This is a genomic window from Pseudomonas sp. PDM18, from assembly GCF_014852585.1.
Lineage (GTDB): Bacteria > Pseudomonadota > Gammaproteobacteria > Pseudomonadales > Pseudomonadaceae > Pseudomonas.
Window position 1 is genome coordinate 57,199 of record NZ_JACVBX010000001.1, and the last position, 56,379, is coordinate 113,577.

At 63.8% G+C, this 56,379-nt stretch carries 50 protein-coding genes and 1 tRNA gene (2 of these 51 cut by a window edge); 21 read left to right on the forward strand and 30 right to left on the reverse strand.

Annotated elements, in window-relative coordinates; all coding sequences use genetic code 11:
• From IB274_RS00260 to fadB, 5 genes are all read right to left on the reverse strand, one after another.
• A protein-coding gene (locus IB274_RS00260; RefSeq protein WP_192430154.1) for a DUF6586 family protein crosses the window boundary here: on the reverse strand, positions 1-411 show its 5' portion. The gene continues 111 nt to the left of window position 1, outside the view; only the first 411 of its 522 coding nucleotides appear in the window; its start codon is at positions 409-411; the stop codon falls past the left edge of the window.
• A 67-nt stretch (positions 412-478) separates the two neighbouring features.
• Positions 479-3,085: a type I DNA topoisomerase gene (topA, locus tag IB274_RS00265; RefSeq protein WP_192430155.1), complete on the reverse strand. Its 2,607-nt coding sequence runs from the start codon at positions 3,083-3,085 to the stop codon at positions 479-481.
• A 92-nt stretch (positions 3,086-3,177) separates the two neighbouring features.
• Positions 3,178-3,441 carry a DUF1653 domain-containing protein gene (locus IB274_RS00270; RefSeq protein ID WP_192430156.1) on the reverse strand — a complete coding sequence of 88 codons (264 nt, stop codon included), beginning with the start codon at positions 3,439-3,441 and terminating at the stop codon, positions 3,178-3,180.
• A 123-nt stretch (positions 3,442-3,564) separates the two neighbouring features.
• The gene (gene fadA / locus IB274_RS00275) at positions 3,565-4,740 is read right to left on the reverse strand and encodes an acetyl-CoA C-acyltransferase FadA (protein ID WP_192430157.1); all 1,176 of its coding nucleotides are present in this window, start codon (positions 4,738-4,740) and stop codon (positions 3,565-3,567) included.
• A 30-nt stretch (positions 4,741-4,770) separates the two neighbouring features.
• Positions 4,771-6,918: a fatty acid oxidation complex subunit alpha FadB gene (fadB, locus tag IB274_RS00280; protein ID WP_192430158.1), complete on the reverse strand. Its 2,148-nt coding sequence runs from the start codon at positions 6,916-6,918 to the stop codon at positions 4,771-4,773.
• A 474-nt stretch (positions 6,919-7,392) separates the two neighbouring features.
• On the opposite strand from fadB, the gene IB274_RS00285 reads away from it, so the two are divergent.
• Positions 7,393-8,199: a hypothetical protein gene (locus tag IB274_RS00285; protein WP_192430159.1), complete on the forward strand. Its 807-nt coding sequence runs from the start codon at positions 7,393-7,395 to the stop codon at positions 8,197-8,199.
• A 5-nt stretch (positions 8,200-8,204) separates the two neighbouring features.
• Here the strand turns inward: IB274_RS00285 and IB274_RS00290 are convergent, their stop codons facing one another.
• Positions 8,205-8,639 (reverse strand): hypothetical protein, encoded by a 435-nt coding sequence (locus tag IB274_RS00290; RefSeq protein WP_192430160.1) that lies wholly within the window; start codon positions 8,637-8,639, stop codon positions 8,205-8,207.
• A gap of 81 nt (positions 8,640-8,720) precedes the next feature.
• Here IB274_RS00290 and IB274_RS00295 point away from each other — a divergent pair, with 81 nt between their 5' ends.
• Positions 8,721-9,161: a universal stress protein gene (locus IB274_RS00295; RefSeq protein WP_024766849.1), complete on the forward strand. Its 441-nt coding sequence runs from the start codon at positions 8,721-8,723 to the stop codon at positions 9,159-9,161.
• A gap of 43 nt (positions 9,162-9,204) precedes the next feature.
• Here the strand turns inward: IB274_RS00295 and IB274_RS00300 are convergent, their stop codons facing one another.
• Both IB274_RS00300 and IB274_RS00305 read right to left on the reverse strand, forming a co-directional pair.
• Complete coding sequence (locus IB274_RS00300) at positions 9,205-9,891, reverse strand: DUF6901 family protein (protein WP_081519440.1); 687 nt, start codon at positions 9,889-9,891, stop codon at positions 9,205-9,207.
• A gap of 62 nt (positions 9,892-9,953) precedes the next feature.
• Positions 9,954-11,867, reverse strand: coding sequence for an ATP-binding cassette domain-containing protein (locus IB274_RS00305; RefSeq protein WP_192430161.1), 1,914 nt, complete (start codon positions 11,865-11,867; stop codon positions 9,954-9,956).
• A gap of 211 nt (positions 11,868-12,078) precedes the next feature.
• Here IB274_RS00305 and IB274_RS00310 point away from each other — a divergent pair, with 211 nt between their 5' ends.
• Positions 12,079-14,004 carry a transglycosylase SLT domain-containing protein gene (locus IB274_RS00310; RefSeq protein WP_192430162.1) on the forward strand — a complete coding sequence of 642 codons (1,926 nt, stop codon included), beginning with the start codon at positions 12,079-12,081 and terminating at the stop codon, positions 14,002-14,004.
• 59 nt (positions 14,005-14,063) lie between these two features.
• Positions 14,064-14,444: a lysozyme inhibitor LprI family protein gene (locus tag IB274_RS00315; protein WP_192430163.1), complete on the forward strand. Its 381-nt coding sequence runs from the start codon at positions 14,064-14,066 to the stop codon at positions 14,442-14,444.
• Between the two features lie 120 nt (positions 14,445-14,564).
• Here the strand turns inward: IB274_RS00315 and IB274_RS00320 are convergent, their stop codons facing one another.
• From IB274_RS00320 to IB274_RS00345, 6 genes are all read right to left on the reverse strand, one after another.
• Positions 14,565-15,374, reverse strand: coding sequence for an MOSC domain-containing protein (locus IB274_RS00320; RefSeq protein ID WP_192430164.1), 810 nt, complete (start codon positions 15,372-15,374; stop codon positions 14,565-14,567).
• Between the two features lie 385 nt (positions 15,375-15,759).
• Positions 15,760-16,689 carry a chemotaxis protein CheV gene (locus IB274_RS00325; protein ID WP_192430165.1) on the reverse strand — a complete coding sequence of 310 codons (930 nt, stop codon included), beginning with the start codon at positions 16,687-16,689 and terminating at the stop codon, positions 15,760-15,762.
• 113 nt (positions 16,690-16,802) lie between these two features.
• On the reverse strand, positions 16,803-17,723 hold the full coding sequence (yegS, locus tag IB274_RS00330) for a lipid kinase YegS (RefSeq protein ID WP_192430166.1): 921 nt from the start codon (positions 17,721-17,723) through the stop codon (positions 16,803-16,805).
• 79 nt (positions 17,724-17,802) lie between these two features.
• Positions 17,803-19,362, reverse strand: coding sequence for an FGGY-family carbohydrate kinase (locus tag IB274_RS00335; protein ID WP_192430167.1), 1,560 nt, complete (start codon positions 19,360-19,362; stop codon positions 17,803-17,805).
• 26 nt (positions 19,363-19,388) lie between these two features.
• Complete coding sequence (locus IB274_RS00340; protein WP_192430168.1) at positions 19,389-20,963, reverse strand: glycerol-3-phosphate dehydrogenase/oxidase; 1,575 nt, start codon at positions 20,961-20,963, stop codon at positions 19,389-19,391.
• A 4-nt stretch (positions 20,964-20,967) separates the two neighbouring features.
• Positions 20,968-22,563 (reverse strand): FAD-binding oxidoreductase, encoded by a 1,596-nt coding sequence (locus IB274_RS00345; protein WP_192430169.1) that lies wholly within the window; start codon positions 22,561-22,563, stop codon positions 20,968-20,970.
• Between the two features lie 157 nt (positions 22,564-22,720).
• On the opposite strand from IB274_RS00345, the gene IB274_RS00350 reads away from it, so the two are divergent.
• On the forward strand, positions 22,721-23,749 hold the full coding sequence (locus IB274_RS00350; RefSeq protein WP_192430170.1) for an AraC family transcriptional regulator: 1,029 nt from the start codon (positions 22,721-22,723) through the stop codon (positions 23,747-23,749).
• A 30-nt stretch (positions 23,750-23,779) separates the two neighbouring features.
• Here the strand turns inward: IB274_RS00350 and glp are convergent, their stop codons facing one another.
• Both glp and moaB read right to left on the reverse strand, forming a co-directional pair.
• Positions 23,780-24,994: a gephyrin-like molybdotransferase Glp gene (gene glp / locus IB274_RS00355; protein ID WP_192430171.1), complete on the reverse strand. Its 1,215-nt coding sequence runs from the start codon at positions 24,992-24,994 to the stop codon at positions 23,780-23,782.
• The gene (gene moaB, locus IB274_RS00360) at positions 24,991-25,530 is read right to left on the reverse strand and encodes a molybdenum cofactor biosynthesis protein B (protein ID WP_192430172.1); all 540 of its coding nucleotides are present in this window, start codon (positions 25,528-25,530) and stop codon (positions 24,991-24,993) included. The genes glp and moaB overlap by 4 nt, the downstream gene beginning before the upstream one ends.
• A 70-nt stretch (positions 25,531-25,600) precedes the next feature.
• Between moaB and mobA the strand changes: the two genes are divergently transcribed.
• From mobA to IB274_RS00375, 3 genes are all read left to right on the forward strand, one after another.
• Positions 25,601-26,188 carry a molybdenum cofactor guanylyltransferase MobA gene (gene mobA / locus IB274_RS00365; RefSeq protein ID WP_192430173.1) on the forward strand — a complete coding sequence of 196 codons (588 nt, stop codon included), beginning with the start codon at positions 25,601-25,603 and terminating at the stop codon, positions 26,186-26,188.
• 91 nt (positions 26,189-26,279) lie between these two features.
• Entirely contained in the window at positions 26,280-26,501 is a 222-nt protein-coding gene (locus tag IB274_RS00370) for a YgdI/YgdR family lipoprotein (RefSeq protein WP_081519426.1), read from the forward strand.
• A 143-nt stretch (positions 26,502-26,644) separates the two neighbouring features.
• Positions 26,645-26,721: transfer RNA gene (locus IB274_RS00375), tRNA-Pro, on the forward strand.
• A 116-nt stretch (positions 26,722-26,837) separates the two neighbouring features.
• Here the strand turns inward: IB274_RS00375 and IB274_RS00380 are convergent.
• Genes IB274_RS00380 through IB274_RS00390 form a run of 3 tightly spaced genes read right to left on the reverse strand, consistent with a single transcriptional unit; the run spans position 26,838 to position 28,590 of the window.
• Positions 26,838-27,713, reverse strand: coding sequence for an NAD(P)-dependent oxidoreductase (locus tag IB274_RS00380; protein ID WP_192430174.1), 876 nt, complete (start codon positions 27,711-27,713; stop codon positions 26,838-26,840).
• Positions 27,714-27,764: 51 nt separating this feature from the next.
• Positions 27,765-28,004 carry a glutaredoxin family protein gene (locus tag IB274_RS00385; RefSeq protein ID WP_318652845.1) on the reverse strand — a complete coding sequence of 80 codons (240 nt, stop codon included), beginning with the start codon at positions 28,002-28,004 and terminating at the stop codon, positions 27,765-27,767.
• 28 nt (positions 28,005-28,032) lie between these two features.
• Positions 28,033-28,590 carry a TetR/AcrR family transcriptional regulator gene (locus IB274_RS00390; protein WP_192430176.1) on the reverse strand — a complete coding sequence of 186 codons (558 nt, stop codon included), beginning with the start codon at positions 28,588-28,590 and terminating at the stop codon, positions 28,033-28,035.
• 191 nt (positions 28,591-28,781) lie between these two features.
• On the opposite strand from IB274_RS00390, the gene IB274_RS00395 reads away from it, so the two are divergent.
• The 3 genes from IB274_RS00395 (at position 28,782) to IB274_RS00405 (ending at position 31,765) form a co-directional block, all read left to right on the forward strand.
• Positions 28,782-29,378 (forward strand): glutathione S-transferase family protein, encoded by a 597-nt coding sequence (locus IB274_RS00395; RefSeq protein ID WP_192430177.1) that lies wholly within the window; start codon positions 28,782-28,784, stop codon positions 29,376-29,378.
• A 71-nt stretch (positions 29,379-29,449) separates the two neighbouring features.
• Complete coding sequence (locus IB274_RS00400) at positions 29,450-30,316, forward strand: MBL fold metallo-hydrolase (RefSeq protein WP_192430178.1); 867 nt, start codon at positions 29,450-29,452, stop codon at positions 30,314-30,316.
• A gap of 177 nt (positions 30,317-30,493) precedes the next feature.
• The gene (locus IB274_RS00405) at positions 30,494-31,765 is read left to right on the forward strand and encodes an OprD family porin (RefSeq protein ID WP_081519420.1); all 1,272 of its coding nucleotides are present in this window, start codon (positions 30,494-30,496) and stop codon (positions 31,763-31,765) included.
• A gap of 62 nt (positions 31,766-31,827) precedes the next feature.
• Here the strand turns inward: IB274_RS00405 and IB274_RS00410 are convergent, their stop codons facing one another.
• Positions 31,828-33,036 carry an ammonium transporter gene (locus IB274_RS00410; protein WP_192430179.1) on the reverse strand — a complete coding sequence of 403 codons (1,209 nt, stop codon included), beginning with the start codon at positions 33,034-33,036 and terminating at the stop codon, positions 31,828-31,830.
• Between the two features lie 404 nt (positions 33,037-33,440).
• Between IB274_RS00410 and IB274_RS00415 the strand changes: the two genes are divergently transcribed.
• The 5 genes from IB274_RS00415 to IB274_RS00435 all read left to right on the forward strand — a co-directional run bounded on the left by IB274_RS00415 (position 33,441) and on the right by IB274_RS00435 (position 37,145).
• Positions 33,441-33,758: a DUF883 family protein gene (locus IB274_RS00415; protein ID WP_045211754.1), complete on the forward strand. Its 318-nt coding sequence runs from the start codon at positions 33,441-33,443 to the stop codon at positions 33,756-33,758.
• Positions 33,759-33,773: 15 nt separating this feature from the next.
• Positions 33,774-34,154, forward strand: a complete 381-nt coding sequence (locus IB274_RS00420; RefSeq protein WP_192430890.1) for a phage holin family protein — start codon at positions 33,774-33,776, stop codon at positions 34,152-34,154.
• Positions 34,151-34,495 (forward strand): hypothetical protein, encoded by a 345-nt coding sequence (locus IB274_RS00425; protein ID WP_192430180.1) that lies wholly within the window; start codon positions 34,151-34,153, stop codon positions 34,493-34,495. Before IB274_RS00420 ends, IB274_RS00425 begins: the two co-directional genes overlap by 4 nt.
• 82 nt (positions 34,496-34,577) lie before the next feature.
• A complete protein-coding gene (locus IB274_RS00430; RefSeq protein ID WP_192430181.1) occupies positions 34,578-35,744 on the forward strand; it encodes an EAL domain-containing protein in 1,167 nt (388 codons plus the stop codon).
• A gap of 69 nt (positions 35,745-35,813) precedes the next feature.
• On the forward strand, positions 35,814-37,145 hold the full coding sequence (locus tag IB274_RS00435) for a deoxyguanosinetriphosphate triphosphohydrolase (protein ID WP_192430182.1): 1,332 nt from the start codon (positions 35,814-35,816) through the stop codon (positions 37,143-37,145).
• Between the two features lie 12 nt (positions 37,146-37,157).
• Here the strand turns inward: IB274_RS00435 and IB274_RS00440 are convergent, their stop codons facing one another.
• The 3 genes from IB274_RS00440 to IB274_RS00450 form a co-directional block, all read right to left on the reverse strand.
• Positions 37,158-40,715, reverse strand: coding sequence for a transporter substrate-binding domain-containing protein (locus IB274_RS00440; protein ID WP_225614610.1), 3,558 nt, complete (start codon positions 40,713-40,715; stop codon positions 37,158-37,160).
• 92 nt (positions 40,716-40,807) lie between these two features.
• Entirely contained in the window at positions 40,808-41,434 is a 627-nt protein-coding gene (locus IB274_RS00445; protein ID WP_192430184.1) for a response regulator, read from the reverse strand.
• A gap of 986 nt (positions 41,435-42,420) precedes the next feature.
• Positions 42,421-42,768, reverse strand: coding sequence for a YggL family protein (locus tag IB274_RS00450; RefSeq protein WP_192430185.1), 348 nt, complete (start codon positions 42,766-42,768; stop codon positions 42,421-42,423).
• Between the two features lie 255 nt (positions 42,769-43,023).
• On the opposite strand from IB274_RS00450, the gene dacB reads away from it, so the two are divergent.
• On the forward strand, positions 43,024-44,460 hold the full coding sequence (dacB, locus tag IB274_RS00455) for a D-alanyl-D-alanine carboxypeptidase/D-alanyl-D-alanine-endopeptidase (RefSeq protein WP_192430186.1): 1,437 nt from the start codon (positions 43,024-43,026) through the stop codon (positions 44,458-44,460).
• Positions 44,461-44,500: 40 nt separating this feature from the next.
• On the opposite strand, the gene IB274_RS00460 is transcribed toward dacB, so the two are convergent.
• Together IB274_RS00460 and rlmKL are read right to left on the reverse strand one after the other, a co-directional pair.
• The gene (locus IB274_RS00460; protein WP_192430187.1) at positions 44,501-46,912 is read right to left on the reverse strand and encodes a diguanylate cyclase; all 2,412 of its coding nucleotides are present in this window, start codon (positions 46,910-46,912) and stop codon (positions 44,501-44,503) included.
• A 102-nt stretch (positions 46,913-47,014) separates the two neighbouring features.
• Entirely contained in the window at positions 47,015-49,198 is a 2,184-nt protein-coding gene (gene rlmKL / locus IB274_RS00465) for a bifunctional 23S rRNA (guanine(2069)-N(7))-methyltransferase RlmK/23S rRNA (guanine(2445)-N(2))-methyltransferase RlmL (RefSeq protein WP_192430188.1), read from the reverse strand.
• 480 nt (positions 49,199-49,678) lie between these two features.
• On the opposite strand from rlmKL, the gene rmf reads away from it, so the two are divergent.
• Complete coding sequence (gene rmf / locus IB274_RS00470; RefSeq protein ID WP_081519407.1) at positions 49,679-49,897, forward strand: ribosome modulation factor; 219 nt, start codon at positions 49,679-49,681, stop codon at positions 49,895-49,897.
• A 103-nt stretch (positions 49,898-50,000) separates the two neighbouring features.
• Here the strand turns inward: rmf and IB274_RS00475 are convergent, their stop codons facing one another.
• Together IB274_RS00475 and IB274_RS00480 are read right to left on the reverse strand one after the other, a co-directional pair.
• On the reverse strand, positions 50,001-51,026 hold the full coding sequence (locus tag IB274_RS00475; protein ID WP_045211779.1) for a quinone-dependent dihydroorotate dehydrogenase: 1,026 nt from the start codon (positions 51,024-51,026) through the stop codon (positions 50,001-50,003).
• Between the two features lie 53 nt (positions 51,027-51,079).
• On the reverse strand, positions 51,080-51,301 hold the full coding sequence (locus IB274_RS00480) for a DUF2835 domain-containing protein (RefSeq protein WP_045211782.1): 222 nt from the start codon (positions 51,299-51,301) through the stop codon (positions 51,080-51,082).
• A 149-nt stretch (positions 51,302-51,450) separates the two neighbouring features.
• Here IB274_RS00480 and IB274_RS00485 point away from each other — a divergent pair, with 149 nt between their 5' ends.
• Positions 51,451-52,332 carry a DUF6685 family protein gene (locus IB274_RS00485; RefSeq protein WP_192430189.1) on the forward strand — a complete coding sequence of 294 codons (882 nt, stop codon included), beginning with the start codon at positions 51,451-51,453 and terminating at the stop codon, positions 52,330-52,332.
• A gap of 9 nt (positions 52,333-52,341) precedes the next feature.
• Here the strand turns inward: IB274_RS00485 and IB274_RS00490 are convergent, their stop codons facing one another.
• A complete protein-coding gene (locus tag IB274_RS00490) occupies positions 52,342-52,755 on the reverse strand; it encodes a helix-turn-helix domain-containing protein (RefSeq protein WP_225614611.1) in 414 nt (137 codons plus the stop codon).
• 121 nt (positions 52,756-52,876) lie between these two features.
• Between IB274_RS00490 and IB274_RS00495 the strand changes: the two genes are divergently transcribed.
• The gene (locus IB274_RS00495; RefSeq protein WP_192430190.1) at positions 52,877-53,089 is read left to right on the forward strand and encodes a DNA-binding protein; all 213 of its coding nucleotides are present in this window, start codon (positions 52,877-52,879) and stop codon (positions 53,087-53,089) included.
• Here IB274_RS00495 and IB274_RS00500 read toward each other — a convergent pair.
• Positions 53,080-53,610 carry a hypothetical protein gene (locus IB274_RS00500; protein WP_192430191.1) on the reverse strand — a complete coding sequence of 177 codons (531 nt, stop codon included), beginning with the start codon at positions 53,608-53,610 and terminating at the stop codon, positions 53,080-53,082. The two genes, IB274_RS00495 and IB274_RS00500, sit on opposite strands and share 10 nt — an antisense overlap.
• Positions 53,611-53,809: 199 nt before the next feature.
• Between IB274_RS00500 and IB274_RS00505 the strand changes: the two genes are divergently transcribed.
• A complete protein-coding gene (locus tag IB274_RS00505; protein ID WP_192430192.1) occupies positions 53,810-54,025 on the forward strand; it encodes a hypothetical protein in 216 nt (71 codons plus the stop codon).
• A gap of 243 nt (positions 54,026-54,268) precedes the next feature.
• On the opposite strand, the gene IB274_RS00510 is transcribed toward IB274_RS00505, so the two are convergent.
• Positions 54,269-56,379: the final stretch of an NAD-glutamate dehydrogenase gene (locus IB274_RS00510; protein WP_192430193.1), read on the reverse strand. The gene runs 2,752 nt beyond the window's last position; 2,111 of the gene's 4,863 nt are visible here — the last part of the coding sequence; its start codon lies off the right edge, out of view — the gene reads right to left on this strand; its stop codon occupies positions 54,269-54,271.

Consider the following 56,379-nt stretch of genomic DNA (forward strand, 5'->3'; position numbering starts at 1 on the left):
CACCGCCTGGATCAGCGGCTGGGTCGGGTCGACCTTGGCTTTCTTCGGCTCGCTCGGCGGCTGGAACAGCGCGGCATAGGCGGCCAGCAGGCGACCCAGCCAGGCTTCCGGCGACTGCGCCAACTCGACCATCTCCGCCAGCTCCGGGCTTGGTGCGGCAGCCAGTACCTCGGCATTCAGCAACATATCAACGCGCGGCGCACCGGCCTGGGGCAGGCGATAGTAGCCGGCAATCTCATGGGCCACGCCCAGCACCGCTCCGTAGAGGTGGAACAGCGCTGCTTCGCGCTCGGCCTGGATACGCGCCTGGGCATTCATCGCGCGCGCCGCTTCGGCGCTGCGCCAAGCTTCAAGGGCAAGACCGGCAAAGAACAGCTTCTGGTTGGTGCGGGTATAGAGTTCGTTCGCCATGACCGGGCCCTCTGCAGTCGACTTCGGCAGTATAAGCACGCCCCACCTCAGCGGGGCGCGCCTTCCATCAGCGCTTGTCTTCGACCTTCCACTTGCCGCCGTCGAAGAACGCGCGCCAGCCAGTGGGCTTGCCGTCGACCTCGGACTGCACGTACTGCTCCTTGGTCTTGCGGCTGAAGCGGATCACCGCGGGGCGGCCATCCGGGTCTTTCGCCGGAGCGGACAGCAGGAAGTGGTACTTCGGGTCCAGCTCTTCCTTGTGCGGCAACAATTCAGCCACCAGCGGAGCGCGTGTCTCGCGATTCTTCGGGAACTGGCTGGCGGCCAGGAAAAGGCCGGAAGCGCCGTCGCGCAGTACGTAGATGTCGTCCACCTTCTCGCACTTGAGTTCCGGCATGCGGATGGCGTCCATCTTCGGCGGAGCAGGCTCACCGTTCTTCAGCAGCTTGCGGGTGTTCTTGCAGGTCGGATTGGTGCAACCGAAGAATTTGCCGAAGCGGCCGGTCTTGAGTTGCATCTCGCTGCCGCACTTGTCGCATTCCAGGCTCGGGCCTTCGTAGCCCTTGATGCGGTACTGGCCTTCCTCGATCTCGTAGCCGGCGCAATCCGGGTTGTTGCCGCAGATGTGCAGCTTGCGCTTCTCGTCGACCAGGTAGGCGTCCATTGCGGTGCTGCAGATCGGGCAGCGATGTTTGCCGCGCAGTACGCGGGACTCGGATTCGCCCTCGTCATCCGCGGCGATTTCGTCGCCCGGAATCAGGTTGACGGTCGCCTTGCAGCGCTCCTTCGGCGGCAGGCTGTAGCCTGAGCAGCCGAGGAACACGCCAGTGGAGGCGGTACGGATCATCATCGGCCGGCCGCACTCGCGGCAGGGGATGTCGGTGAGGGTCGGCTGGTTGGCGCGCATGCCATCGTTGGAGGCTTCGGCCAGGTCGAGTTTCTTGCGGAAATCGCCGTAGAACTCGTCCAGCACGTTTTTCCAGTCGCGCTCGCCCTGAGCCACGTCATCGAGGTTCTCTTCCATGCCGGCGGTGAAGCCGTAGTCCATCAGGTTGGAGAAGCTCTCGTTGAGGCGGTCGGTGACGATGTCGCCCATCTTTTCCGCGTAGAAGCGGCGATTGTGGGTGGTGACGTAGCCGCGCTCCTGGATGGTGGAGATGATCGCCGCGTAGGTGGACGGACGGCCGATACCGCGCTTTTCCAGTTCCTTGACCAGGCTGGCTTCGGAGAAGCGCGCCGGCGGCTTGGTGAAGTGCTGGCTCGGATCGAGCTTGAGCAGCTTCATCGCGTCGCCCTGGTTCATTTCCGGCAAGACGTCATCCTCGCCCGGCTTGCTCTGCTGCGGCAGTACCTTGGTGTAGCCGTCGAACTTGAGGATGCGGCCCTTGGCGCGCAGCTCGAAGTCACCGGCAGCCGCGCTGACGGTGGTGGACAGGTACTCGGCCGGCGGCATCTGGCAGGCCACGAACTGGCGCCAGATCAGGTCGTACAGGCGCTCGGCGTCGCGCTCCATGCCCGACAGCTGGGTCGGACGCAGGTTGACGTCGGAAGGACGAATCGCTTCGTGAGCTTCCTGGGCGCCTTCCTTGCTGGAGTAGAAGTTCGGCTTGGCCGGCAGGTATTTCTTGCCAAACTCGCTGTCGATGAAGCCGCGCACCATGTCGATGGCGTCGGCGGACAGGTTGGTCGAGTCGGTACGCATATAGGTGATGTAGCCGGCTTCGTAGAGACGCTGGGCCATCATCATGGTCTTCTTCACCCCGAAGCCCAGGCGATTGCTCGCGGCCTGCTGCAGGGTGGAGGTGATGAACGGCGCCGAGGGCTTGCTGGAAGTCGGCTTGTCTTCGCGCTTGGCGATGCTGTAGCTGGAGGCCTTGAGCTTTTCCAGGGCAGCGGTGGCCTGGGCCTCGTTCAGCGGCTTGAAGGCTTCGCCCTTCTCGCGCACCACTTCGAAGCGGACCTTGTCGTTCTTCGGCGTGCCGAGGTCGGCATGCACTTCCCAGTATTCTTCCGGGACGAAGGCGCGGATCTCGCGCTCACGCTCGACCACCAGCTTCACCGCTACCGACTGCACACGGCCGGCGGAAAGGCCGCGAGCGATCTTGGCCCACAGCAGCGGCGAGACCATGTAACCCACTACGCGGTCGAGGAAGCGGCGCGCCTGCTGGGCATTCACGCGGTTGATATCCAGCTCGCCCGGCTGGGAGAAGGCCTCCTGGATGGCCTTCTTGGTGATTTCGTTGAAGACCACACGCTTGTAGCGCGAGTCGTCGCCGCCGATGGCCTCGCGCAGGTGCCAGGCAATGGCCTCCCCTTCGCGGTCCAAGTCGGTTGCGAGATAGATGGTGTCGGCGTCCTTGGCCAGGCGGCGCAGTTCCTCGATCACCTTTTCCTTGCCGGGCAGGATCTCGTACTTGGCCTTCCAGCCGTGCTCCGGGTCGACGCCCATGCGGGTGACGAGCTGGCGCTTGGCCTTTTCCTTCGGCGACAGGGCCGGCGCCTCGGCAGCGGTCTTGCGCGTTTTTGACGCAGGCTCCTTCGACGCGGACGAGCCGCTGGTGGGCAGGTCGCGGATGTGGCCGATGCTCGACTTCACCACGTACTGGTTGCCCAGGTACTTGTTGATGGTCTTGGCCTTGGCCGGTGATTCCACGATGACCAGCGATTTACCCATGGATCGGAATATTCCTGCGTCGAAAAGATGAATTTATAAGGAGGGAGGAGCTAGGAGCGGCACCGCTATATATAGTGGCGGTCGCGCCAAGGTCAAGCTTGGGTTTCGCCGGACGGGCCGGTCTGAAGACCCAGCGGATCGTTTTCGGCGCTCACCAGAGCGAAGCGCGGAACCTTCTCGCCATTCACTTCCACCGCCTCGGTGAACATGCTCAGCGGCCGCACCCAGAGCCCGAATTCGCCGTACAGCGCCAGGTAGATCACCAGCTCTTCCTCGGTCTCCGAATGCCGGGCGACGCCGAGCACGCGGTACTGTTGCCCCTTGTGATGTCGATACAGTCCGGGCTGCAAGTGCATGTCGGTTCTCCCTCGGCCGGCCAAAAGGCGGCGATTGTGCTCATTGCGCGGCTGTCGGGCAATCCCCGCCCGACAAAAACGAAAGCCGGGGCACAAGGCCCCGGCTCTCCCATCGACGAAAGCTTAGACGCGTTCGAAGACGGTGGTGATGCCCTGACCGAGGCCCACGCACATGGTGGACACGCCCAGGGTGCCACTGTTCTGTTTCATCACGTTCAGCAGGGTGCCGGAGATACGCGCACCGGAGCAGCCGAACGGGTGACCCAGGGCGATGGCGCCGCCGTGCAGGTTGACCTTCTCTTCCATCTTGTCGAGGATCTTGAGGTCCTTCAGCACCGGCAGGGCCTGTGCGGCGAAGGCTTCGTTGAGCTCGAAGAAGTCGATGTCGTTGATGGTCAGGCCGGCGCGCTTGAGCGCCTTGTTGGTCGACGGAACCGGGCCGTAGCCCATGATCGCCGGATCAACGCCCGCCACGGCCATGGCACGAACCACGGCCATCGGCTGCACGCCCAGATCCTGAGCACGCTGGGCGCTCATGACGATCATGCAGGAAGCGCCGTCGGTAATCTGCGAGGAAGTACCCGCCGTCACGGTGCCGCCTTTCGGGTTGAAGGCCGGCTTCAGGGCCGCCAGGCTTTCCAGGGTGGTTTCCGGACGGATGGTTTCGTCGAAGTCGAAAACCTTCAGGAAGCCGTTCTCGTCGTAACCTTCCATCGGGATGATTTCGTCTTTGAACTTGCCTTCCAGAGTAGCTTTCCAGGCCAGTTGGTGCGAACGCACGCCGAACTTGTCCTGCGCCTCGCGGGTGATGCCGTGCATCTTGCCCAGCATTTCGGCGGTCAGGCCCATCATGCCCGACGCCTTGGCGGCGTACAGGGACATGTGCGGGTTCGGATCGACGCCGTGCATCATGCCGACGTGGCCCATGTGCTCCACACCACCGATGACGAAGACGTCACCGTTGCCGGTCTGGATCGCCTGCACGGCAGTGTGCAGGGCGCTCATGGACGAGCCGCACAGGCGGCTGACGGTCTGGCCGGCACTGGTGTGCGGGATCTGGGTCATCAGCGACGCCATGCGTGCGATGTTCCAGCCCTGCTCCAGGGTCTGGTTCACACAACCCCAGATCACGTCCTCGACTTCCGCCGGGTCAATCTTCGGGTTGCGCTCCAGGAGCTTGCTGATCAGGTGCGCGGACATGTTCTCCGCGCGGGTGTTGCGGTGCATGCCACCCTTCGAACGGCCCATCGGGGTGCGGCCGAAGTCGACAATGACGGCGTCTCTCGGATTCAGGCTCATAAATTCACTCTCGCTCTATTCGTTGCGCACTCAACCGAAGAACTTCTGGCCGTTCTTGGCCATTTCACGCAGCTTCGCGGTCGGGTGGTACAGCGCACCCAGGTCGGCGTACTTGTCGGCCAGTGCGACGAATTCGGCCACACCGATGGAGTCGATGTAACGCAGGGCACCGCCACGGAAGGGAGGGAAGCCGATGCCGTAGATCAGGCCCATGTCGGCCTCGGCAGCGGTCTCGACGATGCCGTCTTCCAGGCAGCGCACGGTTTCCAGGCACAGCGGGATCATCATGAAGTTGATGATGTCCTCGTCGGTCAGCTCGCGCTGCTCGGTGACGATGGACTTCAGCAGCTCATAAGCCTGCGGATCGGTGACTTTCTTCGGCTTGCCGCGCTTGTCGGTCTCGTAGGCGTAGAAACCCTTGCCGTTCTTCTGACCCAGGCGGTTGGCGTCGTACATCACGTCGACGGCAGTCTTGCCTTCCACGGCCATGCGGTCCGGGAAGCCTTCAGCCATCACGTCACGGCCGTGGTGGCCAGTGTCGATGCCGACCACGTCGGACAGGTAGGCCGGGCCCATGGGCCAGCCGAATTTCTCCATGATCTTGTCGATGCGCACGAAGTCCACGCCGAAGCCCAGCAGCTTGGAGAAGCCGCCGAAGTACGGGAACAGCACGCGGTTGACCAGGAAGCCGGGGCAGTCATTCACCACGATGGGGTTCTTGCCCATCTTCTTGGCGTAGGCCACGGTGGTAGCCACAGCGATCTCGCCGGACTTCTCGCCACGGATTACCTCAACCAGCGGCATCATGTGCACCGGGTTGAAGAAGTGCATGCCGACGAAGTTTTCCGGACGCTTGAGCGCCTTGGCCAGCAGGCTGATGGAGATAGTCGAGGTGTTGGACGCGAGGATCGCATCTTCCTTCACCACGCCTTCCACTTCGGCCAGGACGATCTGCTTGACCTTCGGGTTCTCGACTACAGCTTCGACGACGATGTCGACGTTGCCGAAATCACCGTAGGACATGGTCGGGCGAATGGCGTTCAGGGCCTCGGCCATCTTGGCCGGGGTCATGCGGCCTTTTTCGACGCGCTTGCCCAGCAGCTTCGAGGCTTCGTTCAGACCCATCTGGATACCGTCTTCACGGATATCCTTCATCAGGATCGGAGTGCCCTTGGAAGCGGACTGGTAGGCGATGCCGCCACCCATGATGCCGGCGCCCAGTACGGCGGCCAGTTTCACGTCCTTGGCGATCTCGTCGTACTGCTTGGCCTTCTTCTTCAGGTCCTGGTCGTTCAGGAACAGGCCGATCAGGCTCTGCGCAACCGAGGTCTTGGCCAGTTTCACGAAGCCCTGGGCTTCGATTTCCAGCGCCTTGTCACGACCGAAGTTGGCGGCTTTCTGGATCGACTTGATGGCTTCGACCGGAGCCGGGTAGTTCGGGCCGGCCTGGCCTGCGACGAAGCCTTTGGCGGTTTCGAAGGCCATCATCTGCTCGATGGCGTTCAGCTTGAGCTTTTCCAGCTTCGGCTGACGGCGGGCCTTGTGGTCCAGTTCGCCGGCGATGGCGCGCTTGACCAGGTCCAGGGCGGCGGCTTGCAGCTGCTCCGGAGCCACGACAGCGTCGACGGCACCGACTTTCAGCGCGTCTTCAGCACGGTTTTCCTTGCCCGAGGCAATCCACTCGACTGCGTTGTCGCAGCCGATGATGCGCGGCAGGCGAACGGTGCCGCCGAAGCCCGGGTAGATGCCCAGCTTCACTTCCGGCAGGCCGACCTTGGCGGTGGCGCTCATGACACGGAAGTCGGCAGCCAGGCACATTTCCAGACCGCCGCCCAGGGCGATGCCATTGATCGCGGCTACAGTCGGAACGTTCAGGTCTTCGAAGTCGCTGAAGATCTTGTTGGCTTCGAGGTTGCCGGCCAGCAGCTCTTCGTCAGGCAGCTTGAAGTTGTCGACGAACTCGGTGATGTCGGCGCCGACGATGAACACGCCCTTGCCGCTGGTCACGATCACGCCCTTGACGGACGCATCGGCCTTGATGGTATCGACTGCTTGGCGCAGTTCATTCAGGGTGAGTCGGTTGAACTTGTTGACGGACTCGCCCTTGAGGTCGAAATTCAGTTCGACGATGCCGCTCTCAAGAGCCTTAACCGTGATGGCTTTACCTTGGTAAATCATCAACTGATCTCCACGCTAGGGAAGCTTGAAATCACACGTCGGACACCGTGTATCGGGACCGTTCGGCTGTGCCGAGGTTAGTCCCAAAGCTTGCGGCACACCCGCCGACGCGATAGCCGGGGCGTTCTGATCGAGTCATCGCACATGGCAAACGCTCGATTCATACGCCCGTTTGATTTGGGTGCGCCCACCTTCTAGGAAAAGCCAGGGCTTGTCAATCGGCGAGACGTAACAGTCGCAAAGCGGCCGGGGCGTCTGGGCCGGAGCATTCAGCGCAGCCCTGACGACCTATTCACCACACCTATCGTGACAATTGCCACCTGGCACCGACGTCCCGACAGCCACTGTTCAAACCCCATGGCCCGCGCTAGAGTCGGGCGCAATGGCGATCTGCCTCCTGCCAACGCCGGCAGACGCCTGGAACCTGTGGAATACAAAACAACAAGAAGCCCATGGCTCCAAGGAGTTGGAACGATGCCCAGCCGTCCGCTAGTGCGTCTGCTGTCTGCGCTCGCGCTCACCGCCCTGCCCCTCATCGCTGCCGCCGACGCCGCCAGCGACCTCCTCAATGTCCACCAGACACGCCTCGCCGCCCAGCGCAGTCTTGGCGATTTCTTCATGTTCAATGCAATGGAAGGCGACCAGAAGTACGCCAAGTTAGTCGAAGCCTCGTCGCAGAGCGCCACCGACGCCCTGGGCAAGCTCGGGGAAATGCCCGGCAACGAATCGAAGAAGCTCAAGACCGAACTGCAGGACGAATGGAAGGCCTACGCGACCCAACTGCACACGCTCACAGGCGCGCTGGACAAGAGCGGCTACACCGACCTGCAACCAGTGGCCGACCTCGCTGCGCAGAACCGCAAGCTGCTGGACACCGCCGAGCAACTCTACGCCAAGATCCAGGAGGAAAGCGGCAGCAAGGTCCCGCCACTGACCCAGCAGACCCGCGAGCAGAGCCTACTGATGCAGGACATCGCGGTGGATTACGCCTCGCGCAACGCCTCGGTGGGCGCCAGCTTCTTCGGCGGCGGGGAGGAGCGCCCGCTGGATGACCTGGCCAACCGCTTCGCGATCAACCTGGTGAAGCTACAGCAGGCGCCGCAGACCACGCCGGAGATCGGCCAGGAACTACGCGGCGTGGCGATCAAGTGGCGCTACATTGAGAAATCGCTGCAGAACTACAACCAGAACAGCGTGCCCTTCCTGATCAACAAGTACTCCGACCGCATTATCGAAGACCTGGAGAAGGTCTCCGGCCTCTATGCCGCGCAGCAGAGCTGATCGCCTCAGGCATGCTGTTTAAGGAAAGTGGCGACCCGCTCAAGGTCGCTGCTGTCGCCCCGCTCGCCCCAGTACAGCGCGAGGAACTGGGGCGTCGCCTCGACCATGTAGACGTCCCTGGGCAGGCTGGCCAGCGCCTGGGCAAGCTCGGCAGGGGCGCTCGCCTCGCGCCAGCGGTCCAGCCAGACGCCCGGCTCGCTCTGCCAGTAGCACCAAACATCGCGGTTCTTCCCACGGGCGCGGTGGTATTGCGCGCACTGGCGCGGCGGTTGCCGTTCCAGCCAGTGCGGCCACTCCTGCTGCGCCATCTGCATGGCCAGGCCCAGGCGTCGCGCCTGCAGGCGCAGGTCCATCTGCCCGCGCTGGCCGCGCGACGGGATCAGCCAGGTCAGCGGGCTGAGCACCAGAGCGATGAGAAGAATTACCATCCAGGTGGTCATATGGGTTATACCGGTCAAACAGGTCAAGCACGGCCATTGGGGCCATACTGATTAATAACGAGTCCCCCGGAGGAGACGCTCATGCCCTACCAACACATTCTGGTCGCCGTCGACCTTACCGAAGAATGCGATCCGGTGATGAAGCGGGCGGTCGCGCTGGCCAAGGCCAACGATGCCCGGCTCTCGGCGGTGCATGTGGTCGAGCCCATGGCCATGGCCTTCGGTGGCGACGTGCCGATGGACCTGTCGATGCTGCAACAGCAGCAGTTCGACCAGGCCAAGGAACGCCTGCACCAGTTCACCCTTACCTACGCCGAGATCACCAGCTCCCAGTGCCACCTGGTCTACGGCCAGCCGCGCCAGGAAATCCACCGCCTTGCCGATGAGCAGGACTGCGACCTGATCGTCGTCGGCAGCCACGGCCGCCACGGCCTCGCCCTGCTGCTGGGCTCCACCGCCAACGACGTGCTGCACGGTGCTCCCTGCGATGTCCTCGCCGTGCGCCTGCAGAAAACCAGCTGAGTCAAGCCGGGTAGAGAGCGGGCCCTGCGGGGCCCGCTTCGTTTCAGGCCCCGAGCATGTCGCCGCTCATCAGCAGCGGCCGCACCTTCTGTAACTGCGCCTCCAGCGAGTAGCTCATGCTCGACGCCATGGAGAAGAAGCTGAGGAAAGCCTTCAGGTTCGAGTCGCCGTCGCAGGTCTCGTGAATTCGCTGCCAGAACGCCTGGTTCACCAGCTGCAACTGCTGGAACTGCTTCACCAGCCCCTTCAGCTCCCAATCCGCATGCCGCCCTTCACGGAAGTTGAAGTACTGGCGCATCAAGTACAGCGACACCGCGCGCAGGATGAACTCCTGGTTGCTGGCGAACGGCAGGTGCTGCTGCGCCATCGGCTTGAGCTTGCCCAACAAGGGGCAGGCGCTGGTCGCCATGATCACCCCGAGCAGCGCCCGCAGGCCCTCTTCCAGCCCCGCGTGCTTGATGTACTCGCGCTCCGGCGTGCGTACCTGCACCGAGACCTTCTTGAAGGCCGGCAAACCACGGAAATCCTCGATCACCCGGTGCAGGTCCACCGCCGCCGGGCAGTGGCTGTACTGCGCCGGGTTCAGCGGGCAGTTGCTGCAACGGTTGTTCTCCAGACGCGTCCAGCGCGGGGTCTGGGCGGCTATCTGGGCGTCGTACTGGCGCTCCAGTTCGATGCGGTAACTGAACTCGTGCTCATCATCCAGGGTGATGCGGTACTCGATTGCCATTCAGCCATCCCTAACAGTCTTTGATCAGCGATACGCACGGGCACATCACCGGACCGAACGGATCACTCCTCCAGTTCAGCCCAGCGCTCGATCAGGTGGTCCAGCTCCCCTTGCAGCGACCCCAGGCGATCCAGAACCGCCTGCGCCTCGCTCGGCGGACGCTGGTAGAACGTCGGCGACGCTGTCTCTGCCTGCAGCGTGGCCATTTCCGTCTCCAGGGCCTCGATCAGCCCGGGAATGGCTTCCAGCTCACGCTGCAGCTTGTAGCTCAGCTTCTTCTTCGGCGCCGCCGCTTCCACCGCAGCCGGTGCCGCCACAGGCACTTCAGCGACAGGTGCGGCAGCGGGCTTATCGCCCTTCTCCTCACCCACGCCGAGCAACTTGGGCGAGCCGCCCTGGCGCAGCCAGTCCTGGTAGCCACCGACGAATTCGCGCACGCGCCCTTCGCCTTCGAACACCAGGGTGCTGGTCACCACGTTGTCGAGGAAGGCCCGGTCGTGGCTGACCATCAGTACGGTGCCATCGAAGGTCAGCAGCACTTCTTCCAGCAGTTCCAGGGTTTCCACGTCCAGGTCGTTGGTCGGTTCGTCCAGCACCAGCAGGTTGGCTGGCTTGCTGAACAACTTCGCCAGCAACAGGCGTGCCCGCTCGCCACCGGAGAGCGCTTTCACCGGGGTCCGGGCGCGCTGCGGGGAGAACAGGAAGTCGCCCAGGTAGCTGAGGACATGGCGATTCTGCCCGTTGATCGTGATGAATTCGCGACCTTCGGAAATATTGTCGATGACGGTCTTTTCCGGCTCCAGCTGGTGACGCAGCTGGTCGAAATAAGCCACTTCCAGTCGGGTGCCTTCCTTGACGCTGCCCGAAGTCGGCTGCAGGTCGCCCAGCAGCAGCTTGAGCAGTGTGGTCTTGCCGGTACCGTTGGCGCCCAGCAGGCCGATACGGTCGCCGCGCTGCAGCACCAGGGAGAAATCACGGATCAGCGCCGGGCCGCCCGGATGGGCGAAGCCGGCCTTCTCGACGACGATCACCTGCTTGCCGGACTTCTCGGCCGTCTCCATCTGGAAGCTGGCCTTGCCCTGGCGCTCGCGGCGTTCGGCGCGTTCGTTGCGCATCGCCTTCAGCGCGCGCACGCGGCCTTCGTTACGGGTGCGGCGGGCCTTGATGCCCTGGCGAATCCAGACTTCTTCCTGGGCCAGGCGCTTGTCGAACAGCGCGTTGGCTGCCTCTTCCGCCGCCAGTTCCTGCTCTTTATGGACGAGGAAGCTGGCGTAGTCGCCGTTCCAGTCGATCAGGTGGCCGCGGTCCAGCTCGAGGATGCGGGTGGCCACGGCCTGCAGGAAGGAGCGGTCGTGGGTGATGAACAGCACGGCGCCGGGGAAGTCCTCCAGGGCGTTTTCCAGCCAGGCGATGGCGCCGATGTCCAGATGGTTGGTCGGCTCGTCCAGCAGCAGCAGGTCGGGCTCGGCGACCAGCGCCTGGGCCAGCAGCACGCGACGGCGCCAGCCACCGGAGAGCTCGGCGAGGGTCTTGTCGGCCGGCAGCTGCAGGCGGCTCAGGGTGGTGTCCACCAGTTGCCCCAGGCGCCAGCCGTCACGGGCTTCGAGGTCCTGCTGGACGTGCGCCAGCTTGTTCAGGTCTTCTTCGCTCTCGATGTGCATGCTCAGATGGTGGTAGCGCGCCAGCAGTTCGCCGACTTCGGCCAGGCCTTCGGCGACCACATCGTAGACGGTGCGATCGTCGGCGCGCGGCAGTTCCTGCGGCAGCTCACCGATCTTCAGCGACGGGGCGCGCCAGATGTCGCCGTCATCGGGCTTCTGCTCGCCCTTGACCAGCTTGAGCATGCTCGACTTGCCGGTGCCGTTGCGGCCGATGATGCAGACCCGCTCACCGCGAGCGATCTGCCAGGACACCTTATCCAGCAGCGGAGTGGTGCCGAAGGCGAGGGACACGTCGGTTAACTTGAGCAGAGTCATGAGGGCATCTTCCGTAAAACAGGGCGCGCAGTTTAAGGGAAAGCGCGGAAAAGTCAGAGGGGTGCGGACAAAGTGCCGGGGCGAGACATTCGTCCGCCTTTGAGCCAGGCAGCCCTGGTGGCGCTTTCACCCCCTGCGCGCAACAGGCTAAGCTACCCGGCAGCGGGCGCGCGCCATTCCTGCGCCCACCGATCATCTTCCCGGAAGAGCCATGCGCGGTCGCCTTTTTTCCCTGTTTTCCTGCCTGATCCTCAGCCTGTCCGCCTCGACAGCCAACGCAGCGTCCCTGCCCCAGCAGCGCCAGATGTACGACGAGGCGCAGAAGGCCCTGGCGCGCGGCGACAGCGGCCCGTACTTCAGCTACCAATCGGCACTGGCCGATTATCCGCTGCAGCCGTACCTGGCCTACGACGAGCTGACCAACCGCCTGAAAAGCGCCAGCAACGCCGAGATCGAGCGCTTCATCGAGCAGCACGGCGACCTGCCGCAGATCAACTGGCTGAAGCTGCGCTGGATGCGCCAGCTCGCGGATCGCGGCGACTGGAACACCTTCGTCCGTTATTACGACCCGAAGATGAATTTCACCGAGCTGGACTGCCTCTATGGCCAGTACCAGCTGGGCCACGGCAACAAGGCCGACGGCTACGCCACCGCCGAGAAGCTCTGGCTGGTCGGCAAGCCGCAGCCCGATGCCTGCGACACGACCTTCGCCCTGTGGCAGGCCGACGGCCAGCTCACCGAGGAGAAGGTCTGGAAGCGCCTGAAACTGGCCGCCGAGAAAGGCAACTACAGCCTCGCCAGCGTGCTCTCCAAGCGCCTGCCGACCCTCGGCAGCCAGGGCGCGCTGATGGTCAACGTGGCGCAGAACCCTGCGCAGCTGAGCCAGACCACCCGTTTCGGCGCCCGTGACCACGCCACCGCCGACGTCGTCGGCCTGGGCCTGCGCCGCCTCGCCAAGCAGGATCCGGAAAAGGCCATCAGCCTGCTCGACTACTACAGCTCGGTGCTGCCCTTCTCCACCGACGAGAAAGTCTCCATCGCCCGCGAGATCGGCCTGAGTCTGGCGCGCCGCTATGATCCGCGCGCGCTGCCGATGATGGTCAAGTACGACCCTCAACTGCGCGACGACACCGTCACCGAATGGCGCCTGCGCCTGCTGCTGCGCCTGGGACGCTGGGAAGAAGCCTACGAACTGACCCGCGCCCTGCCGCCGTCGCTGGCCGAGACCAACCGCTGGAAATACTGGCAGGCACGCTCGCTGCAACTGGCGCAGCCGCAGAACAAGCAGGCCATCAGCCTGTACCAGCCGGTGGCCGGCGAGCGTGACTTCTACGGCTTCCTCGCCGCCGACCGGATCAACGCGCCCTACCAGCTCAACAATCGACCTGTTTCGCCCGATGCCGGGACGATGCAGCGCGTGCGCAACGCGCCGAGCACCCGCCGCGCCCTGGAGTTCTATGCCCGCGGCGAGATCATCAACGCCCGACGCGAGTGGTATCACGCTGCCCGCCACCTGAGCCACGACGAGCTGTTGGCCCAGGCGAAGATCGCCTACGACATGCAGTGGTACTTCCCGGCCATCCGCGCGATCAGCCAAGCCAAATACTGGGACGATCTCGATATCCGCTTCCCCATGGCCTACCGCAACACCCTGGTGCGCGAGGCGCGCAATCGCGGCTTGCACTCCAGCTGGATGTTCGCCATCACCCGCCAGGAAAGCGCCTTCATGTCCGATGCGCGCTCCGGCGTCGGCGCCACCGGCCTGATGCAACTGATGCCGGCCACCGCCAAGGAAACTTCGCGCAAGTTCGGTATCCCGCTGGCCTCGCCGCAGCAACTCATCGTGCCGGACGTGAACATCCAGCTCGGCGCCGCCTACCTGAGCCAGGTGCACGGCCAGTTCAACGGCAACCGTGTGCTCGCCACCGCCGCCTACAACGCCGGCCCCGGCCGTGTGCGCCAGTGGCTGAAGGATGCGCGTCACCTGGCCTTCGACGTCTGGGTCGAGACCATTCCGTTCGACGAGACCCGCTCCTACGTGCAGAACGTGCTGTCCTACGCGGTGATCTATGGGCAAAAGCTCAACGCGCCGCAACCCATCGTCGACTGGCACGAACGCTTCTTCGACGAGCTCTGACCCCTCCCCCGCCCGGCACCGCCGGGCGGTCTTAATCCCCTCACGGAAAAGGAAATTCCATGCGCCAGTCGCTCCTCTCCCTCACCGTCCTGGCCGCCGGCCTGCTCAGTGCCGACCTGGCCCTCGCCGCCTGCGAGAAGCCGCGCAACGCCTTCGACAGCGTGTACTGCCTGAGCACCGAGTACGCCCAGGTGGACCGCGAGCTGAACAATGAATTCGGCACCCTGCGCAAGATGCTCAACGATGGCCAGAAGGCCGCGCTGAAGAAGAGCCAGATTGCCTGGATCAAGGACCGAGACGCCCAGTGCAGCTACGAGCGCGACGGCGGCTACTTCGTCAACCTGCAGTGCGCCGTGGACAAGACCAACGAGCGCCTGGTCGTGCTGCGCGAGCGTGAGCGCGAGTGCCAGAGCACCGGTTGCGTCGACGGCAAGCTGTAACGCCCTGGAGCTTCCTGTAGGAACGAGGGGGACGCCATCGTTATTGCTCGCGAACGCTCTTCGCCTGACGCATTGGCCTCAAGCGGGTTCGCGAGCTCGCTCCTACTGGGAATCCCCCACCTACTCCAAGACTTCCACGTCCATGCCCACGCGCAGCGCTCCGCCGTTCAGGGCAATCAGGTTCTGGCCGAACAGGGCTTCGCCATTGACGTTGCGATAGCTCAGCAGGGTCGCCAGCGGCTCACGGGCGGCATCGCGCTCGCCGGTGTGCGGGTCGATGGTGGTGAGGATGCAGCGCGAGCAGGGCTTGGCCACCTTGAAGGTGACGTCGCCGATGCGGATGCGCTTCCAGCCGTCTTCGGCGAAGGGTTCGGCGCCGGTGACCACCAGGTTCGGGCGGAAGCGCAGCATCTCCAGCGGGCGACCGACCTTGGCCGACAGATCATCCAGCGAACCCTGGCCGATCAGCAGCAGCGGGAAGCCATCCGCAAAATGCACCTGCTCACCGGGTTCGGCGTAGGCGGTATCCACCTGGCGCGCGCGCTGCTCGGGCATCTGCACCAGACGCACGTCGCGGCCGAGGAAGCTGCTCAGCCACTGCGCGGCCTCATCGCCGGCGTCCGGCACTTGCAGCATGTCGCGCCAGATCAGCACGCCGCGCAGGTTGTCGTCGCGGCCGGGCACATTCACCAGCAGGTCATCCATACCCGGCGCGCGAAGGCGCAAGGCGGCGAAGCCATCCTGCCAGCGCGCCTCGATGCGGCCCATCTGCGGCAGCAGGCGCTGGGTCAGGAAGCGGCCATTGGACGCTTCCACCACCAACCAGCGTCGATCCCCTTCCAGGCCCAATGCGTCCAGGCGGACCGATTCCAGGGGCTCGTAGGCCGTGGATTTGACCGGGTAGCGGTAGAGCGCGCTCAGGCTGTACATGGGAAGCTTCCTTTCATGCAGGCGAAAGCGACCTTATACGGCGTGGGACGGGCGTCGAGCAATGGGCATTTCGGTCGCGGGCATGGGCCGCCCCTGCAGATACGCCTGACGCTGACGGAGCAGGAAGAAGGGATCTCGCGAAGATGCTCCGCTCCAATCTGGAAACCTCTGCGCTGGCAGCCCCTCTCCCCAGCCCTATCCCTTCAGGGAGAGGGCTGGGGAGAGGGAATGCAGGCACGAACTTTCAGAAGAAGACACTTGCTCCTACAAGAGCGGGACCGGCTTTTCCCTGTAGGAGCGAGCTTGCTCGCGAACCGCTTGATTCCTGTAAGTCCGGCGAAGTGCGTTCGCGAGCAAGCTCGCTCCTACGAAGAGCCGGGTTGAATCAGGCCGGGATTTTCTGCAATCGCCGACGCACCACTTCCACCAGTTGGTCCGGCTGGAACTTGGAGAGGAAATCGTCGCAGCCCACCTTCTTCACCATGGCGTCGTTGAAGCTGCCCGACAGCGAGGTGTGCAGCACCACGTAGAGGTCACGCAGGCGCGGGTCGTTGCGGATCTCGGTGGTCAGCCGATAGCCGTCCATTTCCGGCATCTCGGCGTCGGTGAAGACCATCAGCAGCTTGTCTTCCATGTCGTGGCCTTCGTCGGCCCAGCGCTTGAGCTGTTGCAGCGCGCGCAGACCGTCAGTGGCCACGTGCAGGCGCAAGCCGAGTTGGCCAAGCGTGTCGCGCAGTTGGGAAATAGCGACACTGGAGTCATCCACGACCAGCACTTCGCGACCGCGGGTCTGGCTGAGCAGCTTGTCGTCCAGGCGGTCGCTGGAGACGCGAGTGTTCATCGGCACGATCTCGGCCAGCACCTTTTCGACGTCGATGATCTCCACCAGGCGGTCTTCCACCTTGGTGATCGCCGTCAGGTAATGCTGGCGGCCCGCGCCACCGGGCGGAGGCTGGATCGACTCCCAGTTGAGGTTGAGGATGCGTTCCACCCCGCCCACCAGGAAGGCCTGCACCGAGCGGTTGTACTCGGTGACGATGATGGTGCTGCTGGCATCCGGGGTCAGTGCGCGCATGCCGATGGCGCGCGACAGGTCGATCACCGGCAGGGTCTGGCCGCGCAGGTTGATCACCCCGCAGATCATCGGGTGGCGCTGCGGGATCAGGGTCAGGCGCGGCAGCTGCAGCACCTCCTGCACCTTGAACACGTTGATCGCGAACTGCTGCCGCCCGGCCAGGCGGAAGACCAGGATTTCCAGGCGGTTCTCGCCTACCAGTTGGGTGCGTTGATCGACAGTGTCGAGAATACCGGCCATGCCTGCTCCAGATTCGGAATGAGTCGTGCGTGAACGCTATCGGCCGCATCCAGGCAAACTGGATAATGGCCGTGCGCCATCATGCCCGACTCACTTCATCGGGGCCAGCGCGATCAGCCCTTCGGCGTGCCGAGCCGCCCAGTGGCCGAGAGCAGCGGCGAATCCGCCGGCAGGTGCATCGAGAGCGCCGCCGGGCGCACCTCGAAGCGCAGCTTGCGGCCCTCCAGTGGCTCCCCGTCAAGGTTGACGTCCAGCCCCTCGCGGGCCTCCACCTCAACCCAGGGCAGGCGTGCGCGGACGAATACGTCCTGGGTGCCGAAGCCACCGCCGAGCAGTGCGCCGAGAGTGCCGACCATGTCCTGCGGCGTCGGCAGGATGCTCACATCCAGCAATCCATCGTCCGCCGTCGCCTGTGGGCAGAGCATATGTCCGCCACCGGCCTGCCGGCCGTTGCCGATGCCCAGAGCAAGGAACTCGCCTTCCCAGCTGAAGTCCGGCCCGGTGAAACGCCCCTGCGCCGCATGCACTTCGGAGAAGCGCGTCAGCCCGGTGAGCAGGTAGGCCGCGCCGCCGAGCAGCTTCTTCAGGTCTTCCGGGGTGTTGGCGGTGACCTTCGAACCGAAGCCGCCGGTGGCCATGTTGAGGAACATCTGCCCGTCCACTTCGCCCAGGTCGATGGGGCGCGGCGGCAGGTCCAGCAGCGCCAGGGCGGCGGCCGGTTCCAGCGGCACGCCGGCGGCGCGGGCGAAGTCATTGGCGGTACCCAGTGGCAGGATCGCCAGGCTGGCCTTGCCGCCGGCCTGGGCCAGCGCCTCGGCAACATCGCGCACGGTGCCATCGCCGCCGCCGGCGATCAGCGTCGTGTAGCCCGCCGCCAGCGCCTCTTCCACCAGCCGCCGGGCGTCGCCGCCCTCCCAGGTCACCCTGACATCCAGCGCCCGACCCGCCTCGCGCGTGGCCAGCACTGCGGCGCGCACCTCGTCGTTGGCGGCTTGCTTGCCATGCAGGATCAGCAGGGCCTTGGGTTGCGTCATGGCGGTTTTCCTCCCGGTGAGTCCATTGGATATGGACTCAGACTAGCGCGAGGGGAATTCCTCCCACTTGATTTGCGACTCAGGCGGGGTAGCCGGTGATCTCCCGGATGCTCTGGTACAGCGGCTTGAGCTGCTTGTACATGCGCTGGTAGACCTCGCTGTAAAGCCGCTCGTAGGTGCGCTGCGCCTCAGGGTGCGGGTGGAAGACGTCACCGACGCGGGTCATGGCGGCGATGGCGCTGGTGAAGTCCGGATAGAGCCCCAGCCCCACCGCGCAATCGATGGCCGCGCCCAGGCCGGAAGCTTCGTAGACGTGCGGGCGCTCCGCCGGCAGGCCGAAGATGTCGGCGGTGAGCTGCATCGCTGCGTCACTCTGCGAACCGCCGCCAGCCACGCGCAGGCGCTGGATGCGGGTGCCGGAGCGCTTCTCGATACGCTCCTTGCCCTGGCGCAGCGCATACGCGAGGCCTTCGAGGATGGCGCGGTAGATATGCGCTCGGGTGTGCACGTCGCCGAAACCGATGATTGAGCCCTTGGCCTCCAGCCCCGGTTCGCGGATACCCGGCGTCCAGTAGGGTTGCAGCATCAGGCCCATGGAGCCGGCGGGCACGCTGTTGACCAGTTCGTCGAACAGCTTCTCCGGCTCGACGCCCAGTTCCTGCGCACGCTGCATCTCGCGCAGGCCAAACTCGCGCTTGAACCAGCTGACCATCCAGAAACCGCGGTAGATCATCACCTCGGTGTTGAAGTGATCGGGAATCGCCGCCGGGTACGGCGGGATCAGCGGAATAGTCTCCAGGTAGCGCGAGCGGGTGGTGTTGATGGTCGCAGTGGTGCCGTAGGACAGGCACGCCACGGTCGGGTCGATGGCGCCCGCGCCGAGCACTTCGCAGGCCTTGTCGGCGCCGGCGGCGATCAGCGGCAGGCCTTCAGGAATCCCGGTCAGGCGGCTGGCCTCGGCGGTGATCTCGCCCAGCTTCTCGCCGGGCTTGAACAGCTCTGGCAACTGCTCGCGGCGCACATCCAGCACCTGCCATTTCCAGTCGCGCGGCGCGGCCCATTGCAGCTTCTTGTAGTCGAACGGCAGGTAGGCAACGCTGCCGGCGATCGAGTCCACGTAGCGTCCGCACAGGCGCTGAGTGAGGAAGCCGGAGAGCAGCAGCACCTTGTGCGTGCGTTGGTGGATGTCCGGCTGCTGCTGGGCAACCCAGTTCACTTCGGCCTGGGTGCGGAAATAATCCACCGCACCCTGCGCGCCCACCAGCTTGAACAGCCAGCCCCAGGGGCCCTTGATCGAGCCCTCCAGTTCGGCGCGGCGCTGGTCGAGCCAGATGATCGCCGGGCGCAGGGCCTGGCCTGCCTGGTCGACGTGAATCACCGTACCGCGCTGGGTCGTCAGCGAGACGCCACGGATACGGCTGCGGTCAATATCGACGCTGGCCCATAGACGTTTGCAGGCCTCGCCCAACTGTTCCCAATAATAGTCCGGGTGCTGCTCGGCCCAGCCGGGCTGCGAGGAGAAATAGGCTTCCAGCTCGACCTTACCCTTGCCCACCAGGTTGCCCTGGAGATCGAAGAGCAGCGCGCGCACGCTCTGGGTGCCGTTGTCGATGGCCAGCAGGTAGTTGTTGTTATCCATGGGGCTCTTGGTCAGTGGGGCTTCGGTCAGTTTGGAAGGCTGTAGCAGCGACGCCACAGCGCCAGATAGTCCTGTTCTTCACGTTTCCAGCGCGGGTCGTCCCAGCCCAGGCGTGGCTGGCACAGCGCGCGAATTCTCGGCAGTTCGTGGGCGCCGCCGTCGGCCAGCAGCAGGCCGACCCGGGTACGGCGCAGCAGCAGGTCGTCCAGGTGCAGCACCAACTCGCCTTCCGCCGCCCAGGCCAGTTCGGCCCAGAGTGAATCGGTATGGCCGATGCACTCGCTGCCCACGGTTTTCAGCACCCGCGCCAGCTCCGGCAATGCGCGACCATGACGACCGCGCAGACGGGTCTGCTGCGGCGGGGTCAGCCCGGGTAGATCGACCGCTTCGACAGGTTCGAAGACCTGTTCTCCTGCCGCCTCCAGCGAGCGCTCCAGCATCGGTGCGCAGGCGGCGAGCACCTCCAGCGCCAGCAGGCGGAAGGTGGTGAGCTTGCCGCCGGCCAGGGTCACGCAGCCGGGCTCGACCCACAGCGCGTGTTCGCGCTTTTCGTCCGAGGGCTTGAGCGATGGCGCGCCATCGCTGACCACCGGGCGCACGCCGGCCCAGGTGGAGCGCACATCCGCCGCGCTGATCTGGGCAGACGGGAATTGCTGCGCACAGGCGGCCAGCAGGTAATCCACTTCCTCGCGGCTGATGGCGGCGTCGTCGTCCAGCGTGTCGCGGTGATCGAGATCGGTGGTGCCGACCACGGTCGCGCCTTCCCAGGGAAAGACGAACACCGGGCGCTTGTCCTGCCCGTGCATGAAGCTGAAGGCGTGGGCGACAGGCAGGCGCCAGGCCGGCAGCAACAGGTGGCTGCCGCGCAGCGGGCGGATGTGCTCGCTACCGTGCTTCTGCCGCAAGGCATCGGCCCAGGCGCCGGTGGCCAGCGCCACGGCACGCGCGCGAAAGGTGAAGCGCTCGCCGCTTTCGCTGTCCTCGGCCACCAGCCCCTGGACACGGCCGGCGCGGCGATCCAGTTCGATCACCTTCAATCCGTTCAACGCTTCGCCGCCCTCGGCGCGCGCCTCACCGAGCACGCGCATCACCAGACGCGCGTCGTCGGTGACTGCGTCCTGGAAGCGCGTGCCGCCGAGCAGGCGATCTTCCCTTAAGCCCGGCGCCAGGTAGCGCAGCTCCTCCAAGCGATGGAACAGGTGGTTGCGACGCCCCGCCAGCGCGTCGTACAGCGACAGCAGCATGCCGAACACCCGCGGGCCGGGGAAGCCGCCCTGGTAGTGCGGCATGATGAAACTCAGCGGATCGACCAGCCCTGGCGCCTCGCCCAGCAGGCGCTGGCGCTCGCGCACCGAGTCGCGGGTCAGGCCGAACTGGCCCTTGGCGATGTAACGCAGGCCGCCATGGACCATCTTCGACGAGCGACTGGAGGTGCCCCAGGCGAAGTCGCGCTGCTCGACCAGCAGGCAACGCCAGCCGCGCCGTGCGGCTTCACGGAGGATGCCGGCACCGGTGATGCCTCCGCCGACCACGATCAGGTCCCAGTCGCGCTCCGCCAGCTCCGGCAGCGCCTTGGCGCGCCACGTCGCATTCCAGCCCATGGGCTCAGTCCTGCAGCAGGGTGCCGGGGTTCAACCGGCCGGACGGGTCGAAATGCCCGGCCAGCGCCTTGATCGCGGCCATGCCCAGCGGGCCCTTCTCCACCGGCAGATAGAGAGCGTGGTCCTTGCCCACGCCGTGCTGGTGGCTGATGGTGCCGCGATTGTTGGCGATGGTCTGGCTGGCGGCGTGCTTGAGCTTGCGCCAGCGCTCGTGGGTTTCCGCGTAGCTGGCCGCCGGGCGGAACACGTAGGTGGTGTAGATGCTCGAGCCCTCGCCGTAAACGTGCGACAGGTGAGTGAACACGTGCACGCGTTCGCCCTCCGCGGCCAAGCCCTCGCGCAGGCTGGCTTCGATGCGGCTCAGCAGGTTATCGACGTTGGACCAGTCGGTGGCGGTTTCCAGGGTGTCGACCGCGTAGCCGTTCTCCCACAGCGCCTCGCGCAGGTAGGGGAAGCGGAAGCGGTTCTGTGCCCACTTCCTGCCCAACAGGGTGCCGGTGAACACGCCGCCGAAGGCCTTGAGAATTCGCCGCGCGGCACGCAGCGAAGTCGCGTTCTGGGCGCGGTCGCCGGTGACGCCGAAGGTCAGCATGCACTTGCCCTCGGCCGCTCCGCGCAGCTTCAGGTAGCGCTCCAGCCAGGCGATCTGCCCCGGATGACCGGCCAGCGCGAGCTGGGTGGTGGTTTCCACGGCATTGGACAGGCGCAGCATGGACAGCGGTACACGCGCCTGGGTCAGGGTGCGGATGCCTTCCAGTGCCTGCTCCCAGGACGGCAGGAACACTGCGTAGAAGCGTTCGTCCTCAGCGATACGCGTCACCCGCACCTTCACCGAGGAAAGAATGCCGAAGCGGCCTTCGGAGCCCATAACCACTTCGCGCAGGTCGGGGCCGGCGGAAGATGCCGGGAAGGTCGGAATATCCAGGCTGCCGGCGAAGGTTTCCAGGGTGCCACCGGCGAACAGTTGTTCGATGCGCCCGTAGCGCAGCGACTGCTGGCCGCTGGAGCGGCTGGCGACCCAGCCGCCGAGGGTGGAAAGCTCCCAGGACTGCGGGAAGTGGCCCAGGGTGTAGCCACGGGCGCGCAGCTGGCTTTCCACCTGCGGACCGTTGGCGCCGGGGCCGAAGGTGGCGATCAGGCTTTGCTCGTCCAGTTCCAGCAGGCGGTTCATGTGCTCAAGGGAAACGGTGAGCACCGCCTTGTCGGACGACGGCGGGTTGATGTGGCCCGCCACCGAGGTGCCGCCGCCGTAAGGGATCACCAGGCAGTCCCAGAGCTCGGCGAATTTCAGCAGCTCGCGGATCTGCTCGGCGGTCTGCGGGTAGGCCACGCCATCGGGGAACACGCCGAAGTCGCCTTCGCGCATCGCCAGCCAATCCGGCAGGCTTTGGCCGCGGGCGTGCAGCAGACGGTCGCGGGCTTCGCGCACCACCAGTGGGTGCTCAGGCAGGCGCGAAGCCGGCACCCTGGCCAACACCTGTTCCAGCGTCGCGTCCGGCAGCGTCAGGCCGGGGCCAACCAGTTCGGCGAGAAATGCACGCCCGTTATCGGGCAATTCCACCACCGTCGTTTCTTCACCCCAGCCGTTCCAGCGTCGCATGCCCGCTCCTTTTATCCAGGTCTCTGTCTGCAATTTCGATTGCTATTTCGGTGCCGCTTGATGGCTGCCTATACTAGCCAGCCGCCCTGCCCTGTCACTGTCGGATCAAGACAGGCGCAGTTGCCGATCGAGACACCGAAAAACAAGAACTCACGCCATGCATTCCCTCGGCTATACATCCGTCCCCGCACTGCTGAAATACCTGCGCCACGCCGAGTCCCTCGGCATGGACCTGGACGTTGCCCTTCAGGCTGCGGGACTGGAGCGCTCGCAACTGAGCGACAACAGCCAGCGCCTGCCCAGCGAGGCCCACGAGCGCTTGCTGCAACACCTGTGCGCGCACTCAGGCGATGCGCTGTTCGGCCTGCACTCCGCACGCTTCGTGCAGCCGGGCTCGTGGAGCGTGCTGGGCTACATCACCATGAACTGCGCCAACCTGGGCGAAGCCATGGGCCGCATCATTCCCTACGAGAAACTGGTCGGCGACATGGGCGTCAGCCGCCTGGAGCCGGGCGAAGGCCACATCAAGCTGATCTGGAACTGCCGCCACGAGGCCGCGCAGATCCGCCGGCACATGGTGGAGAACGTACTGGCGTCCTGGCTGCTCTATGCGCGCTGGATCGCCGACACCAATGGCTCGCCGCAGGAAGTCTGGTTCGAGCACGCGCGGCCCGAAGGCACCGACGTCGCCGAGTACGAAGCGCTGTTCGGCTGCCCGGTGCGTTTCGAACAACCCTTCAGCGCCCTGCTGGTGCCCCTGCAATTGCTCAGCTACCCGCTGCGCCAGGCCGACGCCAACCTGCTGCGAACCCTGGAAGAACACGCACTGGCGCTGATGGCCGAATTGGACGACGACGAGCCGCTCCCCCTACGAGTGAAGAACGCCCTGCGCCTGCTGCTCAAGGACGGCCTGCCACGCAAGGAGCGCGTCGCCGAGCGCTTCGAGATGACCGTGCGCACCTTGCAGCGTCACCTGCAGCAGGCCGGCACCAGCTACCAGCTGATCCTCGACGAACTGCGCCAGGAACTGGCCGAGCACTATTTGGTGCACAGCGACCTGCCGATCCAGGACATCGCCCAGTACCTGGGCTTCACCGAGTCGCGCTCGTTCCACCGCAGCTTCAAGGGCTGGACCGACCAGACGCCCGGCGAGTATCGCCAGCAGCATAAAAAAACGCCGGTCTGAGACCGGCGTTTTTCATTGCGTTCCTGGCGCTCAGTCCAGCAGTTCGCTGAACGGAATGAAGGCCAGCCAATCGCCTTCGACCAGCGTCGTCCCCTCGCGCACTTCCGCCAGCCCCTCGGCCCAGGCCGCGCTGCGCAGCACACCGGAGCTCTGGTTGGCGTAAGGCACCGCACGGCCATTCTCCAGGCGCGCGCGCAGGTACTCGCGGCGGTTGCCCGGCTTGGTCCAGTTGAAGCCAGCGGGCACCTGCAGGCGCAACGGCTCGACCTTCTGCATGCCGAGGCGACGCATCAGGTAGGGCCGCGCCAACAGCGCGAAGGTCACCAGGGTGGAGGCGGGATTGCCCGGCAGGCCGATCACCGGCACCTGCTGGTAGTGGCCAACGGTCAGCGGCTTGCCCGGCTTGATCGCCAGTTTCCACAGTGCCAGCTCGCCCGCTTCACGCAGGGCCGCGCCAAGGAAGTCCGCCTCGCCGACGGAGACGCCGCCGGTGGAAAGGATCAGGTCCACATGCGACAGGCAGGACAGGGCAGCACGAGTGCGCTCCAGGTCGTCCGGAAGGATTCCCGCGTCCACGACCTCACAACCGAAGCGCTGCAGCCAGATACGCAGCAGGTGGCGGTTGCTGTTGTAGATCTGCCCGAGCGCCAGCGGCTTGCCCGGCTCGACCAGCTCGTCGCCGGTGGACAGCAACGCCACGCGCGGACGGCGGCGCACAGTCAGCTCAGGGTGACCGAGGGATGCGGCCAGCGCGATCTCGATCGGGCCCAGACGTGTGCCGGCCGGCAGTACGCAGTCGCCCTTGCGGATTTCCTGGCCTTGCGGGCGTACGTGCTGACCTATATTGAGCGCTTCGAGGAAACGCACGCGGCCGTCTTCCAGCACCTCGACGTTCTCCTGCATTTCGACGCAATCGGCGCCCTCAGGCACCGGTGCGCCGGTGAAGATGCGCACGCAGGTCCCCGGCAGCAGAGGTTCCCCCGCCTGTCCGGCGAAAATCTTCTGGCTGATCGCCAGCGGCTCGCCCCGCCAATCGGCTTGGCGCAGCGCGTAACCGTCCATGGCGCTGTTCGGCCACGGTGGCAGGTCCAGCCCGGCGAGCAGCGGCCCGGCGAGCACGCGGCCGTCCGCCTCGCTCAGCGGCAGGGTTTCGGTATCGAGGATCGGGGACTGCTCCGCCAGGCTCAGCAGGCGCGCCAGGGCATCCTCGACCGGCAGTAATCCAGGCTTGTCGCAGCAGCTCATCCGCGGCTCTCGCAGGGCGCCGCCTTCTTCAGGTGCGGCACGAAGTTGCAGGGGCGGTGGCTGGCGTCCAACTGCTCACCGAGGATGCCGTCCCAAGCGGTGCGGCAGGCGTTGGTGGAGCCCGGCAGGCAGCAGACGAGGGTGCCGTTGGAGAGGCCGGCCAACGCGCGGGACTGAACGGTGGAGGTACCGATGTCCGCCACGGAAATCTGCCGGAACAGCTCGCCGAAACCGTCCACCACCTTGTCCAGCAGGCAGGTCACGGCCTCCGGGGTGCTGTCGCGGCCAGTGAAGCCGGTGCCGCCGGTCACCAGCACGACCTGCACTTCGTCTTCGGCGATCCAGCTCGCGACCTGGGCACGGATGCGATAGAGGTCGTCCTTGAGCAGGACGCGGGCGGCCAGATTGTGGCCAGCGGCCTTCAGGCGGTCGACGAACAGTTGGCCGGAGGTGTCAGTTTCCAGGGTGCGGGTGTCGCTGACGGTGAGGACGGCAATGTTCAGCGGGACGAATGGCTGCTCGGCCTTGTGGCTCATGATGAGGGCCCTTGCTTGTGAGGTTGGAATGCGCGGTGTTATATCACAGGCCCGCCCCGGAGACCCTGACATGCCCAAAGCCCCGCTGCCTCCCTGTTCCGTCCTGATCCTCGCCGGAGGACGCGGCCAGCGCATGGGCGGCCAGGACAAGGGCCTGCTGGAGTGGCAGGGCCGCCCGCTGGTGAGCTACGCCGCCGCCCTCGCCCGGCCCTTCAGCGACGATCTGATCATTTCCTGCAACCGCAACGCGGACATCTACGCCGGCTTCGCCGACCGCCTTGTGCAGGACGACAGTGCGGACTTCCCCGGTCCACTGGCCGGCATCCGTTCAGGCTTGGCCGCTGCGCGCCATACCCACCTACTGGTATTGCCCTGCGACACGCCACGCCTGGATGCCGACTTGCTGGAGCGCCTGTTGCGCGCATCCGCCACAGCGCCGGACATCGTGCACATGCTGCGCCGCGGCACTCAGTGGGAGCCACTGTTCTGCATCATCCCGGTGGCGCTGCGCACGCCGATAGAAGTAGCCTGGGATCAGGGCGACCGCAGCCCGCGCCATGTGTTCTCGAACCTGGGCCTGGAGGCGGTGGATTGCCCGGCCGACGACCCCCGCCTGGCCAACCTGAACACACCGGAGCTGCTCTATCGCGCCCGATAGCGACAGAGTCGAAAATTTTCCGGGAACTATGCTGCAAAGCCCCCGGTCAGACTTTTCGTACTTTTTTGTTCGCTCATCAGGAGATTCACCCATGAACAAACGGATGCTTCCCGCCTTCCTGCTCGCCCTGGGCTTTAGCGTGCTCGCTGGTTGCTCCACGCCGTCCGTCATCACCCTGAACGATGGACGCGAGATTCAGTCGGTCGACAAACCCAAGTACGACGAAGAATCCGGCTTCTATGAGTTCGAACAGCTGGATGGCAAAACTGCCCGTGTGAACAAGGATCAGGTACGGACCGTCAAGGACCTCTGATTCTCCCGGTAGTGAAAACGCCCCACAGGCCTTGATCGGTCTGCGGGGCGTTCGCGTTTTCACGGGGGGCGAAATAATTTTCAAAATTTTTTCGCTAACCCCTTGTGCATCAAAAGTTTTTCGGTAGAATGCGCGCCAACAAACGGAGCGTAGCGCAGCTTGGTAGCGCGTCTCGTTCGGGACGAGAAGGTCGCTGGTTCGAATCCAGTCGCTCCGACCAAATCCCGAAAAACCCGCCTAACGGCGGGTTTTTTATTGCCTGCGATTCTTCCTCAAACGAAGATCTCGCAGGCACAAAAAAGCCCGTCCAGCAGGACGGGCTTTTTCATGGGCGGCTCAGAGCTGCCCGGACTTGCGCAGCGCCACCTGTGAAAGGGCGCTCCAGTCCAATTCGCCATCACCGTGGGCGATGGCTTCGAGCAAGTTATCGCGCAGGAGGCTGGCGAGCGGCAGCGGAACCCGCTGCTCATACCCGGCCGACAGCGCCAGGCCGACGTCCTTGAGACCCAGCACCAGACGGAAGCCGGCCGGATCGAAGCGCTGCTCGGCGATTTGTGCGCCGTAGTTGCGATAGACCGGCGCGTTGAACAGGGTGTTGCCCATGATCTCCATGAACTCGCTCGCGGCTACGCCATAGGTCTTAACCAGCGCCGCACTCTCCCCCATCGCCTCGATGGCGCTGGCGATCATGAAGTTGCCGGCGATCTTCACAGCAACAGCGCGCAGCGGGTCGTCACCCAGCGGCCAGGTCTTCTGCCCCAGTACGTCGAGTACCGGCTGCGCCTTGGCGATGGCGGCCTCGGAGCCGGCGACCAGGATGTTCAGCTTGCCGGTGACGGCGACATCGGTGCGTCCGAATACCGGAGCGGCGACGAATTCGACGCCTTGCTCACGGTGCCGCTGGATCAGTTCGTCGACGAAAGCGGTGGATAGCGTGGCCATGCTCAGGTGAACCAAACCTGCCTTGGCCGAAGCCAGAGCGCCACTTTCCAGCAACACGGCGCGGGTGGAGTTGTCGTCGGCCAGCATGGAAATCACCAGCTCGACATCGAAGGCCTGCGCGGGGTTGGCAGCAGCAATGGCGCCCAGCGCCACCAACGGCTCGGCCGCAGCCGGCGAGCGGTTCCACACGGTGACCTGGTGGCCGGCCCTGATCAGGTTGGCTGCCATGGCGGCACCCATGCCGCCCAGTCCGAGAAAACCTATCTTCATTGCAAAGCGCCTCGCATCGTTTAACAGATGAGCAGGAAAGCCGAAGACGAATCAGCGGCTGAGGAAGCTGGCGACCTGTTCGGTATCGAAAGGCCAGTTGAGCTCGGCGCCGGTATCGCAGCGGCGCAGCACGGGAATACTCAGGCCGTACTGTTCAACCCATTCGTCGTGGTCGGCAATATCCACCAGCTCGACCAGCAAGCCGTGTTCGACGAAGGGCATCAGCACCGCCTCGGCCACTTCGCAGAGGTGGCAGCCGAGAGTGCCGAAGAGTTGGCATTCCGGGGGCAGGGAGGGGGCCGAGGTTGACGACATGAGTTCAGACTCCGGCGTGCTTGAGCAGCGTATCAGCCACGGCGCGGGCCTCGCGACCTTGCTGCGCCGGGCCTTGCATGTGCGCCATCACCAGCACGCCTTCGAGCAGGTACTGCAGTTGGCGCGCCAGGGCTTCCGGCTCCGTCGCACCTAATCGCGCCAGTTGGGCCGCGAAGAAGCGCCCGAGAAACGCCTTGTGCTCGGCGGCCTGCTGGTGGATGGGATGTTCGCGGTCGTGGAACTCGCCGGCGGCATGGATGAAAGCGCAGCCGCAGAAGTCCGGACCGTTCAGCACTTCCTGCAGGCCGTCGAAGACCGCCAGGATCGCCTCGCGGGGCGCGAGTATGCGCTCGGCCACTTCCATGCGCTCGACCATGCGGGCGTGGCGCTCTTCCAGCGCCGCCATGATCAGCTCGTCCTTGGACTTGAAGTGCTTGTACAGCGTCATCTTCGCGACGCCCGACTCGGCGAGGATGCGGTCGATACCGGTGGCGTGATAGCCCTCGCGGTAGAACAGATCCTGGGCGGTGGCGAGCAGCAGCTCGCGTTTGCTGGATGCCATGGCATTACCTCCTGACCGGACATTATGCGCGAGGCTCGACGCCCTTGGGGAGCGGGAACGCTGACGAGGCGATAGCGCCGATGCCGATTAGTGGATGGTCATTTCGCTTGAACTATACAGACCTGTCTGTCTAATATCTATTCCACCGCCCCACAACAGCCTTCCCACAACAACGGCAAAGGACTCCCGCCATGAAACTCCACGACGTCGCACTTTCCGGCAACTGCTACAAGGTTCGCCTGTTTCTCGGACTCATCGGCCGAAAAGCCGAGCTGCTACCGGTGGACCTGATGGGCGGCGCGCACAAACGTCCGGCCTTCCTGGCGATCAACCCGCGCGGCCAGGTGCCGGCGCTGGAGGACGGCGAGCTGCGCCTGGGCGACTCACACGCCATCCTCGTCTACCTGGCTCGGCAATATGCCGAACCGCACTGGTACCCGCTGGACGCCACCACCCAGGGCCGCATTGCCAACTGGATGAGCTTCTCGTCCAACGAGGTGCAGCACGGCCTGGCGATGGCGCGGGTGATCCAGCTATTCAAGCGCCCAGGCGATCTGGCCGCGGCCCAGGCCAAGGGCCGCCATGCGCTGGAGCTGATGGACGCAACGCTGGCCGACCACCGCTGGCTGGCTCAGACGGACAAACCGAGCATCGCCGACATCGCCGTCTACCCCTACGTCACCCTGGCAACGGAAGGCGGCCTGGAACCCTCCGGCTATCCCTATGTGCAGGACTGGCTGGCCCGCGTGCGCGCCCTGCCCGGCTACGTCGCTCAACCCGCTTTCTGACTCTCTCCTGATTGGCCGTGCCGCCGTCCATGCCGCGGCGCTTTACTGCGCTCCACGAAAAGGAAACTCCGATGCGTCTGCCAACCCTGCTGCTGGTCGCTTTGCTCGCCCTCACCAGCCTTAACGTCCAGGCCGCCGACCTGCGCTTCTCGCTGATCCGAACCTCCGGCATCACCACGCTGGATGCCTTCACCGTGGCTGGCGGCGACTGGACGCGGAAAGTCCCGATGAACCACACCGCCGTACTGGTCCAGCACCACGCCGCCACCTTGCTGTTCGACACCGGGCTGGGCAGCCAGGCGGACGCGCAGTTCAAGCAGGACATGCCCTGGTGGGACAAGCCGCTATTCCGGTACGAAGGCCTGAAACCGGCACGCGAGCAATTGCAGGGCAGCGGCATTTCCATCGATCGGATCATCCTGTCCCACGCCCACTGGGACCATGCCTCGGCACTATCAGACTTCCCTGAAGTCCCGGTCTGGGCCACTTATGACGAGATCAATTACGCCCATATCGCCCAGCCGCCGGCGGTGTTCCCCAGCCAATTTCGCCATCCGGTGAAATGGGTACCCTTCCAGTTCGATTCCGGCCCCTTCCTGAGCTACGACCGCAGCCTCGACCTGTTCGGCGACGGCAGCCTGGTGCTGGTGCCCATGGTTGGCCACACACCCGGCGCGGTAGGTCTGTTCATCACTCTCGACAACGGACGGCGCTATTTCTTCAGCGGCGACACCACCTGGCGCCTTTCCGGGTTCACCGGGCCGCATGAGAAGTTCTGGGTAAGCCGCAACATGGTGGACAACAACCGCGAGCAGACCCTGGCCGAAGTGGCCCGCGTCCACGAACTGATGCTTGCCTATCCCAAGCTGACCGTGGTGCCCGCTCACGATGCCCTGGTGCAGGACAAACTCGGTTACTACCCCCACTGGATTCAGTGAAAGCCACGCCAGCCGCTACTCGACGCTTCAATAGCCAGCTCACTAATCAGCGACTAAGGTCTAAGAGTCGTCAACATTCGGTAATGATTTAGTAGATAGGCTGTAACAGATTGACATGCCGACCCTGATCCAGTCGGCATCATCAAACTGCCCCAAGCGCTCGAGGAGACAATAACAATGAGCAAGACCCCGATCGCCCGTGCCGTGGCTTTGGCCGCGCTGGGTACCAGCTTTATCCTTCCGACACTCGCCCACGCTGACTTCATCAAGGACAGCAAGGCCACCGTCGAACTGCGTAACTTCTACTTCAACCGCGACTTCCGCCAGGACAGCCCGGCCCCTGCCCAGAACAAGGCCGAGGAATGGGCCCAGGGTTTCATCCTCAAATATGAGTCGGGCTACACCGACGGCACCATCGGCGTCGGCGTCGACGCCCTGGGCACCCTGGGCCTGAAACTCGATTCCTCGCCTGACCGCAGCGGCACCGGCCTGCTGCAGCGTTCCTCGAGCGACAAGCGCGCCGAAGACAGCTACGGCGACCTGGGCGTTACCGCCAAGCTGCGCGCGTCCAAGACCACCCTGAAGGGTGGCACCCTGATGCCGAAGATGCCGGTAGTGCAGTTCAACGACACCCGCCTGCTGCCGCAGACCTTCAGCGGTTTCGCCCTGAACTCCGCTGAACTCGACGGTCTGACCGTCGACGGCGGCCGCCTCTACCAGGTCAACCAGCGCGACTCCTCTGACTACGAGGACATGACCATCACCGGCGGCGGCAAGCGCAACATCAAGCTCGGCGATAGCCTCACGTCCAACAAGTTCCTGTTTGGCGGCCTCACCTACAAGTGGACCGACAGCCTGAGCACCAGCTACCACTACGGGGGCCTGGAAGACATCTACAAGCAGCACTACCTGGGCCTGATCCATGTGCTACCGATCGCCGACAAGCAATCACTGAAGTCCGATATCCGCTGGGCCAAGTCCGATGACGATGGCGGCAGCAACGTCGACAACAAGGCGCTCAACGCCATGTTCACCTATGCCCTGGGCTACCACGCCTTCGGCCTCGGCTACCAGAAGATGAGCGGCGACACCGGCTTCGCCTACATCAACGGCACCGACCCCTACCTGGTGAACTACATCCAGATCGGCGACTTCGCCAACAAGGACGAAAAATCCTGGCAGGCGCGCTACGACTACAACTTCGCCGGCCTCGGCATCCCCGGCCTGACCTTCATGACTCGCTATGTGAAAGGCGACAACATCGACCTGATCACCACCGACGGCGAAGGCAAGGAATGGGAACGCGACACCGACATCGCCTACGTCTTCCAGGACGGCCCGCTGAAGAACCTCGGCGTGAAGTGGCGTAACGCGACCATGCGCACCAACTACACCAACGATTACGACGAGAACCGTCTGATCGTCAGCTACACCATGCCGCTCTGGTAATCCTCACGGCATGACGAAAAAGCCCGGCATCTGCCGGGCTTTTTCTTGCTCTTACGTCTGCTCTAGTCCTGGCTGAGCGCTCCGATCTTGTGGATCGACAGGTCGGCGCCGTAGTACTCCTCTTCCTTCGTCAGGCGGATGCCCACAGCCGCCTTCACCAAACCGTACACCAACAGGCCGCCGGCGAAAGCCACCGTCACACCGAACAGCGTACCGATCGCCTGGCTGGCCAGACTGACTCCGCCCAGGCCGCCCAGCGCCTGTTGACCGAAGATGCCGCAGGCGATGCCGCCCCAGGCACCGCAGAGGCCATGCAGCGGCCAGACGCCCAATACGTCGTCGATCTTCCAGCGTACCTGGGTCGCGGTGAAGGCCCAGACGAACAGCGCGCCAGCCACCATGCCGGTGGCCAGGGCGCCAATGGGGTGCATCAGGTCGGAGCCAGCGCAGACCGCCACCAGCCCGGCCAGCGGGCCGTTGTGCAGGAAGCCCGGGTCATTGCGACCAACCAGCAGCGACGCGACGGTGCCGCCAACCATCGCCAGCAAAGAGTTCACCGCCACCAACCCACTCGCGCCCGCCAGCGACTGCGCGCTCATCACGTTGAAGCCGAACCAGCCGACAATGAGAATCCACGAACCCGCCGCCAGGAACGGAATGTTCGACGGCGCAAAAGCGACCAATCGCCCCTCGCGATAACGCCCATTGCGCTGTCCCAGCAGTATCACCGCCGCCAGCGCCAGCCAGCCGCCAAAGGCATGCACCACCACGGAGCCGGCGAAATCATGGAAGGCTGCGCCGAACTCGGCCTTTAGCCAGGCCTGGAAGCCGAAGTTCCCATTCCAGATCAGCCCCTCGAAGAACGGATAGACGAAGGCCACGATCAACGCCGTGGCACACAGCTGCGGACCGAACCGCGCGCGCTCGGCGATGCCGCCGGAAATGATCGCGGGAATCGCCGCGGCGAAGGTCAGCAGGAAGAAGAACTTCACCAGCGCATAGCCGTTTTCGTGCGCCAGCGTCGCCGCCGGCTGCAGGAACGTGACGCCATAGGCGATCCAGTAGCCGATGAAGAAGTAAGCCAGGGTCGAGATGGCGAAGTCCGAGAGGATCTTCGACAGGGCATTCACCTGGTTCTTCAGGCGCACCGTGCCCACTTCCAGGAAAGCAAAGCCCGCGTGCATGGCCAGCACCATGACCGCGCCCATCAGGAGGAACAGCGTGTTGGAGCCGTGGACCAGCGTCTCTACGGCACTATTGAGGTTTTCCATCACTACAGGCAGCCCCGGAGGTCAAGGGGAAAGCACCAAAACGGCTCGCGGCAGCCCTGTGTCGCACCACACTGAAGCAGCGGCGCACCACAGAGGAGCCGAGCGCTGAACCAGAATGACCCACGAGCCATCCGACCAGCTTCGCAATTTCCTGTACTTCCTTATGTTTTTCAGTGGTTTGAGCTCATGTTCCCGGCCGTTCAATGCACCGGGAACGCCCCGCCGTGGGGCACTCGGCTCTCCATGCGCACCAGAGAAATGCAAGCGGCATACCACTGCAGCAGCATTCAGCGGCTAGGCTTCAACTCGCACGCGAGAGCGGCCTCATGATGAATTTATGAGAAACTTTCCAGCGACACTGGGGCTCGAAATCTAGGAACCTCAACCCGCACAAGGAGCATCACATGCCTCGCAAGACCGCAGTGAACGCCGCCAAGGATGAACTCCTGGCCGAATTCCAGGCCCTCGTCAGCGATACCGAGAAACTCTTGCAGAGCTCGGCTGACCTGGCTGGCGCCGAAGCCGACCAGATGCGCGCGCAGATCCACGAGAGCCTCAAGCGCGCCCGCGACGCCATCTATTCCACCAAGGATTCCGTGCGCGACCAGGGCAAAGCCGCCGTGGACGCCACCGAGGACTACGTCGGTGACCACCCGTGGCAGGCCGTGGGCATCGCCGCCGGTGTCGGCTTCCTCCTCGGCCTGCTGGTCAGCCGGCGCTGATCGATGAGCGACGGAATGGACGCCGGGCCGAAGTCCTCGGCCAACTCCCCTTCCCCGCGGCGCTTCGGCGCCGCGGTCCTTGGCCTGCTGCACGGCCACGTCGAACTGCTTGGCATCGAGTTGCAGGAACAGAAGACCCGCACGGTACAAATGCTGCTGATGGCCGGCCTCGCGCTGGTCTTCGCCCTGCTCCTGCTGGTCGCCCTGTCGGTGCTGGTGCTGATCCTCTTCTGGGACAGCTACCGCCTGCAGGCGGCCATCGGGCTGTGCCTCTTCTACGTGGGCGGCAGCCTGTTGTGTGCCTGGCGCCTGCACATACTGGTCAATGACGAGAGCTCGCCGTTCAGCGCGACCCTCGAGGAACTGGCCCGCGACCGGGAGCGACTGTTGCCATGAGCGAAATGCCCGACGCCCGCAACCTGACCCGCGCCGAATTGCGCAAGGCTATCGTCCGCCTGCGCCTGGAAATGCAGCGACAGCAGATCCGCCAGGAAAGCGAATTGCTGCTGCAGCCGCTGAAGCAGGCACGCAGCCTCGGCCAAAACCTACGCAGCGGCCTGAGTGGCAGCACCCCGTTATGGGGCGCTGGCGGTGCCGCGGCACTTGCGCTGCTCTTGGGCCGCAAACGCCGCTGGATTCGCCTGCTGCGCGTGGGTATCGCCCTCCTGCCGATCCTCCTGCAGATGCGCAGCAAGCCTGGGCCCAATGACCCGCCCGCCCCTTCGGCGCATCTCTGACGTCTAGACTGGCCACATTCTTGCTAAGTGACAGTGAGCTGCGCGCAAGCGCTTTCCTGTCACGCCACTAAGGATGTGTCCCTTGATCGACGGGCAACCCATCGCCTGCTTCCAGCCCTTCATCGATACCGCGACCGGACTGATCGCCGGTGTCGAGGCACTGGGCCGGCTGCGCCAGGACAACGGTGACCTGCAATCGGTCGGGCCGTTGTTCTTCAACCCGCGAGTCGGCCTTGCCGAACTGCGCCGTCTCGACCGGCAGATCCGCGACGCTGCCCTCGCCCGCATCCATGAAGCGCCCAAGGACTGGTTCCTCAGCCTTAACATCTCGCCGCGCTGGATCAGCCGCCTGCGCCCGAACCAGCCGCTGCCCAGCCTCAAGCAGCTACAGCAGCAAGGCGTGCCGCCGGAGCGCGTGGTCTTCGAAATCACAGAACTGGGCGGCGCTCACCAGCGCCTGCCAGAAGTGGTAGCGCGCTACCGCGATGCCGGCGCGCGCATCGCCATCGACGACTTCGGTGCCGGCTACTCACAACTGGACCGTGTGCTGGCGCTGCAACCGGACATCCTCAAGCTCGACATGCGCCTGTTCCAGGAAGCAGCCCGCGGCGGCCCCAGCGGCGAGGTGGTAAAGGCCCTGGCGCAGATGGCAGAAAAGACCGGCTGCTGGATCATCGCCGAGGGCGTGGAAACCGAAGAGGAAATGGACTTCGCCCTGGAGTGCGGGGCACGCTACGTGCAGGGTTTCCTGTTCGCCAAGCCGGCCCTGGAATTCCCGGCCAGCGACGCCTTCCGCGACGCCTTTGCCCAGCGCCGCGACCACTATGTGCATCGCAAGCTGCAGGAGCGCTCCAACCTCATCCAACTGCGCCAGCAACTCTCCGAACTGATGAACATGCTGCGCCCTTGGGCCGAAGGCGGCGCCATGCTCAGCAGCCTGCCGCCGGCACCGGACTCCTTCAGCCGCCTGCTACGCATCTACCAGTGCGACCGCCACGGCACCCAGACGTCGCCAAACCTGGAATGGAACGGCTTGTTCTGGAAGGAGAATCGTCGCTATCTGGGCCACAACTGGTCCTGGCGCCCCTACTTCTACCAACTGCTCGCCGAGGGCTGGGAAGAGCGCCGCCTGACACTCTCCAACACCTACCGCGACGCCACCACCAACCAGTACTGCATGACTGCCGGCCAGTTCATCGACCAGGGACGACGCCTTCTGCTCATCGATATCGACGCCGAAGGCCTCTAGCGCCGCGATTGAGATTGCCAGCGCGAACGGCTAGCGTTGCCGGTAACTCTCTCGATTTCGGAAAGAAGAATGGATTGGCACACCCTGCTCCCCCGGGAGCGCCTCGGCAAACCGGTGCACAGCAGCGCCGAGCTCGGCCGCAGCGCCTTCCACAAGGACCACGACCGGATCATCTTCTCCGGCGCCTTCCGCCGCCTGGGGCGCAAGACACAGGTGCACCCGGTTTCGAGCAATGACCACATTCATACTCGCCTGACCCACTCACTGGAGGTCGGCTGCGTCGGCCGCTCGCTGGGCATGCGGGTTGGCGAGATCATTCGTGATCGCCTGCCGGAATGGTGCGATCCCGCGGACCTGGGCGTGATCGTACAATCCGCTTGCCTTGCCCACGACATAGGCAACCCGCCCTTCGGCCATTCCGGCGAAGACGCCATCCGCCACTGGTTCCAGCAGGCAGCCGGGCGCGGCTGGCTGGATGGAATGAGCGACGGAGAACGCTCGGACTTCCTGCATTTCGAAGGCAACGCCCAGGGCTTCCGCGTCCTCACCCAGCTCGAATACCACCAGTTCGACGGCGGCACACGCCTGACCTACGCCACCCTCGGCACCTACCTGAAGTACCCCTGGACAGCGCGTCACGCCGACTCCCTGGGATACAAGAAGCATAAGTTCGGCTGCTACCGCAGCGAGTTGCCGCTGCTGGAGCAGATCACCCAGAAGCTGGGTATGCCGCAACTGGAAGACGAACGCTGGGCGCGCCATCCGCTGGTCTACCTGATGGAGGCTGCGGACGACATCTGCTATGGCCTGATCGACCTGGAAGACGGTGTGGAAATGGAGCTGCTCGACTACAGCGAAGTGGAAGCGCTGCTGCTTGACCTGGTCGGTGACGACTTGCCGGAAACTTACCGCCAGCTCGGCCCGAAGGACTCCCGCCGGCGCAAGATGGCGATCCTGCGCGGCAAGGCCATCGAACACCTGACCAATGCCGCCGCACGGGCCTTCGTCGAGCAGGAGCAGGCCCTGCTCGCAGGCACCCTGCAGGGCGATCTGGTGGAGCACATGCATGGTCAGGCCAAGCGCTGCGTGCAGAGGGCGAAAGGCATGGCGCGGGAAAAGATCTTCCAGGACAAGCGCAAGACTCTGCATGAGATCGGCGCCTACACCACCCTGGAAATCCTGCTGAATTCCTTCTGTGGCGCCGTACTGGAGCAGCACCGCCAGAGCACGCCGTCGTTCAAGAACCAGCGCATCCTCGACCTGCTGAGTCACTACGCGCCGGACCCGAGCTGGACGCTCTATCGGTCCTTCCTGCGCGTGACAGACTTCATCGCCGGCATGACCGACAGCTACGCCACCGAAATGGCGCGCGAAATGACCGGCCGCTCCAGCCCCAGCTGAAGCGGCCGCGGGCTAGGCGGCCAGCTTGCGCAATTGTTGCAGCAGATCGTCCTGCAACGCCGCCATTGCCTGCTCCACAGCCAGTGCTCGATTGCGCAACTCCTGGCTGTCGAGACCATCCCTGCAGCCAGCCTCGAGCTTGCTGCACAGATCCTGCAGCGCATCCGCATTGACCAGTCGCGCCGCCCCCCTCATACGGTGAGCCAGATCGGCCAGCCGCTTCCAGTCACCGGCCTCCCAGAGCGGCCGGACCTGATTGATGTCGATCCGGTTGCTACTGTGCAACTCCTCCAGCAGGCGGCGAATCAGGCCAGGGTTTCCGCCAGTCATCTCCCGCAGAGACTTCAGATCAAGGCCATCGACCTGCCTTTCCACAGACGCTTGATCGTCGCCGGCAGCTGACGTCTTCGGCACTGCGTCCAGCCGCACACGCAGGTTATCCAGGCCTATGGGCTTGAACAGGCAATCATTCATCCCGGCACGCCGGCAATTCTCGATCTCGTCCGGCTGGGCGTTGGCCGTGAACCCGAAGATCACGCAGGGCTCGGATTCCATCTCCTCTTCAAGCTCTCGAATTCGCCGAGCCAGATCATAGCCGTTGAGCACCGGCATATTGCAGTCGGTGATCACCAGATCGAAGTCACCCGGATGCCACAGCTGCAGTGCCTGGGAGCCGTCGGAGGCCACCTCGACCCGGTGCCCCAGATGTTCCAGCTGTTGAGTGAGCAGCATACGGTTGGCCGCATGATCGTCGACCACCAACACCTTCAGCGGATGGGTGATACTCTGGACAACCACAGCCTTGACCATTTCGCTTTCGGGCAGGCATTCCAGGGCCTGCAGCAATAACCGAACCATGACCGTGGTACCTGCGCCCGGGCGGCTCTCCATGCGCACCGTGCCGCCCATCATCTCCGCCAGTTTGCGGCAGATGGTGAGCCCTAGCCCTGTTCCACCGCGACTCGCACTACCGCTACGGGCGATTTGACTGAAAGGCTCGAACAGCTGGCGCTGCTCCTCCTCGGATATCCCGATTCCACTGTCCTGTACGCTAACCTCAAGGGCAAGGCGTTCGCCCTCGACCCGCTCACCGTATACACGGATCTTCACATGGCCGAAGTCGGTGAACTTGATGGCATTGCTGACCAGGTTCGAGAGGATCTGTTTGAACCGCAGCGGGTCGATCAGCACATCGCAAGCCGCGTCCGCCTCGATCTCCATCCTGAGCTCCAACGCCTTCTGCCGAGCCAAGCCATCGAATACCCGCGCAACGGACTCCACCAACTCGCGCAAATGGGCGCGCTCCGGCATCAGCGTCAAGCGACCGGACTCGATCTTGGCCACGTCGAGAATGTCGCCGATCAGCGTCAGTAGCGAACGTGCCGAATCGTAGGCCACTTCCACCGGCTCTCGCTCCCAATGCCCCTGATCCGATCGGGTCAGCGCCAGCTCCAGCATTCCGATAACCGCGTTCATCGGCGTACGGATTTCATGACTCATGGTTGCCAGGAAGGTGCTTTTGGCACGACTCGCCGCCTCAGCCTGCTCCTTGGCGGTTTCCAGCTGATAGTTCAGACGCTCCCGCTCGGTGACGTCTATCCAGCCGGTCACCACACCAGAAATCTCCCCACCCGGACCGTGGTAAGGCGTGGCCCAGTAATGGATTTTGCGCACATCATCGTGAATCGACAGCACCAGATCGGAAGCCATGTTGCCGTCCGTGTCCATCGCCTGGCGGTGGATCAGCTCGAACATCTCCGCATCCTGCGCAGCCAGCCAGGAGCAATCCCCGACACGGGTGCCAGCAACCGTTTCACGGGACATGCCAGTTTCCCTCAGGAAGCCAAGGTTGCACGTGACCAGACGTCCGTCGCAATCGCGCACCGCCACTGGCTGGGGAATGCCATCAATCAGTGCTCGCTTGAATGCGAGCCGGTAGTTGAGTTCCCGCTCGGAGGCCAGGCGGCGCCGGACCTTCAACCACAAGCGCCAGTTCCACAGCAACAGCAAAAGGGAAATCAGTGCTGCGGCACAGGCAAGCTGGACGAATTGCAGGCGGTAGCCCTGCCAGATGCTGTCAGGTTTTTCAACACTGGCGGACCAACGCGCAATGATGTTGCTCATGTCCTCGGGCGAGATGGCGAGAATCGCCTTATTCAGAATGCCGAGCAGCTCCGGATCCGCGCGAGAAACAGCAAGTGAGAACTGCCCCGGCTCCCGATCAAGGGCGAGTGCAACGCGAAGCTCGGGGTAGTAGCGGGAAATCAGGTAGTTTGCAGGCGACAGCATATGGATGCCCGCATCAATCTTTCCCTCGCTGATCATGGACAGGTCGTTGACGTGATTCTCGACCTCCACCAGTTCCACCTTGGGATGACGCTCACGCATGAACTCGGCGACTGCAGAATCCCTGGGCACGGCAACGCGTCGCCCGTCGAGATCATCCAGCGAGTGCAACCAGCCAGCGTTCTGGGACACGACAACAACGAAGGAGTTCGTCATATACGGTCGAGTGAAACCCAGCAACTCCTCGCGCCTTGCCGTCGGCGTCAGGGCCGCGATCACCTCGGCTTTGCCGGCACGGACCTGGCTCATCATGCCCGCCTCACTCGACTGCGGCCGCACCTCAAAATCGATGCCGACACGACTCTGGATAAGCTCAAGTACATCGGCGGCGATGCCACGAAACTTGCCATGGGCATCAAGGAAGGAGATAGGCGCCAGGGCTTGGTCAACCATGACCACCGGCCTGGGATGGCGATCCAGCCAGCGCTGCTCTCGTGGAGTCAGTATCAGGCGCTGGTCGGAGATCGAGTAGGCACCGCCCGGACTCCACCGACGCTGTACGGTGCTTTCCGCCGATCGGGGAATAGCGGCCAGTGTCCGGTCGAGTATGTCGCGCAACTCCGGCTCGGAAGCCCTCAGCGCGAAGCTGAACCCCGGACCATCGAAGCCGGCGAAATTAAGCACCTTTAGGCTGGCCAGGTTCCTCTGGCTGATCAGGTACTGTGCGGTGAAAACATCGCCTACATACAAATCGGCCTGGCCAAACGCCACGGCCTCCAGCGCCCTTAGCACAGAGTGATAACTCTTCTCCGAGGCGCCGCTGAAGTACTTGTCTCGCTCCTCAGCCGAGTAATAGTCGCTGACCACGGCAATGCGCTTGCCAACGAGCGGTCCGACGCTTTCCAGTCGGGTACCTTCCGGACCAACAACCACGGGCTGGTTTGAAAAATATGGACGGGACAGCACGATGCCGGGCCAAGCTGCCTCGTAATTGGTGGCACGGCTCAGCAGGTCTATGTCGCCGCGCGCCAGCGCCGCAATGGCGGAATCCCGATCAGTATAACGCCGAATCTCCACCCGGACATTGAGCGCGTCGGCAACCACACCCACGATATCGGCCGTGACGCCCTCCAGCTCAGTGCCGCTGGTGGTTATATCGAGCGGGGCATAGTCGGGAGCGGTGACCCCCAAACGGAGTGTCCGCTTGTCCCTCAACCACTGCCAACTCGAGTCGTCCAACACTACCTTGACCGATTCGTCCAACGGACGTGCCAGCAGGTTCATCGAGCTCCAGTCGTGCGGTTGCGCCGTCACCCATCCACAACAGATGAGCAGCAACGTGGCAACACACAGGCGCAAGCAGGACATCACGCGTCTCAAACCAGCGCGTTCCGCTTGGCAAACTCGATCAGATCGACCAGCGAATGCGCATTGAGCTTCAGCAACAGTCGGGTCTTGTAAGTGCTGACCGTCTTGTTGCTGATGAACATCTGCTCGGAGATTTCCTTGTTCGAATAGCCGTTGGCCAGGTACTGAAGGACAGCCATCTCGCGATCGGATAGCCGCTGGATGAGCTCATGATCGTCCATCTGCTCATTGTTGCGACGCGGCTGGCGCACAGCCTTGCTGGGGAAGTAGTTGTAACCGGCGACAACTGCATTGACCGCGCTGATCAATTCGGCCAGGCCGCCCTGCTTGCAGACGAAGCCCGAAGCGCCAGCCTGCATGCAGCGCATGGCGAACAGCGAGGCGCTCTGCCCGGTCAGCACCAGAACCTTGAGCGAGAGCTCGAGGGCGGAAATACGACTGATCACCTCGAGGCCATCCAGCCGAGGAATGCCGATATCCAGCACGACAAGATCGGGAACCAGCTCCTTGACAAGCGAAAGCGCATCCACGCCGTTGTCGGACTCACCAACGATGGTATGGCCTTCCTTTTCCAGCAATACACGCATTGCCATGCGAATGACCGGGTGATCGTCAACGATAAGTATTTTGCTCACAGGGCTTCTCCCACTGGCTCATAAAAGTGAAACATCCGCCAGCAAGATATATGCTGAGTCCATTCTGTCGAGATGACCCAGCTTAATTATCGACATTCAAGGGGAATTCCTACGAAACATCTAAATAATTCCTACAAACAAAACCAAAACCGTTGTTATCCTCAGTCGAGCGACAAGAAAACTCCGACATCTCGCGGTAAAGTTTCCGAATTAGTCACCGAACAACCCATTCCCGCATGCCTGACTAATACTCCGAAAGATGCCTTCCATCCGGCGACAAGAAATAGAGTGAAAATTGCGCAAGCAAGTCAAGCTGAGGATTTCGAAGAGGGAACCGTGGGCACCAACCCTTCCCCCCAGCGCCAGTAGCAAGACCTGGAGCCGATAACGACAAATTGAAATGAGCAGGAAAAAACTTTCCTGCAACTCGCGACGGGGCGATTTATTTCACTTTATTCACACATCAGGAACCGAGCAATTACCTACTTACGACCACACGAACCTTAACTTTCAGAAAGCCAAAACAAGAACCCAGGAAAACGGCAAGCTAACAATAAACCCACTTAAACTCCACACAGATAATCACAAGAAGCAAAGCAAACCATTACGAGAAACCAACTACAACAGAGGCAACGAGAAAGATCCCAAGACCAAACAATAAACCTTCAAAAAAGAATAAAGAAAATCACAAAACTTCCGAACAGGGGCCCTACCCCGAAACTCACCATTGGCAGCTGAGAAACTTAGAAAACAATTCTCAGATATCAACCCAACAGATCAAAAAACATGTGCCATGCAGGACAAAAATGAGAATTCCTGTAGCCGAAGACAATCCACTCCAGCTCAGTCCCAAAGAGCTTGGCGAGAATCAAGGGGGCCTACACATCAACTAGCAATTGCTCAAGGCGTGCGCCCCCGTACGGCCCCTCCCAGCCAATCTCCTCGCGCAGGTGCTGGGGCTCTTCAGGCGAACAAACGTCCGCCACTCAGCGAGGAGTCGAATTGACCGGCTGATCCGGATACCAGGCATCGATCAGGGGGCTGACACTAACTCCCGCCAGTTCCGGCTGCTGCTTCAGCCACTCATCAATCAGCTCGCGCTGTTCCGCGCTCACTGAGCCGCGCCGGGCGAGACAGATGAACCCGTACTCGTCGCAACCGCTATAGACCAGATTGTTGGGCTCAACGGCGATGCCCATGAATCGCTTCATGAAAGCCCCAACAGCCTCTTCGTCTGTGCCTTCCTTGTACTGAAAACTCACTTCGAAGCCGAGTTCCTGGAACTCATCGACACACAACTTCTTGCGTAAACGACGGGAACGATGGGTAGCCATCCGTATCTCTCCTCAAGAGGGCTTTCGCCGCTCGGTGCACGAGCGCGTCCAAAATATTTCCGGGACCTGCGCGAACGATGTCCCGATAAGCTTCTCCGGGACGACTGGCATCCAAAGGCCAGCGCATCCTGGTACAGCTTGCGGCATAATGTGCCGCAGCTCCTGGTCCAGCAGGGAGTATTTCATCTGTAGTGTTGCGCTTTATCTTTTCATTTTTTCAAGTCAATGCCCGACCACTGGGATGTCATCTTTTCTATGTTCAATTCTCTGCGTGTCCTCGCTCTCGCCACCTTATTGCCCTTCGCCCTGCCTGCCGTTGCCCAGATCAACAGCACCCTGCCTGAACGCGTACAGAAAGCGCTGCGGGCCAGCAAGCTGACCGACGATGCCTTGTCGCTTGTGATGATTCCTCTGGAAGGCCCCGGCAACGCCACCTATTTCAACGCTGACGTCTCGGTGAACCCGGCGTCGACCATGAAACTGTTCACCACCTATGCCGCCCTGGAAATGCTCGGCCCAACCTACCAGTGGCAGACTGAGTTCTACACCGACGGCCAGCTCAAGGACGGCACTCTCAACGGCAACCTCTATCTCAAGGGCGGCGGCGATCCGAAGCTGAACCTGGAGAAGCTCTGGCTGATGATGCGCGACCTGCGCGCCAACGGCGTGAACAAGGTCACCGGCGACCTGGTGCTGGACCGCAGCTACTTCAACATCCCGCAATTGCCGGTCTTCAATGACGACGGCGGCGACGACAACAAGCCCTTCCTGGTCGGCCCGGATTCGCTGATGGTCAACCTGAAGAGCGTGCGCCTGGTGATCCGCACCGAAGGCAACAAAGCCACCGTGCTGATGGACCCGCCGCTGGCGAACGTGCGCATCGACAACCAGATCCAGGTGAGCAAGGCTGCTGCTTGCCCCGCCTGGCCGAAACTGCGCTTCAACCCGGTAACCCAGTTCGACGGCACTTCGCTGGTCGCCACCGGGCAGATTCCGCAGGGTTGCAGCGCGCAGACCTACATGTCCCTTCTCGAGCACCCGGCCTACACCGCTGGCGCCGTGCGCGGCATCTGGCAGGAGCTGGGTGGCAGCATCCTCGGCAAGGATCGCGAAGGCACCGTGCCGAAGAACGCCACCCTGGTGGCTCGCGCCATGTCGCCAGACGTCGTGGAAATCATCCGCGACATCAACAAGTTCAGTAACAACACCATGGCCCGCCAACTGTTCCTCTCGGTCGGCCGCCAGTATCGCAATGGCGCCGACGCGGACGACGCCCAGGCCGCCCAGCGGGTGATCCGCCAGTGGCTGGCGCGCAAGGGCATCACTGCGAGCCATCTGGTGATGGAAAACGGTTCGGGTCTGTCCCGTGACGAGCGGGTCAGTGCCCGCGAGATGGCTGCCATGCTCCAGGCAGCGTGGCACAGCCCCTACGCCGCGGAGTACATCTCTTCGCTACCGATCGTGGCGAAGGACGGCACCATGCGCAAACGCCTGCGCGGCACGCCCATGGCCGGCGAAGCCCATGTGAAGACCGGCACCCTGAACACCGTACGCGCGCTTGCCGGCTTCAGCCGCGACGCCAACGGCCGCACCTGGGTAGTGGTGGCGATCCTCAACAGCAACCGGCCGTGGGGCGCCTCGTCGATCCTCGACCAGGTGTTGCTGGACCTCTACAGCAGCACCAAGCGCTGATCCCCACGCAAACCCCGGCCAACGGGCCGGGGCTTGCCCATCAGGCCTCGCCCCTCTCCAGACGATCCCGCCCCAGCCGCTTGGCGCGATAGACCGCTCGGTCCACCTTGCGCAGCAGGTCGTCCGCACTTTCGCCGGGGCACCAGGAGGCAACACCGAAGCTCGCCGTCACCACGCCGACGCCCTCCATTGGCTGCCCGCGCAAGGCCCTCCAAAGAGCCTCCGCCAGTTGCCAGGCCTGCTCCGTAGTGTTTCCCGGACAGAGCACCACAAGCTCCTCGCCACCGATCCGGCAGAACACATCGACCTTGCGCAGCCGCTGCGCGATGCGCTGACACAGGGTGACCAGCACAATATCGCCCGCCTCGTGGCCGAAGCGGTCGTTGATGTCCTTGAAGTGGTCGATGTCGAACATCACCAGCGACAACGGCTCGCCATTGCGGGCACAGCGCGCCATGGCCTGATCCAGTTGCTCCTTGAAATAGCGGCGATTGTGAATGCCCGTCAGTGCATCGGTGACCGACAGGCGCCGCAACTCCATCTCCGCCTCCTTGCGCCGGGTAATGTCGGTGGCAATGCCCAGATAACCTGTGGTGTTGCCCGCCGAATCGCGCACGCCGGTAATGATCAGGTTGATCTTCAGTTGCCGGCCATCACGGCGTACGCAGGTCCACTCGTGCTCCTCGTGCCCTTCGCCTACGAGAGCGCCAACGACGTCGAAACCCCGAATCTCGCGTCCGAGGATGTTAGACAGGTCCTGCGCGCGGCGACGGATCTCGTCCTTGACGAAGACGTTCTCCGGCACCGGCCGGCCGATCACTTCCTGGGCGCTGTAGCCGAACATGCGCTCGGCACCCACATTGAAGCTGCGCACGAAGCCGCGTAGATCAGTCGAAACGATGGCCACCTGGGTCGCCGCATCCAGCAGACCGTGCAGGCGACTGTTGACCTCGCCCAGCTCCAGCTCGGCGGCCTTGCGCGAACTGATGTCGGTCTGGGTGCCGATCATGCGGCGCGGCGAACCGTCGTTGTCGCGCTCCACCACCTGACCGCGATCCAGCACCCAGAGCCAGCGCCCGCTCTTGCAAAGCAGCCGGTGCTCACTCTGGTACAGCGAGGATTCGCCGCGAAGATGCCGGCGCAGCGCATCGCAGCGCGCGTCCTTGTCCTCAGGATGGACGCGGCTCAGGCTCTCGTCGGTGGTCGTGCCCACCTCGCTGTCGCGGTAGCCGAGCATGGCTTTCCAGGCATGGGAATAGAACACGTTGCCGGTATCCAGACTCCAGTCCCAGACGCCGTGGCCGGCGCTGTCCATGGCGAAGTGCAGACGCGCCTGGTTCTCCTGCAGCTCCAGCTGGTTGGCCCGCAACTCGGCAGTCCGCTCGCCCACCAGCTGCAGGGCCCGCTGGCGTTGCCCCAGCAGCGTCAGCACATAGCCCGCCAGCAACAGGGAAGTCAGCCCGCCAGCGAACGCCACCCAGAGCTGCGGGTGCCCCTGGTTGCGCCGCAGGAAGTCGCTGGAAGGCTCGACGCGCACCAGGTAGTCACGACCGGCAAAAGGCAGGTGCCGCTCGGCAACCAGTCCCGCCGTCTGATCAGCCGCCACCGGGCCGCGGTACAGCGGCACATCCGGACGCGGGTCACCGGCATCACGCAGTGTCAGCGCCAACTGCTCGCCGCGCGCTTCCGATCCCTGTTCGATGAGCAGGCGGTAGCTGATCGCCGCCAGCAGGATGCCCTGGATACCGACTCGGGTTTCGGCTGTCGGGCTGGGTGTCGTGCTGTTGCGATAGAGGGGCGCCGCCAACAGCAGACCGGTGGAGTCCGCCGGCGGCGCCCCAGGCAGGACCACGGGCATCGAGGCGGCCACAGAACGTGTCTTCACCACTCGCTGGGTCAATTCGCGCCCCGGCAGGGTCGAGTTCAGGTCCAGGCCCAGGGGCATCTCTTCCAGGTACTCGGAGGCGCCATAGAGGACGGGAAAATAGCGCTCGCGCACCTGTGCCGGAATCGGCTGACCCTGCAGGTCCAGCTCGAAAAGCATGTAATCGAGCATGCCGGCATCATGGGCGCGAGCCTCGAAGGCATCGCGCTGACGCTGGTCCACGCGTGGGAGCCAGGCATACCCCAGGGTGTCGCCCAGCAACGGGCTGACGAAGTGCTCGAATTCCTCGCGGGAAACGTTCGTGGAATTCTCGAAGAAGCGTTGGATCGATTCCAGTTCGCTCTGCTGATTCGAAAGCCGCTCGCGTACGCGCTCGATCCGCTCGTTGGCGGAGAGGGTGAATTGCTGTTCCAGAAAGGTGCGAGCGTTGCGCCAAACATTCCCGCCGAGCAACGCCGTCAACAAGAGGCCGGCCACCAGCACGACGCCGGCGGCACGCAGGGCCTTCTTCTGGCTGGCGACTCCCTGAGCGGCGGGCAACTGCTTGTAGGCCGGCAACTGAGTCATGCGTTTTCCCAACTCTCAGGGTGACTCAGTTTTTATAGCAGCCGATGGCCATTTGCCCAGCTTTCGCGCGACGCACGGCCCGGACCGTGCGCCGCTCGGGCCTCAGCGTACGCTGATACGCCAGGCGCGGTGGATCTTGCTGTTGCGGGCGAAGTCTTGGTCCAGCGTCTGGGCGCTGATTTCCTCGACCAGGTAACGCGCTGCCAACCCTTCGTCCAGTTCGAACTTGCGGAAGTTATTGGAGAAGTACAGCACCCCGCCCTTGGCCAGGCGCGCCATGGCCAGGTCGATCAGCTCGACATGGTCGCGCTGCACATCGAACACGCCTTCCATGCGCTTGGAGTTGGAGAAGGTCGGCGGGTCGATGAACACCAGGTCGTATTCACCACGGTCCTCGCGCAGCCACTCCATCACGTCGCACTGCACCAGGCGTTGCTTGTCGGAGAAGCCGTTGAGCGACAGGTTGCGCCGCGCCCAGTCCAGGTAAGTCTTCGACAGGTCGACGCTGGTGGTGCTGCGCGCATCACCCTTGGCGGCATGCACGGTAGCCGTGGCGGTGTAGCAGAACAGGTTGAGGAAGCGCTTGCCGGCAGACTCGCGCTGGATGCGCAGGCGGATCGGCCGGTGGTCGAGGAACAGGCCGGTGTCGAGGTAGTCCGTCAGGTTGACCAGCAGCTTCACGCCGCCCTCTTCAACTTCCATGAAACGGCCTTCGGCGTTCTGCCGCTCGTACTGCTTCTTGCCGGTCTGGCGCTCGCGACGCTTGATGACGATGCGCTCGGTAGGAATGCCCAGGGCCTGCGGCAACGCGGCGAGCGCGTCGAGCAGTCGGATCTGCGCCTTCTCCGGGTCGATGGACTTGGGCGCCGCGTACTCCTGCACGTGCGCCCAGTCGCGATAGAGGTCCACCGCGAGGGCGTACTCGGGCATATCGGCGTCATACACCCGGTAGCACTCGATCTTTTCCTTGCGCGCCCACTTGCCGAGCGCCTTGACGTTCTTCTGCAGGCGGTTGGCGAACATCTGCCCGCCTTCGCTCAGACGAGCCTGTTCGATCACGGCGGCGCCCTGGGTCGGAGCGGCATCGCTGCGTTCGCCACGCTCGCCGGTCACGAACTGGCGCGGCTCCACGTCGAGCATGATCAGCTTGCAGGGCAGCGCGCCGTTGAAGAAGGCGTACTGCTTGTGACTACGGATGCCCATGCGCTTGCCCAGCTCCGGCGCGCCGGTGAAAATTCCGGCGCTCCAGCCCAGGCAGCTCTGGCGCAGACGCTCGCCCAGGTGCTGATAGAGGTACAGCAGGCTGGCTTCGTCACCCAGGCGCTCGCCGTAAGGCGGGTTGCAGATGATCAGGCCCTTCTGGCCTTTGTCCGGGCGCGGCTCGAAGATGGCCAACTCGCCCTGGTAGATCTTCACCCACTCGGCCAGGCCGGAGCGTTCGATGTTATTGCGCGCCGGCTGGATCAGGCGCGGATCGGCTTCGTAGCCGCGAATCCACAGCGGCGTCTTGGCCAGGCCGACTTCGGCACGCTGCTGGGCGTCCTCGATCAGTTTCTTCCAGATCGCCGGCACATGGCCCAGCCAGTTGCTGAAGCCCCAGCGCTCGCGCTTGAGGTTCGGCGCGACGTCGGCGGCGATCAGGCCGGCCTCGATGAGGAAGGTGCCGACGCCACACATAGGGTCGGACAATGCGCCGCCCTCAGCGGCGATCTTCGGCCAACCCGCACGGATCAGTACGGCAGCGGCGAGGTTTTCCTTCAGTGGCGCGGCGCCCTGCTGCAGGCGGTAGCCGCGCTGGTGCAGGCTGTGCCCGGAAAGGTCCAGCGACAGCACAGCCTGGCCGCGATCCAGGTGCAGGTGCACGCGGATGTCCGGGTTGACCTTGTCCACGCTCGGCCGCTGACCGAACTCGGCGCGCAGGTTGTCGACGATGGCGTCTTTCACCTTCAACGCACCGAAGTGGGTGTTGTCGATGCCCGAGCCCTTGCCGCTGAACTCCACCGCCAGGCTGCCGCCGGCCTCCAGATGGTCGCCCCACGACACGGCGTTGACACCCATATAGAGGTCTTCGGCGTTGCTTACCGGAAAGCGCGACAGCACCAGCAGCACGCGGTTGGCCAGGCGCGACCAGAGGCACAGGCGGTAAGCCGTCTCCAGGTCGCCCTTGCCGCGAATGGCCGAAACCTGGGCGCGCGCCTCGGTCAGCCCGAGCGCCTGGGCTTCCTCCAGCAACAGGCCATCGAGCCCTTTCGGGCAGGTGAGGAAGAGATCGTGCAAATCCGACATGCAAATAGTTCCCGGGCCGCAGCCCTTTCATCAAAGCCGCTAATGGCCTTGTCGGCCACCTTGGGTTCATTCGAGTGAACCCAGGCAACCCCTGTAGTCATTTTCAGGGATGGACCGGCAACCGGCCTGCGGCCTCGCGTCGCAGAAAGTCATCCCACTCGTCGGAACGAGAGGTGGTCTCAATTAGACACACATTCCTCTTGATCCTTGGCAAGCTCCCGCCCCTGGCGGGTTATGCCGTACTGGCATTTTGCAAACCGGACAAACCTTATGGCCCAAACCCATAAGAGTTACGTCCTTATGACAAATTGGTCATTCACAGCCCCGGAACCTTTCGATAGAACTCGGGGTAATCCTTCACCGCAATGGTGTCGGGCGGGGCGCGTCACGCCGGCAATGCGCCCCATTGGCGGAACATTCCGCCCGGCCTCCCTGGGGGGCCAACGGGACATAACAGTCAACAAGTGAGGGCAACACCCTATGAGAAGACTTAAGCGTGATCCGTTGGAAAGAGCCTTTTTGCGTGGTTATCAGCACGGCATTACTGGAAAATCTCGCGATCTCTGTCCGTTTACCCATCCCACTACCCGGCAATCCTGGCTCAACGGCTGGCGTGAGGGCCGCGGCGACAACTGGGATGGTTTGACCGGCGCCGCCGGTATTCAACGAGTGAACCAATTGCAGCACGCGACAGGCTGAATCCAGGGTCACCCACGACTTCCCCAAGCCGCCCCATCCGGGCGGAAAAGGGCGCAAGCCCAAGGGCTCCGAAAGGAGCCCTACTTATTTCTGCTACCTGTACTTACGCCCGCCTGGCCGCCGCAATGGCGTCCACCGCTTCGCGGATCAGCGCCGGGCCCTTGTAGATGAACCCCGAATAGATCTGCACCAGGCTCGCACCCGCAGCGATCTTCTCCGCTGCATGCGCGCCTTCGGTGATGCCGCCGGCGGCGATGATGGGCAGACGGCCGCCCAGCTCACCAGCCAGCACCTTGACGATATGGGTACTCTTCTCGCGCACCGGAGCGCCCGACAGGCCACCAGCCTCGTTGCCGAACGGCAGGTGCTCGACGCCTTCGCGACCCAGGGTGGTGTTGGTGGCGATCACCGCATCCATGCCCGACTCGATCAGCGCGGCGGCGACCATCGCGGTCTCCTCATCACTCATGTCCGGGGCGATCTTGATCGCCAGTGGCACGCGACGACCGTGCTGCACAGCCAGGTCTTCCTGGCGCAGGCGCAGCGCTTCGAGCAGCTGCTTGAGCGAATCGCCGAACTGCAGGCTGCGCAGGCCGGGGGTGTTCGGCGAGCTGACGTTGACCGTGACGTAGCTGGCGTGGGCGTAGACCTTGTCCAGGCAGATCAGGTAGTCGTCCACCGCGCGCTCGACCGGGGTATCGAAGTTCTTGCCGATGTTGATGCCCAGCACGCCCTTGTACTTCGCCGCCTTGACCCGCTCGATCAGGTGATCGACGCCGTGGTTGTTGAAGCCCATGCGATTGATGATCGCGGTGGCTTGCGGCAGGCGGAAGATGCGCGGCTTGGGGTTGCCCGGCTGCGGACGCGGAGTGACGGTGCCGATCTCGACGAAACCGAATCCGAGTTGGGCGAAGCCGTCGATGGCGTCACCGTTCTTGTCCAGGCCGGCGGCCAGCCCGACGGGGTTGGCAAACTCCAGCCCCATGACCTTTACTGGCAGGCTTTTGGGTGCTTGCGTCAGCAGGCCGTTGAGGCCCAGACGGCCACCGGCGCCGATCAGGTCGATGGACAATTCATGGGAAGTTTCCGGGGAGAGCTTGAAGAGGAGCTCGCGGGCCAGGCTGTACATGGTCGGGCATCGGTCGGCAAAATGGGGCGCTATTATAGCCAGCCCGCCCTCGCTCACGCGAGGCGACGCAGCGCCAGCAGCCGCCCGGAATCGTCGAATTCCAGCTCGAAGCTGCCGTGAACTCCGGAGTGAGTGACGAATGGACGCAGGTGATGCGCCGGCAGGTTGACCCGCCGGCCATCACGACTGGTCACCTGGACGCGGTTGGCATGCCCACGATAGAGGGCCTGCAGCCGGTCCGCCGACAGGGATATATCCAGCACAACGCAAGCCATGGAGGCCTCCAGCACGTGAAGGAAAGAATTTTGCCACAACGCATGCGCCCAACGGCGCCAGGGTTTTCTATGCTTAGGGCAATTCGCCGCGCATCGGGCCCGGCGCTTCCTGCACTGACCAGCCGGCCATCGGGAGTCTTGCGTCGTCCATGAGTCAACCACCTCGCCCCCGCAGCGTGACCAGCCGGCTGGCCGCCCTCGCCCAGCGCCTGGGCATCGGCAGTGCCGATGGGCGTAACGTCGCCGAGCGCAGCCGGAGCCTGTCCCTGCCTTTCGCCCCCCTCCCCGACTGGCCTGCCGGCCTTGGCTGGCAATCCGGCGCGCCACTCTACCGACTGATCGACTTGCCGCGTGGCGCGCTGTCCGGGCCGGTGCAGGAAGACAAGGCACGTATCCATAGCGTTCTCAAGCGCCTGGTGGCCAGCCACCGCGAAGAACATCCCGCTGTCGACATTCGAAGCATCGACGGCCTCTGCTGCCGTAGCCTGCTCGACAGCCCGCTGGCAGGGCTCGAAGAGCTCTCCAACTGCGAGCTGTGCCGCAAGGTGCGAATCATCAGCTACAACGACTTCACCAAGGTGCTGGGCGTGGCACTGCCCGGCTTCGAGCGCAAGGCACCGTTGCAGTTGCGCACTGCCGGCTGGCACGGCGCGCGGTTGTTCTGGGATGACGACAATCACCCCTGCGAACTGGCCAATGCAGTGGTCTATGCGCGCCGCCGTGGACTGGAGATCATCCTGCCGGCGAGCATCCAGCGCTTCGAGCTGCAAACCCCTGTGCTGGATGAGCTGGAGCGCAACTTCCACATGCTGGCCATGCCAGCCAAGGCCTGGAGCGACGCGTCCTTCATGGAGCTGTTGCTGGAGACCGGCATGCCCTATGCCCGCTTCGGCCTGTTCAATTCGGAAACCCCGGAGAGTCTGCTGCTGCCTCGGGACCATCCGCAGTCCGATGCCTTCGGCCAGGGCTTGCGTGAGGCTGGCGCGCCGGATGTGATCGCCTATCTGCGCCGTACCGGCAAGACGGGCTGAGCCTCGACGTCACTCGTCGAGCAATTCCTCGCCGAGCTGGTGCTCTTCCTCATTCAGGCTTTCCAGCACTTCATGATGCCGGGCTCGCCACTCTTCCAGGCTGAGCCCCAGGGTTGCCAGCAACTGAGGATTGCTTTTCACCAGGTACACCGCCGCGCGCTGGGCGGAATCCTCCACCTTCCAGTTCACCTCCGCCGAATCGATCGGCCCTTCATAGGTGATCCAGCGGGCGAAGTCCGGGTACACGCTGCAGACCTTCTGGAAATCCAGGTCACGCATGCGCTGGTTGCCGTACTCGATGTTCTCCACATCCTTGGCCTTCATGCCGACCGTCTCGGCAAAGGCGCGGCGCGACAGCCCCGTCAGCGAGCGAAGCGCCCGTAGTCTTTCTCCCGCGGAGAACAGGAAACGTTTCTTCATCATGTGTCATCCATCTCCGAGACCACCAAAGCCCGGAAAAACACCCCAACAGTTAGGATAAATTCACTATCCAGGCCACAGCAGAAGCCGTGGATCGAAGGGAAGGGATGGTGCGGGACACAACATGAACGAGGAAAGCGAATTCAGCCCGGACCTGCTTGCAGGTGGCTATTACGTGACGGCCCAGCGCTTTGCACAGCTGGTCGGCCTGAACGATCGCCCCGCCATTGTGCAAGCCTGGATCGATCAGGGAGCGATACCGACGTGTCGCCAGGGCGGCCAGGTCATGGTCGATCTGGGCGCCCTGCTGCTAATGACCCAGCCGGATCAGGCCTGATCCGCCTGCTGGGCGCCCTGCAGCGCCGGAACGGCGGGAATGCCGATGTCCACGCAGAGTGCCAGGACGCGCTCCAGGTCATTGCGGTAGACCAGCACGCACTGCAGTTCGGTATCCAGCGGCTCGCTGAAGTCCACCAGCACGTAGCCACCCTTTTCCGGATAGAGCGCGCCGAGCTGGGTCTGGATGCGGTTCAGCGCGGCCAGCGGCTCGGTCTTGCGCAGTTGCTTGGCCTGCAGCACGAAGCTCACGCTCGGGTCGAAGGAGGCGCGGATCTCGCCGAACAGCTCCTCGTAGCTGTCACCCATGAACAGCACGATTTCCGGCAGGCTGCCCACCACCACCCACTCACCCAGCGGGATGGGGAAGTCCTCGTCGTAATTGATGTCCGGATTGGCGGCGAGGAAGGCCGCCGGATCGGCGTAGGCCTGCGAAGCTTCGTCGGCGATCTGCTGGATCTCCTCTTCACCCAGGCAGCCGGAGCTGATCAGCGTAAGAAGTTCGGCAAGTTGCGCTTTCATGGGGAGGTCCTGCAGATAGATGAACAGCCGGAAAGAATATCCCTATTCGCTGTAAAACGCCGCAGTCGGGAACTTTCTGTCAGACAAAGGCGTCCGAAGTCGCCAGAAACGATACCCACTATCGAACGGGATGATTTCTGCTCGCTTCGAGCGGTTGATAGCCTGACAACCATCCCGAACCAGCCTGCGTGTGAAAACCATGAACCGTGCCCTCGCCCTTCTCTCCCTGACCCTGCCTTTGTGGCTGGTGGGCTGCGCCAGCCAGCCGGCGCCGCAGCAAGAGCCCTACAGCGATGAGCAAGTGAAGTCCTTCGCCCTGAAGATGCTGGGCGCCAGCAAGATGTCCGATGAGCTGTACGCCAAGTACCGTCGGGCGCTGACCGAGCCTCGCGAGGATGGGCGGAGCGGGAGCTGATCCTGCACCTCCGTAAGATCTATCACCCTCGAATCTCCGCGAAACCGATCGCAGCGTTTTTTCGATCCCCTCTAAAAATCCCGACGTCCCACGCTCCCTTGTAGGAGCGCCGTCGTTTCCGTACGCCCATGCGCTGCGAATCACAGGAAGGAATACGACGCGTGCTCGCCGCAAACCCGAGCCGAAAAAAAGCCCCGCACGAGGCGGGGCTGGAGCATCAAAAGGGTTTAAAGGCGTAGAGCGTCAGACCGGGCAAGCGCCCTGCTGGTTGCTCTGCGCCAGGTCGAGCAGTTCGCGGTTGGCTACGGCGTACATGGCGTAGTCAGTGCTCGTGGAGGCACGCAGTTCAACGAGCATGGCGCGCCAGCGGGCCACGATTGGGGCGTGCTGGTCCAGCCAGAGCGCCACGCGCGCATCGATCTCAGCCGGGCCGTCCTGCATCTGCAGCACGGAGACGGTGATCGCCCGCTGCTGCCAGTCCAGGTCGTCGCGGAAGGCTTCGCGGGCCAGCGCCTGCCAGTTGTTCTCCACCGGCAGGGAGCTGATCTGCTGCAGGTACCAGGTCAGTTCCAGCTCGCTGCCCAGGGCGAAGTAGGCGCGCGCCACGTCGGCCGGGTCGCGACCGGTGACGTCCGCCGCTTCGATGATCGGCAGCAGGGTGTAGAGGTGGCTGGTACCGGCGACCATGCGCGCCAGCAGCTCCGGCACGCCAGCGTCGACGTAAGCCTGGTAGCGCGCCTGCCACAGCTCGCGGGTCGGGCCTTCGAGCAGTTCGTTGAGTTTCAGGCCCAGGGCGGCGATACGCGGGCCGAAGTGCGCGACGTCACGGGCGGCATCCTGCTCGTTGCGACGGCTGCGCAGGAACCAGCGGGTCGCGCGGCGGCCCAGGCGCATCAACTCGTCCATCAGGGTCAACTGCACTTCCGCCGGCACCTGGTAATCCAGTGCCTCGATCTGGCGGAACCAGTGCGGCAGATGGAAGACATCACGCACGATCACGTAGGCACCCGCCACGTTCGCCGGCGTCATGCCGGTGGACTCCTTCAGGCGCTGCACGAAGGTGATGCCCATGTGGTTGATCAGGTCGTTGGCGATCTGCGTGCTGACGATCTCGCGCTTCAGGCGGTGCTTGCGCATGGCCGGGCCAAAGGTGTCGACCAGGGTCTGCGGGAAAGCCGTCTCCATGTCGCGGGTCAAGTAGTCGTCGTCCGGCACCAACGAGCCCAGCAGCTGTTCCTTCAGATCGATCTTGCTGTAGGAAATCAGCACGGCCAGTTCGGCGCGGGTCAGGCCCTGCCCGGCGGCGATGCGCTCGGCGAGGCCTTCGTCGGTGGGCAGGAATTCCAGCGCGCGGTCCAGCTTGCCGCGGCCTTCCAGATCACTCATCAGGCGCTTGTACTCGGCGATGCGCTCGCGGGCGCGGCGCTCGGCCAGGGACAGCGCCTGGGTCTGCTTGTAGTTGTTGCCCAGCACCAGGTCGGAGACCTGGTCAGTCATTTCCGCGAGCAGCTTGTTGCGCTGCTTGCTGGTCATGTCGCCGGCGGTCACCACCTCGTTGAGCAGGATTTTGATGTTCACCTCGTGATCGGAGCAGTCCACACCACCGGCGTTATCGATGAAGTCGGTGTTGCACGCGCCGCCATTGAGGCCGAACTCGACCCGCGCCAGCTGCGTCATGCCGAGGTTGCCGCCCTCGCCCACCACTTTAACCCGCAGGTCGCGGCCGTCCACGCGCAGGCCGTCGTTGGCCTTGTCGCCGACGTCGGCGTGGGTTTCATCGCTGGACTTCACGTAGGTGCCGATGCCGCCGTTCCACAGCAGGTCCACCGGAGCCTTGAGCAGCGCGTGGATCAGCTCGGTCGGGGTCAGGCGCTCGGCATCGATGTCGAAGCGTGCGCGCACTTCCGGAGTCAGGGTGATGCTCTTGGCGCTGCGCAGGAAGATGCCGCCACCGGCAGAGATCAGCGACGCATCGTAGTCCGCCCAGCTGGAGCGTGGCAGGTTGAACAGGCGCTGGCGCTCGGCGAAGCTCGCCGCCGCATCCGGGTTGGGGTCGAGGAAGATGTGCATGTGGTTGAACGCGGCAACCATCTGCAGCTTGTCGGACATCAGCAGACCGTTGCCGAACACGTCGCCGGCCATGTCGCCAATACCGATGACGGTCACGTTGTCTTTCTGCACATCGATGCCGCGTTCGCGGAAGTGACGCTGCACCGAGACCCAGCCGCCACGGGCGGTGATGCCCATGCCCTTGTGGTCGTAGCCGGCGGAACCGCCGGAGGCGAAGGCGTCGCCGAGCCAGAAGTTGTAGTCGGCGGAGATGCCGTTGGCGATATCGGAGAAGGTCGCGGTGC

Excerpts from the sequence above, each read along its gene's own strand:
- topA (WP_192430155.1), bottom strand. The coding sequence starts at position 3,085 with ATGGGTAAATCGCTGGTCATCGTGGAATCACCGGCCAAGGCCAAGACC.
- IB274_RS00270 (WP_192430156.1), bottom strand. The coding sequence starts at position 3,441 with ATGCACTTGCAGCCCGGACTGTATCGACATCACAAGGGGCAACAGTAC.
- fadA (WP_192430157.1), bottom strand. The coding sequence starts at position 4,740 with ATGAGCCTGAATCCGAGAGACGCCGTCATTGTCGACTTCGGCCGCACC.
- fadB (WP_192430158.1), bottom strand. The coding sequence starts at position 6,918 with ATGATTTACCAAGGTAAAGCCATCACGGTTAAGGCTCTTGAGAGCGGC.
- IB274_RS00285 (WP_192430159.1), top strand. The coding sequence starts at position 7,393 with ATGCCCAGCCGTCCGCTAGTGCGTCTGCTGTCTGCGCTCGCGCTCACC.
- IB274_RS00290 (WP_192430160.1), bottom strand. The coding sequence starts at position 8,639 with ATGACCACCTGGATGGTAATTCTTCTCATCGCTCTGGTGCTCAGCCCG.
- IB274_RS00295 (WP_024766849.1), top strand. The coding sequence starts at position 8,721 with ATGCCCTACCAACACATTCTGGTCGCCGTCGACCTTACCGAAGAATGC.
- IB274_RS00300 (WP_081519440.1), bottom strand. The coding sequence starts at position 9,891 with ATGGCAATCGAGTACCGCATCACCCTGGATGATGAGCACGAGTTCAGT.
- IB274_RS00305 (WP_192430161.1), bottom strand. The coding sequence starts at position 11,867 with ATGACTCTGCTCAAGTTAACCGACGTGTCCCTCGCCTTCGGCACCACT.
- IB274_RS00310 (WP_192430162.1), top strand. The coding sequence starts at position 12,079 with ATGCGCGGTCGCCTTTTTTCCCTGTTTTCCTGCCTGATCCTCAGCCTG.
- IB274_RS00315 (WP_192430163.1), top strand. The coding sequence starts at position 14,064 with ATGCGCCAGTCGCTCCTCTCCCTCACCGTCCTGGCCGCCGGCCTGCTC.
- IB274_RS00320 (WP_192430164.1), bottom strand. The coding sequence starts at position 15,374 with ATGTACAGCCTGAGCGCGCTCTACCGCTACCCGGTCAAATCCACGGCC.
- IB274_RS00325 (WP_192430165.1), bottom strand. The coding sequence starts at position 16,689 with ATGGCCGGTATTCTCGACACTGTCGATCAACGCACCCAACTGGTAGGC.
- yegS (WP_192430166.1), bottom strand. The coding sequence starts at position 17,723 with ATGACGCAACCCAAGGCCCTGCTGATCCTGCATGGCAAGCAAGCCGCC.
- IB274_RS00335 (WP_192430167.1), bottom strand. The coding sequence starts at position 19,362 with ATGGATAACAACAACTACCTGCTGGCCATCGACAACGGCACCCAGAGC.
- IB274_RS00340 (WP_192430168.1), bottom strand. The coding sequence starts at position 20,963 with ATGGGCTGGAATGCGACGTGGCGCGCCAAGGCGCTGCCGGAGCTGGCG.
- IB274_RS00345 (WP_192430169.1), bottom strand. The coding sequence starts at position 22,563 with ATGCGACGCTGGAACGGCTGGGGTGAAGAAACGACGGTGGTGGAATTG.
- IB274_RS00350 (WP_192430170.1), top strand. The coding sequence starts at position 22,721 with ATGCATTCCCTCGGCTATACATCCGTCCCCGCACTGCTGAAATACCTG.
- glp (WP_192430171.1), bottom strand. The coding sequence starts at position 24,994 with ATGAGCTGCTGCGACAAGCCTGGATTACTGCCGGTCGAGGATGCCCTG.
- moaB (WP_192430172.1), bottom strand. The coding sequence starts at position 25,530 with ATGAGCCACAAGGCCGAGCAGCCATTCGTCCCGCTGAACATTGCCGTC.
- mobA (WP_192430173.1), top strand. The coding sequence starts at position 25,601 with ATGCCCAAAGCCCCGCTGCCTCCCTGTTCCGTCCTGATCCTCGCCGGA.
- IB274_RS00370 (WP_081519426.1), top strand. The coding sequence starts at position 26,280 with ATGAACAAACGGATGCTTCCCGCCTTCCTGCTCGCCCTGGGCTTTAGC.
- IB274_RS00380 (WP_192430174.1), bottom strand. The coding sequence starts at position 27,713 with ATGAAGATAGGTTTTCTCGGACTGGGCGGCATGGGTGCCGCCATGGCA.
- IB274_RS00390 (WP_192430176.1), bottom strand. The coding sequence starts at position 28,590 with ATGGCATCCAGCAAACGCGAGCTGCTGCTCGCCACCGCCCAGGATCTG.
- IB274_RS00395 (WP_192430177.1), top strand. The coding sequence starts at position 28,782 with ATGAAACTCCACGACGTCGCACTTTCCGGCAACTGCTACAAGGTTCGC.
- IB274_RS00400 (WP_192430178.1), top strand. The coding sequence starts at position 29,450 with ATGCGTCTGCCAACCCTGCTGCTGGTCGCTTTGCTCGCCCTCACCAGC.
- IB274_RS00405 (WP_081519420.1), top strand. The coding sequence starts at position 30,494 with ATGAGCAAGACCCCGATCGCCCGTGCCGTGGCTTTGGCCGCGCTGGGT.
- IB274_RS00410 (WP_192430179.1), bottom strand. The coding sequence starts at position 33,036 with ATGGAAAACCTCAATAGTGCCGTAGAGACGCTGGTCCACGGCTCCAAC.
- IB274_RS00415 (WP_045211754.1), top strand. The coding sequence starts at position 33,441 with ATGCCTCGCAAGACCGCAGTGAACGCCGCCAAGGATGAACTCCTGGCC.
- IB274_RS00420 (WP_192430890.1), top strand. The coding sequence starts at position 33,774 with ATGGACGCCGGGCCGAAGTCCTCGGCCAACTCCCCTTCCCCGCGGCGC.
- IB274_RS00425 (WP_192430180.1), top strand. The coding sequence starts at position 34,151 with ATGAGCGAAATGCCCGACGCCCGCAACCTGACCCGCGCCGAATTGCGC.
- IB274_RS00435 (WP_192430182.1), top strand. The coding sequence starts at position 35,814 with ATGGATTGGCACACCCTGCTCCCCCGGGAGCGCCTCGGCAAACCGGTG.
- IB274_RS00440 (WP_225614610.1), bottom strand. The coding sequence starts at position 40,715 with ATGAACCTGCTGGCACGTCCGTTGGACGAATCGGTCAAGGTAGTGTTG.
- IB274_RS00450 (WP_192430185.1), bottom strand. The coding sequence starts at position 42,768 with ATGGCTACCCATCGTTCCCGTCGTTTACGCAAGAAGTTGTGTGTCGAT.
- dacB (WP_192430186.1), top strand. The coding sequence starts at position 43,024 with ATGTTCAATTCTCTGCGTGTCCTCGCTCTCGCCACCTTATTGCCCTTC.
- IB274_RS00460 (WP_192430187.1), bottom strand. The coding sequence starts at position 46,912 with ATGACTCAGTTGCCGGCCTACAAGCAGTTGCCCGCCGCTCAGGGAGTC.
- rlmKL (WP_192430188.1), bottom strand. The coding sequence starts at position 49,198 with ATGTCGGATTTGCACGATCTCTTCCTCACCTGCCCGAAAGGGCTCGAT.
- rmf (WP_081519407.1), top strand. The coding sequence starts at position 49,679 with ATGAGAAGACTTAAGCGTGATCCGTTGGAAAGAGCCTTTTTGCGTGGT.
- IB274_RS00475 (WP_045211779.1), bottom strand. The coding sequence starts at position 51,026 with ATGTACAGCCTGGCCCGCGAGCTCCTCTTCAAGCTCTCCCCGGAAACT.
- IB274_RS00480 (WP_045211782.1), bottom strand. The coding sequence starts at position 51,301 with ATGGCTTGCGTTGTGCTGGATATATCCCTGTCGGCGGACCGGCTGCAG.
- IB274_RS00485 (WP_192430189.1), top strand. The coding sequence starts at position 51,451 with ATGAGTCAACCACCTCGCCCCCGCAGCGTGACCAGCCGGCTGGCCGCC.
- IB274_RS00490 (WP_225614611.1), bottom strand. The coding sequence starts at position 52,755 with ATGATGAAGAAACGTTTCCTGTTCTCCGCGGGAGAAAGACTACGGGCG.
- IB274_RS00495 (WP_192430190.1), top strand. The coding sequence starts at position 52,877 with ATGAACGAGGAAAGCGAATTCAGCCCGGACCTGCTTGCAGGTGGCTAT.
- IB274_RS00500 (WP_192430191.1), bottom strand. The coding sequence starts at position 53,610 with ATGAAAGCGCAACTTGCCGAACTTCTTACGCTGATCAGCTCCGGCTGC.
- IB274_RS00505 (WP_192430192.1), top strand. The coding sequence starts at position 53,810 with ATGAACCGTGCCCTCGCCCTTCTCTCCCTGACCCTGCCTTTGTGGCTG.